This is a genomic window from Streptomyces sp. CG 926 (assembly GCF_003148825.1).
Classification (GTDB): domain Bacteria; phylum Actinomycetota; class Actinomycetes; order Streptomycetales; family Streptomycetaceae; genus Streptomyces.
In genome coordinates, this window is the sequence record NZ_QGGZ01000020.1 from 57,672 (window position 1) to 100,720 (window position 43,049).

General features: G+C 75.1%; 4 protein-coding genes (1 of these 4 only partly in view). All 4 read left to right on the forward strand.

Annotated features, from left to right (window positions below):
• Nucleotides 1-13,656, forward strand: partial view of a type I polyketide synthase gene (locus tag BCL76_RS40195; protein WP_258310121.1) — the 3' portion only. It extends 4,842 nt beyond the left edge of the window; the window shows 13,656 of its 18,498 coding nt (coding positions 4,843-18,498); its start codon lies beyond the left edge, outside the window; its stop codon occupies nucleotides 13,654-13,656.
• Nucleotides 13,657-13,675: 19 nt separating this feature from the next.
• On the forward strand, nucleotides 13,676-28,003 hold the full coding sequence (locus BCL76_RS36085; RefSeq protein WP_375138008.1) for a type I polyketide synthase: 14,328 nt from the start codon (nucleotides 13,676-13,678) through the stop codon (nucleotides 28,001-28,003).
• Complete coding sequence (locus tag BCL76_RS36090) at nucleotides 28,000-39,759, forward strand: SDR family NAD(P)-dependent oxidoreductase (RefSeq protein WP_441350759.1); 11,760 nt, start codon at nucleotides 28,000-28,002, stop codon at nucleotides 39,757-39,759. Before BCL76_RS36085 ends, BCL76_RS36090 begins: the two co-directional genes overlap by 4 nt.
• A gap of 153 nt (nucleotides 39,760-39,912) precedes the next feature.
• The coding region (locus BCL76_RS36095) for a type I polyketide synthase (protein ID WP_146228502.1) at nucleotides 39,913-43,049 on the forward strand (3,137 nt) is incomplete at its 3' end.

Sequence of the window (43,049 nt, forward strand, 5' to 3'; positions counted from 1 at the left end):
GAGGCGCTGGACCGGACCGAGTGGGCCCAGCCCGCGCTGTTCGCGCTGGAAGTCGCGCTGTTCGACCTGGTCGCTTCCTGGGGCATCGGCCCGGACGTGCTGCTGGGCCACTCGATCGGCGAGCTGGCGGCCGCCCATGTCGCCGGTGTGTGGACGCTGCCGGACGCCTGCCGCGTCGTGGCGGCCCGCGGCCGCCTGATGCAGGCGCTGCCCGCGGGCGGCGCGATGGCCGCGGTGCAGGCCACCGAGGACGAACTGCCGCCGCTGCCGGCGGGGGTGTCCCTCGCCGCCGTCAACGGACCCCGCTCGCTGGTGCTGTCGGGCGACGAGAGCGCCGTGGACGCGCTCGTGAGGGACTTCGCCGGGCAGGGACGCCGCACCAAGCGGCTCGTCGTCAGCCACGCCTTCCACTCCGCCCGGATGGACCCGATGCTGGCGGAGTTCGCCGATGTGCTCGCCTCGGTGGAGTTCCACCGGCCGAGGACCCCCGTCGTCTCCGGCCTGACCGGCGGGGTCGCGGGCGACGAACTGCTCACCCCGGACTACTGGGTGCGCCATGCCCGCGAGACCGTCCGCTTCGCCGACGCCGTCACGACGGCGCTGGGCCGGGGCGTGGACAAGCTGCTCGAACTCGGCCCCGGCGGTCCGCTGACCGCGATGGCCGAGGAGATCCTCGCGGACGCGGGCCGCGACGCGGACGTCACCGCCGTACCCGTCCTGCGGGGAGGCGACGACGAGGCCCGGGCCGCGATGACCGCGGCCGGCCGCCTGCACGCCGCCGGTACGGCCGTCGACTGGCCCGCCCTGTTCGCCCCGTACGGGGCCCGGCGCACCGACCTGCCCACCTACGCCTTCCAGCACGAGCGCTACTGGCTCGCCCCGGCCGTGGGCCGTGGCCCGGCCGCGGCCGGTTCCCTGCGCTACCGCGCGGCCTGGACGTCCGTACCGGACGGCGCCCGCCCCGCGACGACCGGCACCTGGGCCCTGGTGGTCCCCGCCGGCGGGCTCGACGAGGCCACCGTGGACGGCGTGGCGCAGGCGCTGCGCGAGCACGGCGCCCACCCCGCCGTGGTCGCGGTCGACGCGGCCGAGCCCGACCGGGCGGAGATCGCGGACGCACTGCGCACGGCGCTCGGCGAGGACGCGGGCGGCGTGGTGTCGCTGCTCGCCCTGGACGGCACGCCGGCCTCGGGCGTGGCCGCCACCGCCGTGGTGCTCGGGGCGATGGCCGACCTGGGCGGCGAAAGCCGTCTGTGGTGCCTGACCCGCGGCGCCGTGTCCGTGAGCCCCTCCGACGCTCTGGAGGCGCCGGAGCAGGCACAGATGTGGGGCATGGGCCGGGTCGCGGCCCTGGAACAGCCCGAGCGCTGGGGCGCTCTCGTCGACCTGCCCGCCGTACTGGACGAGCGTGCCCGCACCCGGCTGGGCGCGGCGCTGTCCGGCGCCACCGGCGAGGACCAGGTGGCCGTCCGTACCGCGGGTCTCTTCGCGCGGCGGCTGGTGCGCCACTCCGGCCGCGGTGACGACGCCCGCGCCGAGCGCTCCGGCATCGACGGCATCGCCGGCGTCGACGGCACCGTCCTGGTGACCGGCGGCACGGGGGCGCTCGGCGCCCACCTCGCCCACTGGCTCGCCGACGAGGGCGCCCGCCACGTGCTGCTGACCAGCAGGCGCGGCCCGGAGGCCGAAGGCGTCGGGGAACTGGTCGCGCGGCTGCGCGAACGGGGCACCGAGGTGACGGTCGCCGCCTGCGACGTCGCCGACCGACAGGCCCTGGCGGGCCTCATCTCCGCGATCCCGGCCGACCGACCCCTGACCGCCGTCGTGCACGCCGCGGGCGTCCTGGACGACGGAGTGCTCGACGCGCTCACCCCCGGTCGGTTCTCCGCGGTCGCCGGGCCCAAGGCGGACGGGGCACGGCACCTGCACGAGCTCACCCGCGACCTCGACCTGTCCGCGTTCGTGCTGTTCTCCTCCTTCGCGGGCACCGTGGGCCTGGCCGGACAGGGTAATTACGCGGCCGCCAACGCCTACCTGGACGCGCTCGCCGTACACCGTGCCCAGCTCGGCCTGCCCGCCACCTCGGTGGCCTGGGGCTCCTGGTCCGGCGCCGGTATGGCCGCCGACACGGAGGCCGTGCGACGCCAGCTGGCGCGCACCGGGCTGGTCCCCCTCGACCCCGCCGCGGCCCTGACCGAACTGCGCCGCGTCCTCGACGACGGCGAGAGCGCCGTGACCGTCGCCGACATCGACTGGGACCGCTGCGCGGGCTCCGGCCCGGGCCGGCCCACCACGCTGTTCGACAGCATCGCCGGGGCCCGCCGGCCCCCGCAGGACACCGCACGGGCCGGCGCGGACACCTCGGCGGGCCGGCTCGCCGGCCTCGCCGGGCAGGAGCTGCGCCGTGCCCTCGCGCAGCTGGTCGCCGCCGAGGCCGCGGCCGTCCTGGGCCTGCCGGCCACGGCCCGGATCCAGGAGGACCGGACCTTCCGCACCCTCGGCTTCGACTCGCTGATCGGCGTCGAGTTCCGCAACCGGCTCGCCGCGGCCACCGGGAGGCGGCTGTCGCCCGGTCTGGTCTTCGACCACCCCACACCGCAACGGCTGGTCGAGCACCTCGCCACCGCCGTCGAGGGGACCTCCGCGGGAGCCGTGGAACGCTCCGTAGCGGTGCGCGACCACGACGATCCGATCGTGATCGTGGCGGCCGCCTGCCGTTTCCCGGGCGACGTCCGTTCCCCGGAGGACCTGTGGCAGCTCGTCCTCGACGGGCGGGACGCCATCGGCGCCTTCCCGTCGGACCGCGGCTGGAACCTCCACGAGCTCTACAGCCCCGACCCGGGCCGGGCGGGCACCAGCTACGTCCGCGAGGGCGGCTTCCTCTCCGACGTGGCCGGCTTCGACGCCTCCTTCTTCGGGATCTCGCCGCGCGAGGCCCTGGCGATGGACCCGCAGCAGCGGCTCCTGCTGGAGTCCTCCTGGGAGGTCCTGGAACGCGCCGGGATCGACCCGACGACCCTGCAGGGCAGCCGCACGGGCGTGTTCGTCGGCACCAACGGCCAGGACTACGCCACCCTCCTGGGCTCGGCGGACGTCGAAGGCCACGTGCTCACCGGCACCGCCTCCAGCGTGCTGTCCGGGCGCATCGCCTACACCCTGGGCCTCGAAGGCCCCGCGATGACCGTGGACACCGCCTGCTCCTCGTCCCTGGTGGCGCTGCACCTCGCCGTCCAGGCGCTGCACGCCGGCGAGTGCGACCTCGCGCTGGCCTCCGGCGTGACGGTGATGTCCACCCCGGACATCTTCGTGGAGTTCTCCCGGCAGCGCGGTCTCGCCGTGGACGGGCGCTGCAAGGCGTTCGGTTCGGGCGCGGACGGCACCGGCTGGGGCGAGGGCGTCGGCATCGTGCTGGTGGAACGCCTCTCGGACGCCCGCCGCCGAGGCCACGACGTCCTGGCCGTCGTCCGGGGCAGCGCCGTCAACCAGGACGGCGCCTCCAACGGCCTCAGCGCGCCCAACGGGCCCGCGCAGCAGCGGGTGATCCGCCAGGCCCTGGCCGAGGCCGGCCTCGCCCCCCGCGACGTGGACGCCGTGGAGGCGCACGGTACGGGTACGGCGCTCGGCGACCCGATCGAGGCGCAGGCCCTCCTGGCCACCTACGGCCAGGACCGGCCCGCCGACCGCCCGCTGTACCTCGGTTCGGTGAAGTCCAACATCGGGCACACCCAGGCCGCCGCCGGCATGGCCGGCATCCTGAAGCTGCTCCTGGCGCTGCGCCACGAACAGCTCCCGCGCACGCTGCACGCCACCGAGCCCACCCCCGAGGTGGACTGGTCCGGGGGCGCCGTCGAGCTGCTCACCGAGAACCGGCCGTGGCTCGCGCCGGGCCGCCCGCGCCGCGCGGCGGTGTCCGCCTTCGGCGTCAGCGGCACCAACGCGCACGTGATCCTGGAGCAGGCGCCGCCCGCCGGCGAGCCCGCGGAACTGCCGGACGCGCGACCGTCCGTACTCGGCTCCCCGGCACTTCCCTGGGTGCTCAGCGCCAAGTCCGGTCAGGCGCTGCGGGAACAGGCCGCGCGTCTGCTCGACCGGATGCCCGAGGCGCCCGCGGCCGACATCGGCCGTTCCCTCGTCACGACCCGGGCGACCTGGGAGGAGCGGGCGGTCGTACTCGCCGACGACACCGGCGCGCACCTGCCGGCGCTCGGCGCGCTGGCCCGCGGCGAGGGCGACCCGCGCGTGGTGCGCGGCACCGCCGACACCCGCGGCCGGACCGTCTTCGTCTTCCCCGGCCAGGGCGCCCAGTGGGCCGGCATGGCCGCCGGACTGTGGGAGTCCTCGCCGGTGTTCGCGCAGTGGATGGACCGCTGCGCCGAAGCGCTCGCCCCCCTGACCGACTGGTCGCTGGCCGACGTGATCCGCGCCGGCGACGGCGCCCCCGGCCTGGACCGGGTGGACGTCGTACAGCCCGCCTCGTGGGCCGTGGGCGTCTCCCTCGCGGGCCTGTGGCGGTCCTGCGGCGTCGAGCCGGCCGCCGTGGTCGGCCACTCCCAGGGCGAGATCGCCGCGGCCTGCGTGGCCGGCGCGCTCTCGCTCGACGACGGCGCCGCCCTCGTGACCCTGCGCAGCAAACTGATCGCCGAGGAACTCTCCGGGCACGGCGGCATGGTGTCCGTGGCCCTGTCCCCGGCCGACACGGCCGAGCGGATCTCCCGCTGGGACGGCAGGATCTCCGTCGCGGCGAACAACAGCCGCAGGTCCACCGTCGTCTCCGGCGACCCGCAGGCGCTGGCGGAGCTGTTGGCCGGTTGCGAGGCCGACGGGGTCCGCGCCCGCCGCATCCCCGTCGACTACGCCTCCCACTCCGCCCACGTGGAGCGGATCGAGGAGCGGCTCGCCGAGCTGACGGCCGGTATCGCGCCGCGCACGGGAGAGATCCCGTTCCACTCCACCACGACGGGCGGTCCGCTCGACACGGCCGGCCTCGACGCCGGCTACTGGTACCGCAACCTCCGCCGGCCGGTGCTGTTCGGGCCGGTCGTCGAGGACCTCCTCGCCCAAGGCCACGACGTGTTCGTCGAGGTCAGCCCGCACCCGGTGCTCGTTCCCGCCGTGCAGGACGCCATCGACGCGACCGGCAGCGCAGCCGCCGCCGTGGGCACCCTGCGCCGGGACCAAGGCGGCCCCGACCGCTTCGCGGCCTCGCTGGCCGAGGCGTACGTCCGTGGCACCGGCGTCGACTGGACCGCGGTGCTCGGCGCCACCGGTGCCCCCCGCGCCGAGCTGCCGACCTATCCCTTCCAGCGCAGCCGCTTCTGGCCCGACTCCGTCGCGGCCACGGCCGCCGCGGGCCCGGGGGACGACGACGCCGAGCTGTGGCAGGCCGTCGAACGCGGCGACCTGGACGCCGTGGCGGCCGAACTCGACGTCCAGGACGGACAGTCGCTCCGGCCCCTGCTCCCGGCCCTCTCCGGCTGGCGCCGCAGGCGCAAGGACTCCGCCCTGGCGGACAGCTGGCGCTACCGCGTCTCCTGGACGCCGGTGGCACAGGCCGCCGCGCCAGCCCCGTCCGGCACCTGGCTGCTGGTGACCGCGGACCCGGACGGCGAGGAGGCCCGCTGGGCCCGCGCCGCCCTCGGCGAGCACGTCACCGTCGTACTCCCGGACGCGCCCTTCTCCCCGGAGGTCCTGCGCTCCTCGGAAGGCACCGCCTGGACCGCGGTGGTGTCCCTGCTGGGACTCGACACCCGTCCGCACCCCGAGCACCCCGCGGTCCCCGCGGGCGTCGCGGGAACCCTGACCCTGCTGTCCGCGCTGCGGGACGCCGGGATCGACGCACCGCTGTGGTGCCTGACCCGGGGCGCCGTCGGCACCGGAAGGTCGGACCAGGTCCGCGCGCCGCAACAGGCCCAGTTCTGGGGACTGGGCCGGGTCGCCGGGCTGGAGGGCCCCGAGACCTGGGGCGGACTCGTCGACCTGCCGTCCGTACTCGACGACCGGGCCGCCGCACTGCTGCGCACCGTCCTCGGCGCGAGCGGGGACGAACAGGAGTACGCCCTGCGCGGCGCCGGACTCTACGTCCGCCGCCTCGTGCGCGCCCCGCTGGACCGCGCCAGGCCGAACCGCCGCTGGCGGCCCCGCCCGGACGGCACCGTGGTGGTCACCGGCGGCACCGGCGCCCTGGGCGCCCGGGTCGCCCGCTGGCTGGCCCGCGAGGGCGCCGGACACCTCCTGCTGACCAGCAGGAGGGGGATGGCCGCCGAGGGTGCGGACGACCTGGTCGCGGAGCTGCGCGAGCTGGGGGCCGACGTCACGGTCGCCGCCTGCGACGTGGCCGAACGCGACGGGCTGGCCGAGGCCCTGGCCGGCGTCCCGGACGGGTTCCCCGTCACCGCGGTGGTGCACACCGCGGGTGTCACCCGCTTCGCCGCGCTGACCGACACCACCCTCGCCCAGTGGGCGGACGTCGTGGCCGCCAAGGCCGACGGCGCCCGCCACCTGGACGAACTGCTGGCCGCTCACGACCTCGACGCCTTCGTGCTGTTCTCCTCCGGCGCCGCCGTCTGGGGCAGCGCCGGACAGGCCGCCTACGCGGCCGCCAACGCCTACGCCGACGCGCTCGCGGCCGACCGCCGCAGGCGCGGCCTCGTCGCCACGTCGATGGCCTGGGGCAGCTGGGCCGGCGGCGGCATGGTCGACGACGACCTGGCGCGGGAACTGGCCCGCGGCGGGGTGCGCTCGATGGACCCGGACCGGGCGATCGGCGCGCTCCAGCAGGCGCTCGACCACGACGAAACCGCCCTGACCGTCACCGACATGGACTGGGGACGCTTCACCGAGACGTTCACAGCGGCCCGGCGACGGCCCCTGCTCGACGAGATCCCGGAGGCGGCCCCTGCCGTCGCCGCCGAATCCCCGGCCGGCGGGTCCCCGCTCGCCGCGCAGCTCGCCGGGCTGACCGCCACGGAGCGCGACCGCGTCCTGCTGGACCTCGTGCGGACCTCCGCGGCCCTGGCCCTGGGACACGCGGGAGCCGAGGCCGTCGCACCGGCGAAGCCCTTCAAGGACCTCGGTTTCGACTCGCTGACCGCCGTCGACCTGCGCAACCGGCTCGCGTCGGCCACCGGGGTACGACTGCCCGCCACCCTCGTCTTCGACCACCCCACCCCGCTCGCGGCCGCGGCCGAGCTGCGGACCCTGCTGCTGGGCGAGGACCGCCCCGCCGACGCGGTGTCCGCGCCGTCCGCCGCCTCAGCCGAAGGCGACCCCGTGGTGATCGTCGGGATGGCCTGCCGGTTCCCCGGCGGGGCGAACTCGCCCGAAGGACTGTGGGACCTGGTCGCGGCCGGCAAGGACGGCATCGGGAACTTCCCCACCGACCGCCACTGGGACGTCCCCGCCGACGCGGCGTTCTCCCAGACCGGCGGCTTCCTCCCGGACGCCGCCCGGTTCGACGCGGCCTTCTTCGGGATATCCCCCCGCGAGGCCCTCGCGATGGACCCCCAGCAGCGCCTGCTGCTGGAGACCTCCTGGGAGGCACTGGAGCGGACCGGCCTGGACGCCCTGTCCCTGCGCGGCAGCCGCACCGGCGTCTTCGTCGGCGCGGGATCGCACGACTACGGCACCCTGCTGACCTCCATGGAGGGCGGACAGGACTACGCGCTGACCGGAGCCGTCGGCAGCGTCCTGTCCGGGCGGATCGCCTACACCCTGGGCCTGGAGGGCCCGGCCCTGACCGTGGACACGGCCTGCTCCTCCTCGCTGGTGGCCCTCCACCTCGCGGCGCAGTCCCTGCGCAACGGCGAGTGCGAGCTGGCCCTCGCCGGCGGCGTGGCCGTCATGGCCACCCCCAACGCCTTCGACGCGTTCGCCCGGCAGGGCGGACTGGCCCCGGACGGACGCTGCAAGGCCTTCGCGGCCGGTGCCGACGGCACCGGCTGGGGCGAGGGCGTCGGCGTCCTGGTCCTGACGCGCCTCTCCGAGGCACGCCGCCGCGGCCACGAGGTGCTGGCGGTCGTACGCGGCTCGGCGGTCAACTCCGACGGGGCCTCCAACGGCCTCAGCGCGCCCAACGGCCCCTCGCAGCAGCGGGTGATCCGGCAGGCGCTGGCCGACGCGAACGTCTCCGTCACCGACGTGGACCTGGTGGAGGCGCACGGTACGGGCACCTCGCTGGGCGACCCGATCGAGGCGCAGGCACTGCTCGCGACCTACGGCCAGGGCCGGACCGAGGGCCGCCCGCTCCACCTCGGCTCGGTGAAGTCGAACATCGGCCACACCCAGGCCGCCGCGGGCGTGGCCGGCGTGATCAAGTCGGTGCTGGCGCTGCGGCACGGCATGCTGCCGGCCACGCTGCACGTGGACGAGCCGACCCCGGAGGTCGACTGGTCGTCCGGCGCGGTGGAGCTGCTGACCGAGGGCCGGCAGTGGCCGCGTACGGACAGCCCCCGCCGAGCGGGCGTGTCGGCGTTCGGCATCAGCGGCACCAACGCGCACGTGATCCTGGAACAGGCGCCGGCCACCGCGCAGGACCCGCGGCCCGAGCGCGCGCCGCAGCCCCGCGGCCCGGTGCCGTGGTCCGTTTCGGCCCGCTCCGCGGGCGCGCTGAAGGCCCAGGCCCGGCGGCTGGCCGCGTACGTCGGCGCCACCGACCTGCCGGTCGGTGACATCGGCTTCTCCCTGGCGGCGACGCGGGCCCAGCTGGAGCACCGCGCGGTCGTGACGGCCGCGGACCGCGACGGCTTCGCGGCGGCCCTGACGGCGCTCGCCGACGGCACCTCCGCCGCCGGCGTGGTGCAGGGCGTCGCCGCCGAGGGCGGGACGGCGTTCCTCTTCTCCGGGCAGGGCTCGCAGCGCGAGGGGATGGGCCGGGAACTGTACGACGCCCACCCGGTGTTCGCCTCGGCCTTCGACGAGGTGTGCGCACAGCTCGACCTGCTGCTGGACCGTCCGGTGAAGGAGGTCGTGTTCACCGACGGCGCCGCACTGGCCGAGACCGTCCACACCCAGGCCGGGCTGTTCGCCCTGGAGGTCGCCCTGTCCGAGCTCGTGCGCTCGTGGGGCGTGCGGCCGGACATCCTGCTCGGGCACTCGATCGGCGAGCTCACCGCGGCCTACGTGGCCGGGGTGTGGAGCCTGCCGGACGCCTGCCGGATCGTCGCCGCGCGGGGCAGGCTGATGCAGGCGCTGCCCAGGGGCGGCGCGATGTTGGCGGTGCAGGCGGCCGAGGGCGAGTTGCCCGGACTGCCGCAGGGCGTATCGGTCGCCGCGGTCAACGGCCCCCGCTCGGTGGTGCTGTCCGGTGACGAGGAGCCGGTGACGGCACTGGCCCGGACCTTCGCCGAAGAGGGCAGGCGCACCAAGCGCCTGACGGTCAGCCACGCCTTCCACTCGGCCCGGATGGAACCGATGCTGGCCGAGTTCGCCGAGGTGCTGGCCACGGTGGAGTTCCGCGCGCCGGCCGTACCCGTCGTGTCGAACCTGACGGGCACCGTCGCGGGCGCGGAACTGACCACCCCCGACTACTGGGTCCGGCACGTCCGCGAGGCCGTGCGCTTCGCCGACGGCGTCGCGACCGCACGCGACGCCGGTATCGGGACGTTCCTGGAACTCGGCCCCGGCGGCGCGCTGACCGCCATGGCGGAGGAGGTCCTCGACGAGGCGGGCGAGAGCGCCGCCGTGTGCGTCCCCGTGCTGCGGGCCGACCGGCCCGAGGCCGCCTCGCTGCTGCACGCCCTGGCGACGGGGTCGGTGCACGGCACCGACGTGGACTGGACGTCCGCGTTCACCGGACACGACGCGCGCACCGTGGAACTGCCGACCTACGCCTTCCAGGGCAAGCACTTCTGGCCGCTGCCCGACCGGCCCGCCGGGGACCTGACGGCGGCCGGCCTGGCCGAGGCCGGCCACCCGCTGCTGACGGCCTGGCTCCCCTCGCCGCAGGGCGACGGGGTACTGGCCACCGGCCGCCTGTCCCTGAGCACGCACCCGTGGCTGGGCGAGCACACGGTGCTGGGCACCGTCCTCGTGCCGGGCACCGCCTTCGTCGACCTCGCCTGCTGGGCGGGTGAGCGCGTCGGCTGCGGCGAACTGAGGGAACTGACGCTGGCCGCCCCGCTGGCACTGGCCGAGAACGCGGCCGTACGGCTGCGCCTCGTCCTCGAGGCGCCCGACGCCACCGGCTGCCGCCCGGTCGCCGTGTACACCCAGCCGGACACCAAGGAGGAGGAGTCCGCCTGGACGCGGCACGCCGAGGGCCTGCTCGCCCCGGCCGACCCCGCCTTCACCGCGCCCGGCGGCCTCGACGTCTGGCCGGCGGCCGGTGCCGAGCCCGTCGACCTGGACGGCTTCTACGACGGGCTCGTCGACGCCGGCTTCGACTACGGCCCGCTCTTCCAGGGGCTGTACGGGACCTGGCGGCGCGGCGACGAGGTCTTCGCCGAGGTGCGCCTGCCGGGCGACGGCGGCGACGCCCGCGGCTTCGGCGTCCACCCGGCCCTGCTGGACGCGGCCCTGCACGCGCTGGGGCCGGCCGCCCGGGCCGAGGACGAGCCGGGATCGGCCCGCCTGCCCTTCTCCTGGGGCGGAGTACGGGTCCACGCGGTCGGCGCCGACCTGCTGCGGGTCCGCCTGGTCCGCGCCGACGACGGCACCATCACGCTGCACGCCGCCGACGCGGACGGCCGCCCGGTCGTCTCCATCGACTCGCTGGTCATGCGGCCCGTCTCGCCGGAGCGGCTGCGCGGCGCGCAGACGGCACCGACGACGGGCGACGCGCTGTTCGCCACGGGCTGGGTGCCCTTGGACGGCCCCCTCGTCGCACCGGAATCGGCCGGCTGCGTCCTGCTCGGCGAACCGCTGGACGGCCCCTGGCGCCATCACCCCGACCTCGCGGCCTACGCCGCGGCGCTCGCCGACGGCACCCAGGAGCCCGGCCCGGTCGTGGTGCGGTGCCCGGAGGAGAGCACGGACGGCGCCGACGCCGCCGGCGCGGCACGCCGCGCCGCCGAGTGGGCCCTGGACCTGCTCCAGCGGTGGCTGGCCGACGACCGGCCGGCCGACAGCCCCCTCGTGATCGCCACCCGCCACGCGGCCGCCGTACCGGCAGCGCCGGCCCCGGTCAGGCTCGCCCACGCGACGGTGTCCGGCCTGGTCCGCTCGGCCCAGACGGAGAACCCCGACCGCATCTTCCTGATCGACCTCGACGACGCCCTGCCGGATCCGGCACACGTCGTCGAGGCGGTGCACCGGGGCGAGCCCGAGGTGGCCGTACGTCAGGGAGGGCTCTACGCCCGCCGGCTGACACGTCCCTCCACGGGCGCGTCCCTGACGGTGCCCCCCGGCCCGTGGCGGCTGGACAGCACCGGGCGCGGCACGCTGGACAACCTGGCCCTGGTGCCCTGCGACGAGGCGAAGGCCCCGCTCGCCGAGGGCATGGTGCGCATCGCGGTCCGTGCGGCGGGCATGAACTTCCGGGACGTGCTGATCGCCCTGGACATGTACCCGGGCCGGGCGGAGCTCGGTACGGAATGCGCCGGCGTGGTCCTGGAGACAGGGCCCGGCGTGAGCGACCTGGTGCCGGGCGACCGCGTGATGGGGATGGTCGCCGGCGCGTTCGGACCCACCGCGGTCGCCGACCGCCGGGTGCTCGTGCGGATGCCGCGGGGATGGTCCTTCGCATCCGCGGCAGCGACGCCGGTCGCCTTCCTGACGGCCTACTACGGCCTGGTCGACCTGGCCGGGCTGAGCGCCGGCGAGTCGGTGCTCGTCCACGCCGCCGCAGGCGGCGTGGGCATGGCGGCCGTGCAACTGGCCCGGCACCTGGGCGCCGAGGTGTTCGGCACCGCCAGTGAACCCAAGTGGGAGACCCTGCTCGCCGACGGGCTGGACCGCGCGCACATCGCCTCCTCCCGGACGCTGGACTTCGCCGACGCCTTCCGGACGGCGACGGACGGCGCCGGTGTGGACGTCGTACTGAACGCGCTCGCGGGCGAGTTCATCGACGCTTCCCTCGGTCTGATGCCGCGCGGCGGCCGCTTCGTGGAGATGGGCAAGACCGATCCGCGCGACCCCGCGCGGATCGCCGACGAGCACCCGGGTGTGCGCTACCGGGCCTTCGACCTCGGTGACGCCGGCCCGGACCGCATCGGCGAGATCCTCACCCACCTCGCCGAACTGTTCGACCGCGGTTCGCTGGTTCCGCTTCCGGTCACCACCTGGGACATCCGCGACGCGGAGGACGCCTTCCGGGCGCTGAGCCAGGCCACCATCACCGGCAAGGCGGTACTGACCCTCCCCACCACCTCCTTCGAGGCGGGCGAGACCGTCCTGATCACCGGTGGTACGGGCACCCTCGGCACCCTGCTGGCGCGGCACCTCGTCGTGGAACACGGCCTTCGTCACGTGACGCTGACCGGACGGCGCGGCACGGACACCCCTGCCGTGGAGCAGCTGCGCACCGAACTCGCCGAACTGGGCGCGCAGGTACGGGTCGCGGCCTGTGACGCGGGCGACGAGGAGGCACTCGGCCGGCTCCTGGACTCGATCACCGCGGAGCATTCACTGGCCGGCGTCGTACACGCCGCAGGCGTCACCGACGACGGGGTCGTCTCCGCCCTGGACCCGCAGCGGCTGAACGCCGTACTGCACCCGAAGGTGGACGGTGCCTGGAACCTGCACCGTCTCACCGAGCACCTGGCACCCCGGATGTTCGCCCTGTTCTCGTCCGCGTCGGCCACGCTCGGCGCGGCGGGCCAGGGCAACTACGCGGCCGCCAACGCGTTCCTGGACTCGCTGGCCGAGTACCGGCACGCGCAGGGCCTGCCGGCCACGAGCCTGGCCTGGGGCCTGTGGGGTGAGGCCAGCGGTATGACCGGCAGCCTCGACGAGCGCGACCTGCGGCGCATGAGCCGCTCCGGCGTCGCCCCGCTCGGCAGCGAGGAGGGCCTGGCCCTGTTCGACAGCGGCGTGCTCGGCGGCGTCCCGGCGGTCGTCCCGGTCAAGCTCGACCTGGCCGGGCTGCGGGCACACCACGCGGACCGGCCCGTGCCGGCCGTACTGCGCGAACTCGTACGGGTCCGGCGCTCGGCGGCCACCGCCACGGTGACCCGCGTGGCGGGCGAGGCCGCCCCGGCGTCACTGACGGACAGGCTCGCCCCGCTGTCCCCCGCGGAGCGGCACCGGCTCGTCCTGGACCTGGTGCGCGAGCACACCGCGGCCGTACTGGGCCACGGCTCCGCCGACGAGATCGACTCCGACCAGGCGTTCAAGGCGCTCGGATTCGACTCGCTCACGGCGGTCGAACTCCGCAACCACCTGCGGACGGCCACCTCCCTGGCCGTCCCGGCGACCTTGGTCTTCGACCACCCGACACCGGCCGCGCTCACCGAGCACCTGCTCGAACTCGCCGCACCCCCGCGTCATGACCCGGTGCTCCAGGTCATGGGCGAGCTCGAACGCCTCGAAGCGGGCATCGAGGCGATCGGCACCGGCGACGGCTCCCACGACGAGGTGGCGGCACGACTGCGCCGCATCCTCCGCAAGCTCGAGGCCGGGTCCGCACCGGCCACCGCCGACAGCGAGGACTCCTCCCTCGAAACGGCCACCGCGGCAGAACTGCTCGCGTTCATCGACAGCGAATTCGGCGATCTCGCCTAAGACCATGGAGCTGATCCCAGTGGCGACTGACGACAAGATCGTCGACTATCTCAAGCGGGTGACCGCAGACCTGAAGCGGACCCGACAGCGGGTGCAGGAACTCGAAGCTGGGGCGTCGGAGCCCATCGCGATCGTGTCGATGGCGTGCCGCTTCCCCGGCGGGATCGCCTCCCCCGAGGAGCTGTGGGAGTTCGTGCACGCGGGCGGCGACGCGATCGGCGCGTTCCCCGCCGACCGCGGTTGGCGCACCGACCACCTGCGGGGCGACTTCCGCCTGGCGGGCGGCTTCCTCACCGACCCCGGTGACTTCGACGCGGGGCTGTTCGGCATCTCGCCGCGCGAGGCCCTGGCGATGGACCCGCAGCAGCGCCTGCTGCTGGAGACCGCTTGGGAAGCCCTGGAACGGGCCGGTGTCGACCCCACCTCCAGGCGGGGCACCGAGGGCGGTGTCTTCATCGGCATGGCCGACCAGAAGTACGGCCCGCGCGACAGCGAACTCCTGGAAGAGGTCAAGGGGCTCGTCCTGACCGGGACGACGAGCAGCGTCGCCTCCGGCCGCATCTCCTACTCGCTCGGCCTGCAAGGGCCCGCGATCACCATCGACACCGCGTGTTCCTCCTCGCTGGTCGCCCTGCACCTCGCGGTCCGTGCCCTGCGTGCGGGGGAGTGCTCCTTCGCCCTGGTCGGCGCCGCCGCCGTGATGGCGGAGCCCAACCTGTTCGCGGAGATGGCCGAACAGGGCGGCATGGCGGGCGACGGCCGCTGCAAGGCGTTCGCCGCCGCCGCGGACGGCACCGGCTGGGGCGAGGGCGTCGGCATGCTCCTGCTGCAGCCGTTGTCCACGGCTCGCGAGCAGGGCCTGCCCGTCCTGGCGACGATCCGTGGCACCGCCGTCAACCAGGACGGCGCCTCCAACGGCCTGGCCGCGCCCAACGGTCCCGCCCAGCGCCGTGTCATCCGCAAGGCGCTCGCGGACGCCCAGCTCAGCGTGGGCCAGGTCGACGCGGTCGAGGCGCACGGCACCGGCACCCGGCTCGGCGACCCCATCGAGGCCCAGGCGCTGCTGGCCACCTACGGCCAGGACCGGGCCGGCGACGAGCCGTTGTGGCTCGGCTCCGTCAAGTCCAACATCGGCCACACCCAGGCCGCCGCCGGCCTCGCCGGTGTGATCAAGATGGTGGAGGCCATGCGGCACGGGGTGCTGCCGCGCACCCTGCACGTGGACGAACCGACCGCACAGGCCGACTGGCAGGCGGGCGCCGTCCGGCTGCTGACCGACGAACAGGCCTGGCCGCAGACCGGCCGGCCGCGTCGCTCCGCCGTCTCCTCCTTCGGCATCAGCGGCACCAACGCCCACGTCGTCCTCGAACACGAGACGACGACACAAGCGCCCGGCGCGGACGCCGGCGCCCCGGCCGACACCTCACCCGCCGCCCCCCTTCCGTGGATGGTGTCGGCGGCCGACGCGGACGGCCTGCGGGCCCAGGCCCGGCGCCTGCAGCGGTACGCCCAGGACAGCGGTCCGGTACGGCCCCTGGACATCGCCCACTCCCTGGCCACCGCCCGCGCCCAGCTCACCCACCGCGCCGTCGTCCTCGGCGCCGACCACGAGGAGCTGCTGGCCGCACTGGCCGCCCTCGGCGCCGGCGACGCGCACCCCCGGGTCGTCCGCGGTCGCACCGCGCCGGCCGGCCCGGTCGCCTTCCTCTTCACCGGACAGGGCTCGCAGCGCGTCGGTGTCGGACGCGAGCTGTACGACACGTTCCCGGTGTTCGCGCAGGCCTTCGACGAGGTGCGCGCCCTGCTCGACCCGCAACTGGCCTACCCCCTCGCCGACATCCTCGACGGTCGGGTCGAGGACGGCCTGCCCCTGATGCAGCAGACCGGATACGCCCTCGCCGCGGTCTTCGCCCTCGAGGTCGCGCTGTTCCGGCTCGTCGAGCACGCGGGTGTCACACCCGACTTCGTCCTCGGCCACTCCACGGGAGAACTCGCCGCCGCCCACTGTGCCGGAGTCCTCTCGCTCGAGGACGCCTGCACCCTCGTCGCCGCCCGCGGGCGGCTCGTGCAGACCCTGCGTACCGACGGCGCGATGGTCGCCCTGGAGATGTCCGAGGAGGAACTGACCGCCCTCGTCGAGGAGGCCGGGGTCGGTGACCGGGTGACCCTCGCGGCGGTCAACGGGCCGCGCGCGGTCGTGCTTTCCGGAGACGCCGAGCCCGTGGAGCGGGTACGAGCCCTCAGCGCCGAACGCGGCCACCAGACCCGCAAGCTGCCGATCAGCCACGCCGCGCACTCCGTCCACATGGAACCGATGCTGGAGCGGCTGCGCGAGGTCGCCGAAGGCCTGGAACACCACCGGCCCGGTATCCCGCTGGTCTCCAACCTGACCGGTGCGCCCTTCTCCCCGGAGGAGATGAGCTGGCCCGAGTACTGGGTCCGGCAGATCCGCGAGACGGTGCGCTTCCAGGACGGGGTCCGCTGGCTCGGGGCCCAGGGCGTCACCGCCTGCCTGGAACTGGGCCCCGGCGGCGCCCTCACCGCGATGGCCCGTGACTGCCTCCAGGACGCGGGCCGCGAGATGGCGCTGGTGCCCACCCTGCAGCACCAGCGGTCCGAACCCGGCACCTTCCTGACCGCGCTGGCGGAACTGCACGTGCACGGCGTGGGAGTGGACTGGGGCGCCATGCTGACCGCCCGCGGCGCCACCCGCCCGGCCCAGCTGCCCACGTACGCCTTCCAGCGCGAGCGCTACTGGCTGCCCGCCACCCCGGCCGCACCGCGCGCCGCCGAACCGGCCGACGAGGCCGGCCGGCTGCGGTACGGCGTCGGCTGGGCGCCGCACACGGGCTTCGACGCCGGCGCGAGGCCGCGTGCCCCCTGGCTGGTCGTCGCGCCCGAAGGGGAGGACGGCGCCCGAGTCGCCGAAGCCCTGGGCGAGTCGACGCCGCTGCTGACCTACCGCAGCGGCGAGGACGCCGCGGCCCTCGCCGAGCGGCTGCGCGCCGCCCGGCCCGGGGGCGGATCCCCCGAGGGTGTGCTCGCCCTGCCCGCACGGCCGGACACCTCGGCGCTGGAAGCCGCCGTGACACTGCGGCGCGCCATGGCCGAAGCCGGGCTGGACGCCCCGCTGTGGTCGGCCACCCGTGCCGCCGTCGGCGTCGACAGCGAGGCCGTGCCCGGTGCGGCCCAGGCCCCGCTGTGGGGGCTGGGCCGGCTGGCGCACACCGGCGGTGGCGTCGTCGACCTGCCGGCGGACCTGGACCCCCGCTCCCTGCGGCTCCTCGCGGCCGTGCTGGCCTCGCCCGGCGACGCGGACGAACTGGCCGTACGCCCCTCGGGAGTGTTCGCCAGGAAGCTGCGGCCCGCGCAGCCGCCCCGGCGCAGCCGTGAGCGGCGCCCCGCCGGAACCGTCCTGGTCACCGGTGACCTGGCCGGCGTGACGCCGCAGCTGCTGGAGACCCTCTCCGAGGGCGGCGAGCACGGCATCGTGCTGGCGCACCGCCCCGGCGCGCCGCTCCCCGAAGCCGCGGAGGACCACCCGTACACGCTCGTCGAGTGGGATCCCACCACCGGTGCGGACCCCCTGACGCCGCTCGGGGTCACCGCCGTCGTGCACCTGAGCGGCATCGACCCGGTCGGCCCGTCCACCGTCGACGACCTCGACCCGGCCGCGCTGGTCCGCGCCGTCGAAGACCGCCTGATCACGGTGACGCGCCTGGAGGAGCTGTTCCGGGACGCCGACCTGGACCACTTCGTCCTGCTGTCCACCGTCGCCGGTACCTGGGGCGGCAACGAGGACGTCGTGCACACCATCGCGCACGCCGCCCTGGAATCCCTGGCCGAGCGCCGGGTGCTCGACGGCCGGCACGCCACCTGTGTCGGCTGGGGCCCGTGGCAGACCCCCGGTGCCGATGAGGTCTCCGCCGTGCCGGGGCTGCTGCCCATGGCTCCCCGGCGGGCGCTGACGGCCCTGGGGCACGCCCTGGACGCGGACGAGGCGGTCTGCGCGATCGTCGACGTGGACTGGACCCTGTTCCATCCCGTTCTGACCGGCCGGGGCCCCCGCCCGCTGGTCTCGGACCTTCCCGCGGTCCGGGCACTGCCCACGCCCACCACCGCCGGGGCGGGCTCCGCGCCCGGCGCCGGCCGCGATCACGACCTGCTGGACCTGGTGCGGGCCCAGGCGGCGGCCGTTCTCGGCCACTCCTCCGGCGACGCCGTCGACCCGCTGCGCCCCTTCCGTGACCTGGGCTTCGAGTCCCTGGCCGCCGTGCGGTTCCGGGACGGCATCGCCGCCGAGACCGGGCTGCGGCTGTCCGCCACCCTGGTCTTCGACCACCCCACCCCCGAGGCGGTCGCCTCGTACCTGAGGGCCGAACTCTCCGGCGTGCAGCAGGAGGAGGAAGAGGTCGCGGCGGTCGCGCGCCACGACGACGACCCCGTGGTCATCGTCGGCATGGCCTGCCGCTACCCCGGGGGCGTGGCCGACCCCGAGGACCTGTGGGACCTCGTCCACTCGGGCCGCGACGGCGTCGGCGACTTCCCCGCGGACCGCGGCTGGGACCTGCCCGAGCTGCGCCGCTCCGACCTGTCCATGAAGGGCGGCTTCCTGCCCGACGCCGCGGACTTCGACGCCTCCTTCTTCGGAATGTCGCCGCGCGAGGCGCTGGCGACGGACCCCCAGCAGCGCCTGCTGCTGGAGGTCTCCTGGGAGGCCCTGGAGGGCGCCGGCATCGACCCCGCCGCCCTGCGCGGCACCCGTACCGGCGTGTTCGCCGGAGCCGCCGGCTCGGACTACGGCCAGGTGCTGGCCGGGGCCCCCGAGGCGGACGGATACCTCATGACCGGCACCGCGGCCAGCGTCGTGTCCGGCCGCATCGCCTACACCCTCGGCCTGCACGGCCCGGCGGTCACCGTCGACACCGCCTGCTCCTCCTCGCTGGTGGCCCTGCACATGGCCGTCGGCGCCCTGCACAAGGGGGAGTGCGACCTCGCCATCGCCACCGGCGTGTCGATCATCTCCACCCCGGGCGCGTTCGTGGACTTCGGCCGGCAGAGCGGCCTGGCCGCGGACGGCCGCTGCAAGGCCTTCGCCGCCGCGGCCGACGGCACCAACTGGGCCGAAGGCGTCGGTGTCCTGCTCGTCGAGCGCCTCTCCGACGCCCGCCGCAACGGACACCGCGTCCTCGCCACCGTCCGAGGCAGCGCCATCAACTCCGACGGCGCCTCCAACGGCCTCGCCGCCCCCAGCGGACCCGCCCAGCAGCGGGTGATCCGCCAGGCCCTCGCCGCGGCCGGCCTGTCCGCCGCGGACGTCGACGCCGTGGAGGCCCACGGCACCGGCACCACCCTCGGCGACCCCATCGAGGCGCAGGCCCTCCTGGCCACCTACGGCCGGGACCGTGCGGACGGCCACCCGCTCTGGCTGGGCTCGCTGAAGTCCAACATCGGGCACAGCGGAGCCGCCGCCGGCGTCGGCGGTGTGATCAAGATGGTGCAGGCGCTGCGCCGCGGCGTACTGCCGCAGACGCTGCACGTCGACGAGCCCACCCCCGAGGTGGACTGGTCGGCCGGCGCCGTGGAACTGCTCACCGAGAACCGCGACTGGCCGGACACCGGACGCCCGCGCCGGGCGGGCGTCTCGTCCTTCGGCGTCAGCGGCACCAACGCCCACGTCATCCTGGAGCAGGGACCGCAGGAAGCGGACCTCGTGACCGCCCCCGCCCCGGCGGGCTCGGGCGCCACCCCCTGGCTGCTGTCCGCCCGTACGCCGCAGGCGCTGTCCGCCCAGGCCGCGCTGCTGGCCGAGCGGCAGGCCGACCGGGAGGCGCCGGTCGGCGCCGTCGGACACGCGCTGCTCACCTCCCGCTCCGGCTTCGAGCACCGCGCCGTGGTCCTCGGCGACGGATACGAGGAGCTCGCCGCCGGACTGCGGGCGATCGCCGCCGGCGAACCCGCCGACGCCGCGGTCACCGGGGCCGTCCGCCCCGCCGGCCGCGGCCCCGTCTTCGTCTTCCCCGGACAGGGCGGACAGTGGCCGGGTATGGCCGCCGAACTCCTGGACACCGCACCGGTGTTCGCCGCCCGCTGGGACGAGTGCGAGCGCGCGCTCACCCCGTACACCGGTTTCTCCATCACCGAGACCGTCCGCTCGGGCTCCCCGCTGGAGGGGGTCGAGGTCATCCAGCCCGTGTTGTTCGCCGTGATGGTGTCGCTGGCCGAACTGTGGCGCTCCTACGGAGTGGTGCCGGCCGCCGTGGTCGGTCACTCCCAGGGCGAGATCGCCGCCGCCTGCGTGGCCGGGGCCCTGTCCCTGGACGACGCCGCGCGGGTCGTCGCCCTGCGCGCCAAGGCGCTGCGCGCCCTCGCCGGTGACGGCGGCATGGTGTCGGTCGCCGTCCCGCGCGCCGAGATCGAGCAGTGGCTGCCCCGCTGGGAGGGACGCGTGTCCCTCGCGGCCGTCAACGGGCCCTCCGCCATGGTGGTCTCCGGCGAGCCGGACGCCCTCGAGGAACTGATGGCGCACGCCCGGTCCCAGGACGTACGCGTCCGGCGCATCGACGTCGACTACGCCTCCCACTCGGCGCAGGTGGAGCGCATCGAGGACGAGATCATGGCCGCACTCGGCCCGGTCCGCCCCGCAGCCGCACCCGTCCCCTTCCTCTCCACCGTCACCGCCCGGTGGCAGGACACCACCGGCCTCGACGCCGGCTACTGGTACCGCAACCTGCGCGAGACGGTGCTGCTGGAGCCGGCCGTCACCGCGCTGGTCGAGCAGGGCCACCACGTGTTCGTGGAGGTCAGCCCGCACCCGGTGCTCGGCGGAGCGCTCGCCGAGACCGCCGAACTGGCCGGCGCCGACCCGGTGGTCACCGGCACGCTGCGCCGCGACGAGGGCGGCCTGACGCGCATGCGCACCGCCCTGGCCGCACTGTGGACCACGGGTACGTCCGTCGACTGGGCGCCCGCCTTCGAAGGCCACGGCGGCACACCGGTGGAGCTCCCCACCTACCCCTTCCAGCGCACCCGCTACTGGCCCGCGCCCCGGGCGGCCGCCCAGGACCCGCAGGACGAGCGGTTCTGGCAGGCCGTCGAGGCCCAGGACCTGCCGGCGCTCGCCGGCACCCTCGGGCTGGCCGACGCACAGCCGCTGCGCGAGCTCGTGCCCGCGCTGTCCGCCTGGCGGCAGGGTCGCAAGGAACGGGCCCTGATCGAATCCTGGCGCTACCGCATCGAGTGGAAGCAGCTGCCCGACGCCCAGGTCTCCACCCTGCCCGGCACCTGGCTCCTGGTCGTACCGGCCGGCGCCGCCGACGACCCGGTCGTCACCGACACCGTCCGCGCCCTGCGCGAGCGGGCCGGCGAACTGCTCGTCCTGGCCGTGGACGCCGGATCCGACGAGAGCGCCCTGGCCGCCGCGATCCGCGGCGTGCTCGGCGACGTGACCCCGTCCGGAGTCGTCTCCCTCACCGGCACGGACACCTCGGCGCACCCGCTGGAGGCCGTCGTGCCCGCGGGGCTGGCCCTCAGCCTCGCCCTGCTGCGCGCGCTCGGCACCACCGACATCCAGGCACCGCTGTGGTACGTGACCAACGGAGCGGTCGCCACCGCCGACGACGCCGGCCCGGCCCGCCCGGAGCAGGCCGGCCTCTGGGCCCTGGGGCGGGTCGCCGCCCTGGAGTCCCCGCACACCTGGGGCGGTGTCGTCGACCTTCCCGAGACCGTCGACGAGCGGACCGCCGACCGACTGGTGGCCGTCCTCACCGGGACCGACGGAGAGGACCAGGTCGCACTGCGCCCCTCGGGCACCTACGGCCGCAGGATCGTCCGCGCCGTCCCCACCCCCGCCGCCCCCGGCGCGGGCTGGAAGCCGCGTGGCACCGTCCTGGTGACCGGCGGCACCGGAGCCCTCGGCGGACGGGTCGCCCGCTGGCTGGCCCGCGAGGGCGCCGAGCACATCGTCCTCACCAGTCGCAGCGGCGCCCGCGCGCCCGGCGCAGACGACCTGGCCGCCGAACTGACCGCGGCCGGTACCAGGGTCACCCTGATCTCCTGTGACCTCGTGGACCCCGCCCAGGTGGCCGACATGGTCGCCCAGGTCCAGCAGGACGGCGACCGCATCGGCGCCGTGGTGCACACCGCGGGCGGCGGCGGCCTCGGACCGCTGGCCGAGGCGGGGGTCGAAGACCTCGCCGACGCGCTGGCCGCCAAGGTCACGGGCATCGCCCACCTGGAAGAGGCACTGGACCCCGGGCAACTCGACGCGGTCGTCTACTTCTCCTCCATCAGCGCCTCCTGGGGTGCCGGCGGCCACGGCGTCTACGCCGCGGCGAACGGCGTGCTCGACGCACGCGCCGAAGCGCGCCGCGCGGCCGGGGTGCCCACCCTGTCCGTCGCCTGGGCCCCGTGGGCCGGCGGCGGTATGGCCGACGACCCGGTGTTCGAGACGCTCTCCCGCAAGGGTCTGCCGCTCATCGACCCCGATCTGGCGGTCGCCGGCCTCGCGGAGCTCCTCGCCGAAGGCGAATCGTCCGTGCTGCTGGTCGACGTCGACTGGGCCCGGTTCGTACCGCAGTTCACCTTCGAACGCCGCAGCCGTCTGCTGGACGAGCTGCCCGAGGCCCGGCCCGAACCGGCCGTCGAGGAAGGCGCCCCGGGCGACGCGGGCACCCCGCTCGCCCAGCGGCTGGCCGGGCTCACCGGCCCGCAGCGCACCGCCGCCCTGCGCGACGTGGTGCGCGAGCACGCCGCCGCCGTCCTCGGCCACGACGACGCGCAGGCCGTCGACCCGGCCCGCGCGCTCAAGGAGCTCGGCTTCGACTCGCTGACCGCGGTCGAGCTGCGCAACCGGCTGAGCACCGTCACCGGGCTGAAGCTGCCCGCCACCTTGGTGTTCGACCACCCCAACGCCATCGAGCTGGCCGCCTCCCTGGCCCAGCGGATGGGCGGTGACACCGCCGCCCAGGGCGTCCCCGCCACCACCGTGGTGCGGGTCGACCAGGACGACCCGATCGCCATCGTCTCGATGGCCTGCCGCTACCCCGGCGGGATCGCCTCCGCCGAGGACCTGTGGCGGGCCGTGCGCGACGAGGCCGACCTGATCACCCCCTTCCCCACCGACCGGGGATGGCCCCTGGACCGGCTCATGGACTCCGACCCCGACACGGCCGGCGCCAGCTACGTCGACCAGGGCGGGTTCCTGCACACCGCGGCCGACTTCGACCCCGGCTTCTTCGGCATCTCGCCGCGCGAGGCACAGGCGATGGACCCGCAGCACCGGCTGCTCCTGGAATCCTCCTGGGAGGCTCTGGAGCGCGCCGGCATCGACCCGAAGTCGCTGCAGGGCAGCCGCACCGGCGTGTACGTGGGCATGACCGACCAGGCCTACGGCACCCGGCTGCGCGGTTCCACCGACGGCATGGAGGGCTTCCTCGTCAGCGCCTCGGCCAACGTCGGCTCGGGCCGGATCTCCTACTCCCTCGGTTTCGAGGGCCCCGCGCTCACCGTCGACACCGCTTGCTCCTCCTCCCTGGTCGCGCTGCACCTGGCGGCGCAGGCGCTGCGCAACGGCGAATGCGACCTCGCGCTGGCGGGCGGCGCCACCGTGATGCCCGACCCGACCTCGTTCGTCGCGTTCAGCAGGCAGCGCGGACTGGCCGCCAACGGCCGCTGCAAGCCGTTCGCCGCGGCGGCCGACGGGTTCTCCCTCGGTGAGGGCGCCGGCGTGCTCCTCGTGGAGCGGCTCTCCGACGCCCGCCGCAACGGCCACCCCGTACTGGCGGTCCTGCGCGGCTCCGCGGTCAACCAGGACGGCGCATCCAACGGCCTCACCGCGCCCAACGGACCCGCCCAGCAGCGGGTCATCCGCCAGGCGCTGGTCAACGCCGACCTTCCGTCCTCGGCGGTCGACGCGATCGAGGCCCACGGCACCGGCACCACCCTCGGTGACCCCATCGAGGCCCAGGCCCTGCTGGCCACCTACGGTCAGGACCGGCCCGCGGACCGGCCGCTCTACCTCGGCTCGGTGAAGTCCAACATCGGCCACAGCCAGGCCGCCGCCGGTGTGGCCGGCGTCATCAAGATGGTCGAGGCGATGCGGCACGGAGTGCTCCCGCGCAGCCTGCACGTGGACGCCCCCAGCCCGCACGTGGACTGGACGGCGGGAGCGGTGGAACTGCTCGCCGAGGCCCGGGACTGGCCCGAGACCGGCGAGCCGCGCCGGGCGGGCGTCTCCGCCTTCGGGATCAGCGGCACCAACGCCCACGTGATCCTGGAGCAGGCACCGGACGCCGACGCCACCACCGGGGCCGACGGCGGTCCGCGGACCACGGAGTCGGGTACGCCCGTCCCCGTCGTCATCTCCGCCCGGACCCGCGAGGCCCTCGGCGCCCAGGCCACCCGCCTGGCCGACCGGCTCGGCCGGGAACCGGCCGCCGTCACCGACCTCGCCTACTCGCTGGCCACGACCCGTACCGTCCTGGACCACGCGGCCGTCGTCGTCGCCGCCGACGCGGAGGAACTGCGCGGCGCCCTCGCCGACCCGTCCTCCGCGGCGGCCGAGGAACGCGCCGACGGCGGACTCGCCTTCCTGTTCACCGGACAGGGAGCCCAGCGCGCCGGCATGGGCCGCGAACTGTACGACGCCTTCCCCCACTTCGCCGAAGCCTTCGACGAGGTGTGCGCGGAGCTGGACCGGCACCTGCCCCGCCCGCTGCGCACGGTCGTGTTCGCGGAGCCCGGCTCGCCCGAGTCCGCGCTGCTCGACCAGACCCTCTACACCCAGACGGCCCTGTTCGCCGTCGAAACCGCCCTGTTCCGGCTGCTGACGCACTGGGGCGTACGGCCCGACGCGCTGCTCGGCCACTCCATCGGCGAACTCGTCGCCGCGCACGCGGCCGGCGTCTGGTCGACCGCCGACGCGGCCCGGGTGGTCACCGCCCGCGCCCGGCTGATGCAGGCACTGCCCGAGGGAGGGGCGATGCTGTCCGTCGCCGCCCCCGAGGACGAGGTGTCCGCACTCCTCGGCGCGTCCACGGAGCTGGCCGTCGCCGCCGTCAACGGCCCCGCCTCCGTCGTGCTCTCCGGCACCGCGACCGCCGTCACCGAGGCGGACACCCGCCTCGCCGCGGCGGGACTGCGCACCAAGCGGCTCACCGTGAGCCACGCCTTCCACTCGTCGCTCATGGAGCCGATGCTCGCCGAGTACGGGCGGGAACTGGCGCAGGTCACCTTCGGGGAACCCGCCCTGCCCGTCGTCTCCAACCTCACCGGCCTCACCTCCACCGCCGAGGAACTGCGCGACCCCGCCTACTGGGTGCGCCAGGTCCGCCACGCGGTCCGCTTCGCCGACGGGGTGCGCACGCTCCTCGACGAGGGCGTGACCACCTTCCTGGAGCTGGGCCCCGACGGCGTGCTGACCGCCATGGCCCAGGAGACGGCGGCCGCGACCGCCGCCGGCATCGCCACCCAGCGCAGGGAGCGGGACCAGGTACGGACCCTGCTCACCGCGCTCGGCCGGACGCACGTCCGCACCGGGCGGGTGGACTGGGCCGCCTTCTTCGAGGGCACGGGCGCCCGCCGGGTGGAACTGCCCACCTACGCCTTCCAGCACCGGCGCTACTGGCTCGACGCCCCGACCGGCGGAGCCGACGCGCTGGCCGGTGCCGGGCTGGCCGGAACCGGGCACCCGCTGCTCACCGCGGCCGCGCCGCTGCCCCAGACGGGCGGGTTCCTCTTCAGCGGGGCCCTGCCCCGGGGCACCGCCGCCCGGACCCTTCCCGCGGGCGAGGTCCTGGACCTGGTGCTGTGGGCGGGCGACCGGCTCGGCAACGACCGGATCGCCGGTCTCGACCTGAGCACCGCCGTCGCCCGGCCGGGCGCGCCGCTGCAGCTCGCCGTGGCCGGACCCGACGAGGACGGCAACCGCGCCTTCACCCTCCACACCGGACCCGCCGACGGCACGCGGGAACAGTGGGACCGCCTCGCGACCGGCGTGCTCGGTGGCGAAACGGCCCGGACCGAGCCCGACCCCGAGCAGTGGCCGCCGGCCGACGCCGAGCCCGACGCCCTGGACGCCGTGTGGCGCCGCGAGGGCGAACTGTTCGCCGAACTGGTGCTCACCGACGAGGAGGCGGCCGACGCCGACCGGTTCGGGCTGCACCCGGCCCTGCTGGCCGCTGTGACCGCCCTCGTCACCGAACTGGCCGGGGAACCCGTCCACTTCGACGGCGTGTCCCGGTACGCCACCGGAGCCACCGAGCTCCGCGCCCGGCTGACCCGGACCGGCACCGAGACCGTCTCCGTCCGGCTCACCGACCCCGAGGGCGAGCCCGTCCTCACCGTCGACCGCATCACCGTCAGGGAGGGCAGCGCCGCGAAGGCGACCCCGGCAGGGGCCCCGGACACGGACTCGCTCTACCGGCTCACGTGGACGCCCGCCCCGCAGGCGGACGCCGGTCAGGCCACCCCCGTCTGGGCGGTGGTGGGCGACGACCCGCACGCCCTGGCCAAGGCCCTCGCCAACACGCAGGGCGGAGAGGTGCAGAGCCACCCGGACCTCGCGGCGCTCGGCGCGGCCGCCGACCGCGGCGCGAGCCCCGACCTGGTCGTCCTCACCGTCGACACGGCCCCCGGCGACCTGCTGGAGTCCGTACGGCACACCACCCACCGCACGCTGGCCCTGGCGGCGGACGTCCTCGCGGACGCCCGGCTGACCGGAGCCCGCACCGTGTTCGTCACCAGGCAGGCGGTGGCCGCCGGCGACGCCGGACCCGTGGACCCGGCCCAGGCGGCGGCCCGCGGCCTGCTGCTCTCGGCCCAGGCCGAACACCCGGAGCGGTTCGTGCTCGCCGACCTGGGCGAGGGGGACGACGACGCCGACCTCCTCGCCGCCGCGGTGGCGCACGCGACGAACGCGGCCGAACCGCAGCTCGCGATCCGCGGCGGGGACGTGCTCGTGTCCCGGCTGACGCCCGTCACCGAACAGCGGCCGGACACCCCCGGCGCCGCGCCGGACGGCCACGGCACGGTCCTGGTCACCGGCGCGACCGGCGGCATCGGCACCGAGATCGTGCGGCACCTGGCCACCGAGCACGGCGTACGCCGGCTCCTGCTGCTCAGCAGGAAGGGTCCGCAGGACCCGCGTGCCGCCGAACTGGCGCGGGTACTGGCCGAGTCGGGCACCGAGGCGACCTTCGCCGCGTGCGACACGGCGGACCGCGAGGCCCTGGCCGCGGTACTCGCGGACGTCCCGGCGGAGCACCCCGTCACCGCGGTCGTGCACATCGCCGGAGTCGTCGACGACGGCGTCCTGACCACGCTGACGCCCGAGCGGGTGGACACCGTGCTGAGGCCCAAGGCCGACGCCGCACTCCACCTGCACGAGCTGACCACGGACCTGGGCCTGTCCCACTTCGTGCTCTTCTCCTCCGGCGTCGGCACCCTCGGCGGCGCCGGCCAGGCCAACTACGCGGCGGCCAACGCGTTCCTGGACGCGCTCGCCCACCGCCGCCGGGCGGCCGGCCTGCCGGCCACCTCGCTGGCGTGGGGCCTGTGGGAGACCACCTCCGGCATGGCGGCCGACCTGTCCGACGCGGACCGGCGCCGCATGGCGCAGGCGGGCGTCCTGGCCTTCAGCCCCGAGCAGGGTCTCGCCCTGTTCGACCGGGCCTGGGACTCCGGGACGGCCACCCTGGTGCCGATGCGCCTGGACCTGGCGGTCCTGCGGAAGAAGGCGGGTGACGGATCCCTTCCGGCTCCGTTCCGCGCCCTCGTGCGGACCCCGCTGCGCCGGGCCTCCGCGGGCGCGGCCGCCGCACCCGCGCAGACCCTCGCCCAGCAGCTCGCCGGGCAGTCGGAGAGCGGCCGCCGGAGCATGCTGATGGAGCTGATCCAGCGGCAGGTCGCGAGCGTCCTCGACTACGGGTCCGACGTGGCGCTGGACCCCAGGCGTCCCTTCCGGGAGCTCGGGTTCGACTCCCTGACCGCCGTGGAACTGCGCAACGGGCTGATCGCGGCCACCGGCGTCCAGCTCTCGGCCGCGCTGGTCTTCGACTACCCGACCGCGAACGCGCTCGCCGAGCACCTCCAGAACAAGATCCTGCGGTCCGTCGCCGGGGCCCCGCTGCCGGTACTGACCCAGCTCGACCACCTCGAGGCCGCCCTCGCGGCCTCCTCCCCGGACAACGCCACTCGCGAACAGGTGGCCACCCGGCTGCGCGGCCTGGCCGCCGCCTGGAACGACCGCGAGGACGACACGTCCGAGGCAGACATCAGCAGCAAGCTCGATTCCGCGACGGATGAAGAGCTCTTCGACTTCATCAACGCGGAATTCGGAAAGGACTGAGCCGGATGAACAACGAGCAGCAGCTCCGTGACTACCTCAAGAGGGTCAGCTCGGAATTGCACCGCACCCGGCAGCGGCTGGCCGACGCCGAGGCACGCGGCAGCGAGCCCATCGCGATCGTGGGAATGGCTTGCCGCTACCCCGGCGGGGTCGGTTCTCCCGACGACCTGTGGCGGCTGGTGAGCGAGGAGACCGACGCGATCGGCCCGTTCCCCACGGACCGCGGCTGGGACCTGGACGGCCTCTACCACCCCGACCCGGACCACCCGGGCACCTGCCACGTCCGCGAGGGCGGCTTCGTCCAGGACATCGCCGGCTTCGATGCCGCCTTCTTCGGGATCTCCCCGCGCGAGGCCCAGGCGATGGACCCCCAGCAGCGGCTGCTGCTGGAGACGTCCTGGGAGGCACTGGAGCGGGCCGGCCTCGACATCCACGCGCTGCGCGGCAGCCGTACGGGCGTCTTCGCCGGACTCAACCAGCAGGACTACGGCACCCTGCTGGCCGCCTCCCCGGACGGAATGGACACCTACGGTTCCACCGGCACCTCCAACAGCGTGCTGTCCGGCCGCATTTCGTACGTGCTGGGCCTGGAGGGCCCGGCGGTCACCGTGGACACCGCCTGCTCCTCCTCGCTGGTCACCCTGCACCTCGCCGCGCAGGCGCTGCGCAACGGCGAGTGCGACCTCGCCCTGGCCGGCGGTGCCACGACGCTCTCCACCTCCGCGGTCCACATCGCCCTGTCCCAGCAGCGGGCGCTGGCTCCCGACGGCCGCTCCAAGGCCTTCTCGGCGGCGGCCGACGGCGCCGGCTGGAGCGAGGGCGTCGGCGTTCTCGCGGTGGAGCGGCTCTCCGACGCCCTGCGCAACGGACACCCGGTCCTCGCGCTGCTGCGCGGCTCCGCCGTCAACCAGGACGGCGCCTCCAACGGCCTGACCGCCCCGCACGGCCCCTCGCAGCAGCGGGTCATCCGCCAGGCGCTGGCCGACGCCGGCGTGTCGCCCGCCGAGGTGGACGTCGTCGAGGCGCACGGCACCGGCACCAGCCTCGGCGACCCGATCGAGGCGGACGCACTGCTGTCCACCTACGGTCAGGCCAGGACCGCCGACCGGCCGCTGTGGCTGGGCTCGCTGAAGTCGAACATCGGTCACAGCGGCGCCGCCGCGGGCGTCGGCGGCGTCATCAAGATGGTGCAGGCGCTGCGGCACGGCCTGCTGCCCAAGACCCTCCACGTGGACGCGCCCACACCGAACGTCGACTGGTCCGCGGGCGCCGTCGAGCTCCTCACCGAGGCGCGACCGTGGCCCGTGTCCGACGCCCCGCGCCGGGCAGCCGTCTCGTCCTTCGGCATCAGCGGCACCAACGCGCACGTCATCCTCGAACAGGCCCCCGAGCCGACGGCCGAAGCCGGCGCCGAGGACGACACGGCACCCACCGGCGCCCTGCCGCTGCTGCCGTGGGTGCTCTCCGCCCGCGGCGATGCCGCCCTGCGCGAGCAGGCCCGCACCCTGCGCGCACACCTGCTGGACCACCCGGAGCTCTCCGACGCCGACGTCGCGTACTCGCTGGCCGCCACCCGCACCGGCCTGGAGCACCGCGCCGCGGTCCTGGCCGCCGACCGGGACGGCCTCCTGAAGGCCCTGGACGCGCTCGCCGAGGACCGGCCCGCCGAGGGGGTCCTGCACGGCTCCCCGGTCGAGGGCAAGACCGTGTTCGTCTTCCCCGGCCAGGGATCCCAATGGGTCGGCATGGGTCGCGAACTCCTCGACACCGCACCCGTGTTCGCCGAGAAGGCCGCCGAGTGCGCCGAGGCCGTCGAGGAGTTCGTGGACTGGAAGGTCCTCGACGTCCTGCGCGGCGAGCCCGACGCGGCCTCCCTGGACCGCATCGAGGTCGTCCAGCCGGTGCTCTTCACCGTCATGGTCTCGCTCGCGGCGCTGTGGCGCTCCTACGGCGTCGAACCCGACGCCGTGGTCGGCAGCTCGCAGGGCGAGATCGCCGCCGCGCACGTCGCCGGAGCCCTGTCCCTCCCGGACGCGGCCCGGCTGATCGCCCTGCGGAGCCGGCTGCTGGCCGAGACCCTGGTCGGCAAGGGCGCGGTGGCGTCGGTGGCCCTGTCCGTCGACGAGGTGAACGCCCGGCTGGCCCGCTGGGACGGCAGGCTGTCCGTCTCCGGTGTCAACGGCCCCCGCATGGTCGCCGTCGCCGGCGACGACGCCGCCCTGACCGCGTTCGTCGACGAGTGCGCCGCCGAGCGGATCCGCGCGAGGATCGTCCCGGCCACCGTGCCGACGCACTGCGCGCTGGTCGACCCGCTGCGCGAGCGCCTGCTCGAACTGCTGGCCTTCGTCCGCCCGCGCACCGGCGACGTTCCCCTCTACTCGACGGTCACCGGCGGCCTGCTGGACACCGCGGCCATGGACGCGGAGTACTGGTACGCGAACACCCGCGAGCCGGTGCTCTTCGAACCCGTCGTCCGTACCCTCCTCGCCGAGGGCCACCGTGCCTTCGTCGAGTCCAGCGCCCACCCGGTGCTGGCCCTGGGCATCGAGCAGATCGTCGACGCCTCCGGCACCGCCGGCGTGACCGTGGAGACCCTGCGCCGCGACCAGGGCGGGCTCGGCCGGATGCTGACCTCGCTCGCGGCCGCCCACCTCGGCGGCGTCCACGTGGACTGGCGGGCCGTGTTCGCCACGACCGGCGCCCGGAGCGTGGAACTGCCCACCTACGCCTTCCAGCGCACCCGCTACTGGACCGAGGTCACCGACCCCACCGGCGACGTCGGCTCCGTCGGCCTCTCGCCGGTCAAGCACCCGCTGCTCGGCGCCCTCGTGCGGATGGCCGACGGTGACGGCGCCGTACTGACCGGACGGCTGTCGCTGCGCGCACAGCCCTGGCTCGCCGGACACGGCGTCTCCGACCGGGTGATCTTCCCCGGCACCGGTTTCGTGGAGCTGGCCGTGCTCGCCGGCGACCAGGTCGGCTGCGGCCGGGTCGAGGAACTGACCCTGCACACGCCGCTCGTGGTGCCCTCCTCGGGCGCGATGGTGGTCCAGGCCCACGTCGAGTCCGCCGACGAGAGCGGCGCCCGCGTCGTCAGCGTGTACTCCCGCCCCGAGGACGCGCTGGCCGACGTCGTCTGGACCCGCCACGCCTCAGGCCTGCTCGCCGCGGAGACCGGCACCCCCGCCGGGGCCGACGCCCTGACCGGCAGCTGGCCGCCCGAAGGAGCCCAGCCCGTCGACATCACCGGCATGTACGACCGCATGGCCGAGGCCGGCTACCAGTACGGCCCCGAGTTCCGCGGCCTGAGCCAGGTCTGGCACCTCGACGGCGAGGTCTACGCCGAGGTCGCCCTGCCCACCGACCAGCGTGCCCAGGCCGAACGGTTCGGCCTCCACCCGGCCCTCTTCGACGCGGCCCTGCACGCCATGTTCACCTGGGACGGCAACGACGGCGGGGGGGTCGGCATGCCGTTCTCCTGGAGCGGCGTCCAGCTCCACGCGACCGGCTGCTCGCGGCTGCGCGTACGCCTCGCCCGGCGCGGCGAGGACCAGTTCACCCTGCTCCTCGCGGACGAGACCGGAGAGCCCGTCGCCTCCGTCGACTCCCTCGTCGTACGCCGGATGACCGAAGCCGCCCTGCGTTCCGTCCGCTCCGACGTGCTGTACCAGCTCGACTGGAGGAATGTCCGTACCGAGGAGCCGGCGCCCCGGTGCGTCGTCCTCGGCGCGGACCCGCTGGGGATCGCCGGCGCGCTGCCCGGCACGCCGGTCCTCGCCGGGATCCAGGAGCTCCTCGCGCACGTCGCCGACGACGGCCCGGACACCGTGCTGTGGCCGGTCCGCGGCGACGGCGGCCACGAGGACGTCGGCACACCGGTCGTGGAGGCGCTCGCCCTCCTGCAGGCCTGGATCGCCGACGAACGACTCGACGGCACCCGCCTCGTCGTCGTGACCGCCGGCGCCGTGGCCGCCACGGCCGACGAGGGCGTGGACGACCTCGCCGCCGCCGGTGTCTGGGGGCTGGTGCGCTCGGCGCAGAACGAACACCCCGGACGCTTCGGCATCGTCGACCTCGACACGGCCGCGGAGTCCCGTGCTCGGCTCGGGGCGGCTCTCGCCACCCGCGAGGAGCAGCTCGCCGTGCGTGACGGTGCGATACGTACCCCCAGCCTGTCCCGCTGGGACCCGGGCACGAGCGTCCTGCCCCCGACCGGCGTGCCGGCGTGGCGCATCGAGAGCACGAGGCCGGGCACCATCGAGGGCCTGGAAGCCGTCCCGTACCCGCAGGCGCTCGAACCGCTCGGGCCGCGACAGGTGCGCATCGAGGTACGGGCCGCCGGCATCAACTTCAAGGACGTGGTGGTCGCCCTCGACCTGGTTCCGGGCCTGTCCGGACTGGGCGGCGAAGTGGCCGGCGTGATCACCGCCACGGGCGCCGACGTCACCCACCACCAGGTGGGCGACCGGGTGTTCGGCCTGTCCACCGAGGTGTTCGGCCCCGTGACCGTCGCCGACGAGCGCACCGTGCACCGGATGCCCGCGCGCTTCTCCTTCGAAGAGGCCGCCTCCGTCGCCGTCACCTACATGACCGCCTACTACGGGCTCGTCGACCTCGGCGGGCTCACGGCCGGGCAGTCCGTCCTGATCCACGCCGCCGCCGGCGGCGTCGGCAGCGCCGCGATCCAGCTGGCCCGGCACCTCGGCGCCGAGGTCTACGCCACGGCGAGCCCCGGCAAGTGGCAGACCCTGCGCGACCAGGGCCTGGACACCGCCCACCTCGCCAACTCCCGCACCCTCGACTTCGAGCAGTGGTTCATGGAGTCCACCGAGGGCCGCGGCATGGACGTGGTCCTGGACTGCCTGGCCGGCGAGTTCGTGGACGCGGGCCTGCGGCTGCTGCCGCGCGGCGGCCGCTTCCTGGAGATGGGCAAAACCGACAAGCGCGACCCCGCACAGGTCGCCGCGGCCTACCCGGGCGTCGCCTACCAGGCCTACGACCTGCCCGAGGCCGGGCTCGACCGCATCCACGAGATGCTGGAGACCCTCGTCGGGCTGTTCGAGAGCGGCACCCTGCTCCCCCCGAAGATCAACCTCTGGGACATCCGCAACATCCGGACCGCCTTCCGGGCCCTGAGCCAGGCCACCCTCGTCGGCAAGGCCGTCCTCACCATTCCCGGTGCGCCCTGGCCCACCGAGGGCACCGTCCTGATCACCGGCGGCACCGGCACGCTCGGCGGGCTGCTCGCCCGGCACCTGGTCACCGAGCACGGTGTGACCAGCCTGCTGCTCACCAGCCGGCGCGGCTCGGACGCCCCCGGCGCCCGGGAACTCGCCGAGGAACTGACCGCCGCCGGCGCCCAGGTGACCCTCGCCGCCTGCGACGTCGCCGACCGGGACGAACTCGCCGCGCTGCTCGCCGGCATCCCCGCGGACCGCCCGCTGGCCGCCGTCCTGCACACCGCCGCCGCCCTGGACGACGGCCTCGTCCAATCCCTGACCCCCGAGCGGACCGCCGCCGTGCTGCGGCCCAAGGTGACCGGAGCGCTCAACCTCCACGAGCTGACCCGGGACCTCGACCTCCGCGCCTTCGTACTGTTCTCCTCGATGGCGGGCACCATGGGCGCCCCCGGACAGGGCAACTACGCCGCCGCCAACGTGATCCTCGACGCGCTCGCCGCCCACCGGAAGGCCCAGGGCCTGCCGGGACTCTCCCTCGCCTGGGGCTTCTGGCAGCAGCGCAGCGAGATGTCCGGCCACCTCGACGAGCGCGACATGGAACGCATGAGCCGCGGCGGCGTCGTTCCCATGACCTCCGAGGAGGGCCTGGCGGTCTTCGACATCGCCTGCCGCACCGACCGGGCCCAGCTGGCACCCATCAAGCTGAACCCGGCCGCGCTCGCCGGAACCACCGGCCGGGTGGTGCCCATCATGCGGGCCCTGGTGCCCACCCCCGCCCGCCGGGCCGGCCGCCGCTCCGCGGAGACCGAAGGCGGATCGCTGCGCGAGCGGCTGGTCCCGCTCACCGGGACCGAGCGCACGAGGACCCTCCTCCAGCTGGTCCGGTCGCACGTCGCGACCGTCCTGGGCCACGCCGACGCGGACACCGTCGGCTCGACCACGCAGTTCCGCGAGCTCGGCTTCGACTCGCTGACCGCCGTCGAGTTCCGCAACCGGCTGACCAACGTCGTCGGCTTCCGACTCCCCGTCACCGTGGTCTTCGACCACCCGACGCCCGCCGAACTCGCCGACTACATCGCCGGGGAACTCCTCGGCGACCTGGAGGAGGCCCCGGCCCCCGCCACCGCCGCACCCCGCACCCCGGCCGCGGCCCGCACCGACGACGAACCGCTCGTGATCGTCGGCATGGCCTGCCGCTACCCCGGCGGAGTCGCCTCACCCGACCAGCTGTGGGACCTCGTCCGCGACGAGCGGGACGCCATCGCCGGCTTCCCGGCCGACCGCGGCTGGACCACCGAGGCGCCCGCCGACGGCTCCGTGCCCCAGCAGGGCGGATTCCTGGAGCGCGTCGCGGAGTTCGACGCCGCCCTCTTCGGGATCTCCCCGCGTGAGGCGCTGACCATGGACCCGCAGCAGCGCCTGCTGCTGGAGACGTCCTGGGAGGCACTGGAGCGTGCCGGGATCGCCCCCGACACGCTGCGCGGCAGCCGTACCGGTGTCTTCGTCGGCGCGGCCTCCTCCGGCTACACCAGCCTCTTCCCGCGCGGCTCGCAGGCGCTGGCCGGATACGGCGTGACCGGCACCGCCACCAGCGTGGTCTCCGGCCGGGTGTCCTACGTCCTGGGGCTGGAGGGCCCGGCGATCACCGTCGACACCGCCTGCTCCTCCTCCCTGGTCGCCCTGCACACCGCCGCGCAGTCGCTGCGCGACGGCGACTGCGACCTGGCCCTGGCCGGTGGCGTCGCCGTGATGACCAGCCCCTTCCTCTTCGACGACTTCGCCAAGCAGGGCGGACTGTCACCCGACGGCCGCTGCAAGGCCTTCGCCGACGGGGCCGACGGCACCGGCTGGGCCGAAGGCGTCGGCATGGTCCTCGTGGAGCGGCTCTCCGACGCACGCCGCAACGGCCACCCGGTCCTCGCGGTGCTGCGCGGCTCCGCCGTCAACCAGGACGGCGCCTCCAACGGCCTGACCGCCCCCAGCGGCCCCTCCCAGCAGCGGGTCATCCGGCTCGCCCTGGAGCGCGCCGGGCTCACCGCCGCGGACGTCGACGCGGTCGAGGCGCACGGCACCGGCACCACCCTGGGCGACCCGATCGAGGCGCAGGCCATCCTCGCCACCTACGGGCGGGAACGCACCGGCGACCAGCCGCTGCTGCTCGGCTCGCTGAAGTCCAACATCGGGCACAGCCAGGCCGCCTCCGGCATCGGCGGCATCATCAAGACGGTGCAGGCGCTGCGCCACGGCGTGCTGCCCAGGACCCTCCACGTCGACGAGCCGAGCACGAACGTCGACTGGACCACGGGCGCCGTGGAGCTGCTGACCGAGGCCCGCCCGTGGCCGGAGACCGGCCGCCCCCGCCGGGCCGGCGTCTCCTCCTTCGGCGTCAGCGGCACCAACGCGCACGTCATCCTCGAACAGGCCGTCGAGCCCGAGAGCGCCGCGCCGACCGCACCGCTCCCGGTCACCCCGCTGCTGCTGTCGGCGCACGACGAGGACGCCCTGCGCGCCCAGGCCGACCGACTGGTCGGCTGGCTCCGGGACCGGCACGAGGTACCCGCCACCGACGTCGCCCACTCCCTGGCGACCCGGCGCGCCGGCCTGGAGTTCCGGGCGGCCGTCGTGAGCGACGACCACGAGGAGGCCGTGTCCGCGCTCGCCGCGTTCGCGGCGGGCGACACCCCGCGGGCGCTGCTGCGCGGCACGGCGGGCGAAGGCGCCCTCGCCGTCCTCTTCCCGGGCCAGGGCTCCCAGCGGCCGGGCATGGGACAGGAGCTGTACGCCGCCTTCCCCGCGTTCGCCCGCGCCTTCGACGAGGTCTGCGCGCACGTCGACCCGCTGCTCGGCAGGCCCCTGCGCGAGAGCGTGTTCAGCGGCGGCCGGGACGAACTCGACCGGACCGCGGTCACCCAACCCGCGCTCTTCGCCCTCGAAGTGGCCCTGTTCCGGCTGCTGGAGTCCTGGGGCGTGGTCCCCGACTACCTCCTCGGCCACTCCGTCGGCGAGATCAGCGCCGCCCACGTGGCGGGCGTCCTGAACCTCGCGGACGCGTCCCGGCTCGTCACCGCCCGGGGCCGCCTCATGCAGGCGCTCCCCGCCGGCGGCGCGATGCTCGCGGTACAGGCGCAGGAGCACGAGGCCGCCGCGGCCGTCACCGCGGTCCTGGGCGACCGGGCGCACACCGTGGACATCGCCGCCGTCAACGGCCCCCGCTCGGTGGTGCTCTCCGGCACCGCCGAAGGCATCAAGGCGCTCACCGCGCACTTCGCCGAGGCGGGCCGCAGGATCCGCGCCCTCGGCGTCAGCCACGCCTTCCACTCCTCGCTCATGGAGCCGATGCTCGACGAGTTCGCCGAGCTGGTCGACGGGCTGACCTTCGCCCCGCCGAGGATCCCCGTCGTGTCCAACCTCACCGGAGCCGTCCTCGGCGCCGACGAGATCGCCGACCCCCGCTACTGGGTGCGGCACGCCCGGCACACCGTCCGTTTCGCCGACGGCATCGCCGCCCTCGCCGACGCGGGCGTCACCGGGCTCCTGGAGCTCGGGCCGGACGCCACCCTCACCACGATGGCGGAGGACTGCCCCGGCCTCCCCGAGGAGGGAGTGCGCACCTCGCTGCTGCGCCGCGACCGGCCCGAGCCGCAGGCGCTCCTGACGGCACTGGCCGCGGCCCACGTGCACGGCGTCACCGTCGACTGGAACGCCGTCTTCGAGGGGACCGGCGCCCGCGCCGCGGACCTGCCGACCTACGCCTTCCAGCGGACGGCCTACTGGCCCTCCGAGTCCGGCACCGAACGCGGCGACGTGTCCTCGGCCGGCCTGGAGAGCGTCGGGCACCCGCTGCTCGGCGCCATGGTCAGCCAGGCCTCCGGCGGGGACGTCCTGTTCACGGGAGAGATCTCCCTGACCGCCCAGCCCTGGCTGGCCGACCACCGGATCCTGGACGCCGCCCTGTTCCCCGGCACCGGCTTCCTCGAACTCGCCCTCTGGGCGGGCGAGCGGCTCGACGCCGGCCACGTCGAGGAACTCGTCGTGCACAGTCCGCTGATCCTGCCCGACCTCGGCGCCGTCACCGTGCAGGTCGCCGTCGGCGGGGCCACCGACACGGGACACCGTCCCGTCACCGTCTACTCCCGTCCCTCCGCCGGCACGGCATGGACCAAGCACGCGGAAGGACAGCTCACCGCGGCCGCACAGGCCCGGGAAGCGGAACGACTGGCCGTCTGGCCGCCCGAGGGGGCCCAGCCGCTCGACCTGACCGGCTTCTACCCCGCCTTGGCCGCCTCGGGGACCTCCTACGGCCCCGTCTTCCAGGGTCTGACCGCTGCCTGGCGGCTGGACGGCGACGTCTACGCCGAGGTCACCCTGCCCCCGCAGGCGACCGACGACGCCCAGGCGTTCGGGGCGCACCCCGCACTCCTGGACGCGGCCCTGCACACCCTCGCGTTCCTGCCCTCCGCGCAGGACTCCGACGGCCCCTACCTGCCGTTCTCCTGGCGCGAGGTGTCCGCCCACCACCAGGGGACCGGCAGCTGCCGGGTCAGGCTCACGGCGGGTGACGGCACCGACGAGGTGGCGGCGAGCCTGTGGACCGGCGACGGCAGCCCGCTGGCGACCGTCGGCGGACTCAGCCTCCGTACGGTCTCCCGCGGCCAGCTGGGCACCGCCGCCACGTCCTCCCTCTACCGGGCGGACTGGACCGCCGCCCCGGCCGCGGAGCCGATCGGCGCTCCGGCCCTGCACTGGGCCGTGGTGGGAGAGGAGTCCGCCGACGCCGACCACTACCGGGACCTCGATGCCCTGCGGCAGGCCCTCGCCGACGGCGCTCCGGTACCGGACAACGTCCTGATCACCTGCGCCTCCCCGGCCGCGGATCCGGACGCCGCAGCGGCCCGCACCGCCGTCCACACGGCGCTCGACCTCGTCCGCACCTGGACCGAGGAGGAGCTGTTCGACAAGTCCACCCTGGTGCTGTGCACCCGGGGCGCGGTCGAGGCGCGGCCGGGTGAAGGAGTCCGCGACCTGGCCCACAGCCCGGTGTGGGGCCTGGCGCGCAGCGCCCAGCTGGAGCACCCCGGCCGGCTGTTCCTGGTCGACCTCGACGCCGACAGCAGCCTCCCGGACCTCGTCCAGGCGCAGGCCCTGACCGGCGTCGACACCACCGAGGCGGCGCAGTTCGCGGTCCGCGACGGTGCGGTCCTCGTCCCGCGGGTGGTCCGCCACACCGTGGACGCCGCGCTCCACGCCGAGCGGTGGCCGGCCGACGGCACCACCCTGATCACCGGTGCCACCGGCATGATCGGCTCACTGCTGGCCAGGCACCTCGTCCGCGAGCACGGCGTCCGCCACCTCGTGCTCACCTCCCGCAGCGGCCTCGCCGCGCCGGGAGCGGCCGACCTCCAGCGCGAACTGGCGCAGGAAGGCGCCGACGTACGGGTGGTCGCCTGCGACGCCGCCGACCGCGACGCCCTGGCGACCGTGCTCGGCACGATCCCGGCGAGCGCACCCCTGGTAGGGGTGGTGCACGCGGCCGGAGTCGTGGACGACGGCCTGCTCGGCTCGCTCACCGGCGACCAGGTGGACCGGGTCCTGACCCCGAAGGTCGACGCCGCGGTGAACCTGCACGACCTCACCGCCTCCTTCGACCTGCGTGGCTTCGCGGTCTGCTCCTCCCTCGCGGGCGCGCTCGGCGGTGGCGGACAGGCCGCCTACGCCGCGGCCAACGCCTACCTCGACGCCCTGTGCCGGCAGCGGCGGGCCGACGGCCTGCCCGCGCTCGCACTGGCCTGGGGCCCCTGGGAGAGCAGCGGCGGCATGACCGCCCAGCTCGAAGAGGCCGACCTGCGGCGCATCGCCCGCGCGGGCATGACCCCGCTCACCGCGGCCGAGGGTATGGAACTGTTCGACGCGGCGCGCGCCGCGGCGCAACCGGTCCTGCTGCCGTTCCACTTCGAGCCCGCCGCCCTCTCGTCGGCCGACCGCGCCGCCCTGCCGGAGGCGCTGCGGGCCCTGGTCCCGCAGCCCCGCCGCCACACCGGGGTACCCGCGGCCGGACCCTCGGCGCTGCGCGAACGCCTCGGGCGACTCGCCCAGGACGACCGCGTCGCCGCCCTGGAGACCCTCGTACGCAGCGAGGTGGCCTCCGTCGTCGCCCTGCCCTCGGCGGAGGCGGTGCCGGTCACCAAGGCGTTCAAGAGCCTCGGGTTCGACTCCCTCATGGCGGTCGACCTCCGCAACCGGCTCACGGTGATCACCGGCGTACGGCTCTCCGCGACGCTCGTCTTCGACCACCCCAACACGAGGGCGCTCGCCGCACACCTGCTGGCCGGCCTGGACCTCGAGGCCGTCACCGAGGCCGACCCGGCCCTGCTCGCCCTGAAGGGCCTGGAGAGCGCCGTCCGCGGCCTGCGGCCCGGGGACGGCGACAGGGGAGCCATGGCGACCCGCCTGCGGGTCCTCCTGGCGACGCTGGAGGAGAGCGCCACGGACGAGGGGGAGGACGGCGAGATCGACCTCGACTCGGTGAGCGCCGCGGAGCTCGTCTCCCTGCTCGACGACGAGTTCGGCCTCTCGTGACGGACTGAAGTACAGGGGTCCAGGACCACGAGCACCCCCAGGAAATAGGGGTGCTCGTGGTCCTTGTCTGGGGCCGGGGTGCGCCCCCCGGCCCCATAGCCTGAAAAAAGCCGTGCCCGGCGCGTTGACGCAACATTCAAGTGGGAGTTGAACATGGACAGTTCCATCTCGGAGGTCGTCGACGCGCTGCGGGCCTCGCTGCTGGAGAACGAACGTCTCCGGCAGCACAACCAGCGGCTCACGACGGCGTCCGCGGAACCCCTCGCGATCGTCGGCATCGGCTGCCGCTACCCCGGAGGCGTCCAGGACGTCGACGGCCTCTGGCAGCTGATCACCGAAGGCCGCGACGCCATGACCGGCTTCCCCGCCGACCGCGGCTGGGAACGCTGGGACGTGCCCACCGCCCGCACCGGTGCCTTCCTGCACGACGCCGGCAACTTCGACCCGGACTTCTTCCGCATCTCGCCCCGCGAGGCCAAGGCCATGGACCCCCAGCAGCGGCTGCTGCTGGAGACCTCGTGGGAGGCACTGGAGCGGGCCGGGATCGACCCCGCGTCGCTGAAGGGCAGCCGTACCGGCGTCTTCGTCGGCGGAGCCCCCCAGGAATACGGGGCCCTGGTCATGAACTCCGCCGAGGGCGCGGGTGGCTACGCGCTGACCGGAGCCCCCGGCAGTGTGCTGTCCGGCCGGATCTCGTACGCCTTGGGCCTGGAAGGCCCCGCGGTCACCGTGGACACGGCCTGCTCCTCCTCGCTGGTGGCCCTGCACCTCGCCATCAAGTCCCTGCGCACCGGCGAGTGCGACCTCGCACTGGCCGGCGGTGTGCTGGTGCTGGTCACCCCCTCGATCTTCGCCGAGTTCGCGGCCACCGGCGGTTCCGCCGGCGACGGCCGGTGCAAGGCCTTCTCCTCGGACGCCGACGGCACCGGCTGGGGCGAAGGCGCCGGTGTCCTCGCGATCCAGCGCCTCTCGGACGCCCGCCGGGACGGCAACCCGGTCCTCGCGGTCATCCGGGGATCGGCGGCGAACCAGGACGGTGCGTCGAACGGTCTGAGCGCCCCGAACGGTCCTTCGCAGCAGCGGGTGATCCGTCAGGCCCTGGCGAACGCAGGTCTGTCGGCGTCCGACGTGGACATGGTGGAGGCGCACGGCACGGGCACGACGCTGGGCGACCCCATCGAGGCCGAAGCCCTGCTGGCCACCTACGGCCAGGACCGGCCCGCCGACCGGCCCCTGTGGCTCGGCACCCTGAAGTCCAACATCGGGCACACCCAGGCCGCCGCAGGCGTCTCCGGCGTGATCAAGGCCGTGCTGGCCCTCCAGCACGGCGTCCTGCCCAAGACCCTCCACGTCCAGGAGCCGACGCCCGAGGTGGACTGGTCCTCCGGCGCGGTGGAGCTGCTCACCGAGGCCCGTCCCTGGCCGGAGACGGGTCGTCCGCGTCGTGCGGGTGTGTCCTCGTTCGGTATCAGCGGTACCAACGCGCACGTCATCCTGGAGCAGGCTCCCGAGGAGGAGCCGGCGGAGCCGGTCGCCGACGCGGGTCGTCCCGCGCTCAGCGGGCCCGTACCGTGGCTGGTCTCCGGCCGCACCGAGACCGCCCTGCGCGACCAGGCCGCACGACTCGCCGCGCACCTCGCCCGGACCCCCGGCCTCGACCCCACCGACGTGGGACTGTCGCTGGCCGGCACCCGTTCGGCCTTCGAGCACCGGGCCGTCGTACTGGGCGGTGACCCGGACACGCTCGTCGCGGGCCTGCGGTCGGTCGCGGACGGCGGCGAGGGCACCGGTGTGGTCTCCGGCCGCACCGGCACCGGCGGTGCGGTGTTCGTGTTCCCCGGGCAGGGTTCGCAGTGGCTGGGCATGGCCGCCGAACTGGCGGACGCCTCACCGGTCTTCCAGGCCCGGATGGCGGAGTGCGAAGACGCGCTGAACCCCCTCGTGGACTGGTCGCTGCTCGCCGTACTGCGCCAGGAGCCCGGCGCTCCGTCCTTCGACCGGGTGGACGTGGTCCAGCCGGTGCTGTGGGCCGTGATGGTGTCCCTCGCGGCGGTGTGGCGCTCGTTCGGCGTGGAGCCGGCCGCGGTGATCGGTCACTCGCAGGGCGAGGTCGCCGCCGCGTGCGTCGCCGGTGGTCTCTCCCTGGAGGACGGCGCCCGGATCGTGGCCGTGCGGTCGCGCCTGGTGCTGGAGAAGCTGTCCGGCAAGGGCGGCATGGTCTCCGTGTCCCTCCCCGTCACGGACGTCGAGGAGCGGATCGCTCCCTACGACGGCCGCATCGGAGTGGCCGCCGTCAACGGGCCCGCTTCCGTGGTGGTGTCGGGCGAGCCCGACGCCCTCGACGAACTCCTCGCCTCCTGCGAGGCGGACGGTATCCGGGCGCGTCGTATCGCGGTGGACTACGCCTCCCACTCCGCGCAGGTCGACGCCCTCGACGAGGACCTCCTGCGCGAACTCGCCGACATCCGCCCGAAGTCCTCACCCGTCGCGTTCTACTCGACGGTGTCGGGCGAGCGGATGGACACGGCCGGTCTGGATGCCGGCTATTGGGTACGGAACCTGCGCGAGCGGGTGCAGTTCGAGCCGGTCACCCGCCTGCTGGCCGAGAAGGGCAACTCCCTCTTCATCGAGTCCAGTCCGCATCCGGTCTTGACGATGGCGGTGGCGCAGACCGGTGACGCGGTGGACCGTGCGCTGGTCACGGTGGGTTCGCTGCGTCGTGAGGAAGGTGGCGCGGAGCGTTTCCTGACCTCGCTGGCCGAGGCGTATGTGGCCGGTGCTCAGGTCGACTGGAAGCAGTTGTTCACCTCGGGCAACCGGGTGTCCCTGCCGACCTACGCCTTCCAGCACCAGCGCTACTGGATCGACGACGCGGTGATCCCCGGCCAGGGTACGGCCGTCGATCCTGTCGATGCCGCGTTCTGGGGTGCGGTGGAGCGCGTGGACGCGGCGGGTGTGGCGGAGCTGGTCGACGGCGGTGCGGTCGACGCGTGGGAGCCGGTGGTTCCGGCGCTGTCGGCGTGGCGCAAGGGCCGTCGTGAGCGTTCCGTTCTGGACTCGTGGCGGTACCGCACGGTGTGGCGTTCGGTGGGTGTTCCGTCCGCCGGTCGTCTGTCGGGTGCGTGGCTGCTGGTGACGCCCTGTGCTGGGGCTCCGGTGGAGGAGGTCCGGAACGCCCTCGTGGCGGCCGGCGCTGAGGTCGTGGTCCTGGAGGCCGAGGCCGGTCTTGACCGTGCGGCGTTGGCCGCCCGGCTCGCGGAGACTCCCGACGTGCAGGGCGTCGTGTCCCT